At 51.8% G+C, this 56,306-nt stretch carries 59 protein-coding genes (1 of these 59 only partly in view); 32 read left to right on the forward strand and 27 right to left on the reverse strand.

Features of this window, described 5'->3' with window-relative positions:
* Positions 1-15: 15 nt before the first annotated feature.
* The 9 genes from ABJU74_RS08745 to ABJU74_RS08785 form a co-directional block, all read right to left on the reverse strand.
* Entirely contained in the window at positions 16-1,140 is a 1,125-nt protein-coding gene (locus ABJU74_RS08745) for a glycosyltransferase (RefSeq protein WP_348383436.1), read from the reverse strand.
* Positions 1,128-2,432 carry a hypothetical protein gene (locus ABJU74_RS08750; protein ID WP_348383434.1) on the reverse strand — a complete coding sequence of 435 codons (1,305 nt, stop codon included), beginning with the start codon at positions 2,430-2,432 and terminating at the stop codon, positions 1,128-1,130. Before ABJU74_RS08750 ends, ABJU74_RS08745 begins: the two co-directional genes overlap by 13 nt.
* A 123-nt stretch (positions 2,433-2,555) precedes the next feature.
* On the reverse strand, positions 2,556-3,875 hold the full coding sequence (locus ABJU74_RS08755; protein ID WP_348383432.1) for an oligosaccharide flippase family protein: 1,320 nt from the start codon (positions 3,873-3,875) through the stop codon (positions 2,556-2,558).
* Positions 3,875-4,966 carry a DegT/DnrJ/EryC1/StrS family aminotransferase gene (locus tag ABJU74_RS08760; RefSeq protein WP_348383430.1) on the reverse strand — a complete coding sequence of 364 codons (1,092 nt, stop codon included), beginning with the start codon at positions 4,964-4,966 and terminating at the stop codon, positions 3,875-3,877. The genes ABJU74_RS08755 and ABJU74_RS08760 overlap by 1 nt, the downstream gene beginning before the upstream one ends.
* Positions 4,966-5,868: a hypothetical protein gene (locus ABJU74_RS08765; RefSeq protein ID WP_348383428.1), complete on the reverse strand. Its 903-nt coding sequence runs from the start codon at positions 5,866-5,868 to the stop codon at positions 4,966-4,968. Before ABJU74_RS08765 ends, ABJU74_RS08760 begins: the two co-directional genes overlap by 1 nt.
* An 11-nt stretch (positions 5,869-5,879) precedes the next feature.
* Positions 5,880-6,821: a Gfo/Idh/MocA family oxidoreductase gene (locus ABJU74_RS08770; protein ID WP_348383426.1), complete on the reverse strand. Its 942-nt coding sequence runs from the start codon at positions 6,819-6,821 to the stop codon at positions 5,880-5,882.
* 12 nt (positions 6,822-6,833) lie between these two features.
* Positions 6,834-8,147, reverse strand: a complete 1,314-nt coding sequence (locus tag ABJU74_RS08775; protein WP_348383424.1) for a nucleotide sugar dehydrogenase — start codon at positions 8,145-8,147, stop codon at positions 6,834-6,836.
* Between the two features lie 229 nt (positions 8,148-8,376).
* Positions 8,377-9,501, reverse strand: coding sequence for a M14-type cytosolic carboxypeptidase (locus ABJU74_RS08780; RefSeq protein WP_348383422.1), 1,125 nt, complete (start codon positions 9,499-9,501; stop codon positions 8,377-8,379).
* A complete protein-coding gene (locus tag ABJU74_RS08785) occupies positions 9,498-10,100 on the reverse strand; it encodes a DUF4136 domain-containing protein (protein ID WP_348383420.1) in 603 nt (200 codons plus the stop codon). The genes ABJU74_RS08780 and ABJU74_RS08785 overlap by 4 nt, the downstream gene beginning before the upstream one ends.
* Before the next feature lie 149 nt (positions 10,101-10,249).
* Here ABJU74_RS08785 and galE point away from each other — a divergent pair, with 149 nt between their 5' ends.
* From galE to ABJU74_RS08800, 3 genes are all read left to right on the forward strand, one after another.
* Positions 10,250-11,254 (forward strand): UDP-glucose 4-epimerase GalE, encoded by a 1,005-nt coding sequence (gene galE / locus ABJU74_RS08790; RefSeq protein ID WP_348383418.1) that lies wholly within the window; start codon positions 10,250-10,252, stop codon positions 11,252-11,254.
* Positions 11,255-11,358: 104 nt separating this feature from the next.
* A complete protein-coding gene (ykgO, locus tag ABJU74_RS08795) occupies positions 11,359-11,484 on the forward strand; it encodes a type B 50S ribosomal protein L36 (protein ID WP_007165381.1) in 126 nt (41 codons plus the stop codon).
* Positions 11,485-11,493: 9 nt separating this feature from the next.
* Entirely contained in the window at positions 11,494-12,123 is a 630-nt protein-coding gene (locus ABJU74_RS08800) for an HAD family phosphatase (RefSeq protein WP_348383416.1), read from the forward strand.
* A gap of 46 nt (positions 12,124-12,169) precedes the next feature.
* Here the strand turns inward: ABJU74_RS08800 and pyk are convergent, their stop codons facing one another.
* Positions 12,170-13,621 carry a pyruvate kinase gene (pyk, locus tag ABJU74_RS08805; protein ID WP_348383414.1) on the reverse strand — a complete coding sequence of 484 codons (1,452 nt, stop codon included), beginning with the start codon at positions 13,619-13,621 and terminating at the stop codon, positions 12,170-12,172.
* Between the two features lie 88 nt (positions 13,622-13,709).
* Here pyk and ABJU74_RS08810 point away from each other — a divergent pair, with 88 nt between their 5' ends.
* Genes ABJU74_RS08810 through ABJU74_RS08820 form a run of 3 tightly spaced genes read left to right on the forward strand, consistent with a single transcriptional unit; the run spans position 13,710 to position 14,668 of the window.
* Positions 13,710-14,018, forward strand: a complete 309-nt coding sequence (locus tag ABJU74_RS08810) for a DUF1244 domain-containing protein (protein WP_348383413.1) — start codon at positions 13,710-13,712, stop codon at positions 14,016-14,018.
* Positions 14,019-14,063: 45 nt separating this feature from the next.
* Positions 14,064-14,306, forward strand: coding sequence for a DUF2312 domain-containing protein (locus tag ABJU74_RS08815; RefSeq protein WP_074203789.1), 243 nt, complete (start codon positions 14,064-14,066; stop codon positions 14,304-14,306).
* Between the two features lie 41 nt (positions 14,307-14,347).
* Positions 14,348-14,668: a heavy metal-binding domain-containing protein gene (locus ABJU74_RS08820; RefSeq protein ID WP_348383412.1), complete on the forward strand. Its 321-nt coding sequence runs from the start codon at positions 14,348-14,350 to the stop codon at positions 14,666-14,668.
* On the opposite strand, the gene ABJU74_RS08825 is transcribed toward ABJU74_RS08820, so the two are convergent.
* Positions 14,665-15,411, reverse strand: a complete 747-nt coding sequence (locus ABJU74_RS08825) for a CPBP family glutamic-type intramembrane protease (protein WP_348383411.1) — start codon at positions 15,409-15,411, stop codon at positions 14,665-14,667. The two genes, ABJU74_RS08820 and ABJU74_RS08825, sit on opposite strands and share 4 nt — an antisense overlap.
* Before the next feature lie 79 nt (positions 15,412-15,490).
* Between ABJU74_RS08825 and ABJU74_RS08830 the strand changes: the two genes are divergently transcribed.
* Genes ABJU74_RS08830 through ruvB form a run of 5 tightly spaced genes read left to right on the forward strand, consistent with a single transcriptional unit; the run spans position 15,491 to position 19,063 of the window.
* Positions 15,491-16,240 (forward strand): YebC/PmpR family DNA-binding transcriptional regulator, encoded by a 750-nt coding sequence (locus ABJU74_RS08830; protein WP_348383410.1) that lies wholly within the window; start codon positions 15,491-15,493, stop codon positions 16,238-16,240.
* A 10-nt stretch (positions 16,241-16,250) separates the two neighbouring features.
* Positions 16,251-16,721: a crossover junction endodeoxyribonuclease RuvC gene (gene ruvC / locus ABJU74_RS08835; RefSeq protein ID WP_348383409.1), complete on the forward strand. Its 471-nt coding sequence runs from the start codon at positions 16,251-16,253 to the stop codon at positions 16,719-16,721.
* A gap of 58 nt (positions 16,722-16,779) precedes the next feature.
* Positions 16,780-17,385 carry a Holliday junction branch migration protein RuvA gene (gene ruvA, locus ABJU74_RS08840; RefSeq protein WP_348383408.1) on the forward strand — a complete coding sequence of 202 codons (606 nt, stop codon included), beginning with the start codon at positions 16,780-16,782 and terminating at the stop codon, positions 17,383-17,385.
* Positions 17,382-18,041, forward strand: a complete 660-nt coding sequence (locus ABJU74_RS08845; RefSeq protein WP_348383407.1) for a hypothetical protein — start codon at positions 17,382-17,384, stop codon at positions 18,039-18,041. Before ruvA ends, ABJU74_RS08845 begins: the two co-directional genes overlap by 4 nt.
* Complete coding sequence (ruvB, locus tag ABJU74_RS08850; RefSeq protein WP_348383406.1) at positions 18,038-19,063, forward strand: Holliday junction branch migration DNA helicase RuvB; 1,026 nt, start codon at positions 18,038-18,040, stop codon at positions 19,061-19,063. Before ABJU74_RS08845 ends, ruvB begins: the two co-directional genes overlap by 4 nt.
* Positions 19,064-19,147: 84 nt before the next feature.
* Here ruvB and ABJU74_RS08855 read toward each other — a convergent pair whose 3' ends face one another.
* Genes ABJU74_RS08855 through ABJU74_RS08865 form a run of 3 tightly spaced genes read right to left on the reverse strand, consistent with a single transcriptional unit; the run spans position 19,148 to position 22,121 of the window.
* The gene (locus ABJU74_RS08855; protein WP_348383405.1) at positions 19,148-20,605 is read right to left on the reverse strand and encodes a carotenoid oxygenase family protein; all 1,458 of its coding nucleotides are present in this window, start codon (positions 20,603-20,605) and stop codon (positions 19,148-19,150) included.
* Positions 20,605-21,441 carry a 2,3,4,5-tetrahydropyridine-2,6-dicarboxylate N-succinyltransferase gene (dapD, locus tag ABJU74_RS08860; RefSeq protein WP_348383404.1) on the reverse strand — a complete coding sequence of 279 codons (837 nt, stop codon included), beginning with the start codon at positions 21,439-21,441 and terminating at the stop codon, positions 20,605-20,607. Before dapD ends, ABJU74_RS08855 begins: the two co-directional genes overlap by 1 nt.
* A gap of 20 nt (positions 21,442-21,461) precedes the next feature.
* Entirely contained in the window at positions 21,462-22,121 is a 660-nt protein-coding gene (locus ABJU74_RS08865; protein WP_348383403.1) for a pyrimidine 5'-nucleotidase, read from the reverse strand.
* Between ABJU74_RS08865 and ABJU74_RS08870 the strand changes: the two genes are divergently transcribed.
* Positions 22,120-24,567, forward strand: coding sequence for a S8 family peptidase (locus ABJU74_RS08870; protein ID WP_348422671.1), 2,448 nt, complete (start codon positions 22,120-22,122; stop codon positions 24,565-24,567). The genes ABJU74_RS08865 and ABJU74_RS08870 overlap by 2 nt on opposite strands.
* Positions 24,568-24,586: 19 nt before the next feature.
* Here the strand turns inward: ABJU74_RS08870 and dxs are convergent, their stop codons facing one another.
* From dxs to ABJU74_RS08885, 3 genes are all read right to left on the reverse strand, one after another.
* The gene (dxs, locus tag ABJU74_RS08875; protein ID WP_348383401.1) at positions 24,587-26,518 is read right to left on the reverse strand and encodes a 1-deoxy-D-xylulose-5-phosphate synthase; all 1,932 of its coding nucleotides are present in this window, start codon (positions 26,516-26,518) and stop codon (positions 24,587-24,589) included.
* A gap of 110 nt (positions 26,519-26,628) precedes the next feature.
* The gene (locus ABJU74_RS08880; protein ID WP_348383399.1) at positions 26,629-27,087 is read right to left on the reverse strand and encodes a transcriptional repressor; all 459 of its coding nucleotides are present in this window, start codon (positions 27,085-27,087) and stop codon (positions 26,629-26,631) included.
* A 78-nt stretch (positions 27,088-27,165) separates the two neighbouring features.
* Positions 27,166-27,573 (reverse strand): MerC domain-containing protein, encoded by a 408-nt coding sequence (locus ABJU74_RS08885; RefSeq protein WP_348383397.1) that lies wholly within the window; start codon positions 27,571-27,573, stop codon positions 27,166-27,168.
* Positions 27,574-27,715: 142 nt separating this feature from the next.
* On the opposite strand from ABJU74_RS08885, the gene ABJU74_RS08890 reads away from it, so the two are divergent.
* The 6 genes from ABJU74_RS08890 to ABJU74_RS08915 all read left to right on the forward strand — a co-directional run bounded on the left by ABJU74_RS08890 (position 27,716) and on the right by ABJU74_RS08915 (position 32,109).
* On the forward strand, positions 27,716-28,786 hold the full coding sequence (locus ABJU74_RS08890; RefSeq protein WP_348383395.1) for a COX15/CtaA family protein: 1,071 nt from the start codon (positions 27,716-27,718) through the stop codon (positions 28,784-28,786).
* Positions 28,783-29,109, forward strand: a complete 327-nt coding sequence (cutA, locus tag ABJU74_RS08895) for a divalent-cation tolerance protein CutA (RefSeq protein WP_348383393.1) — start codon at positions 28,783-28,785, stop codon at positions 29,107-29,109. The genes ABJU74_RS08890 and cutA overlap by 4 nt, the downstream gene beginning before the upstream one ends.
* A gap of 141 nt (positions 29,110-29,250) precedes the next feature.
* Entirely contained in the window at positions 29,251-29,730 is a 480-nt protein-coding gene (rplM, locus tag ABJU74_RS08900; RefSeq protein WP_348383391.1) for a 50S ribosomal protein L13, read from the forward strand.
* Positions 29,730-30,284, forward strand: coding sequence for a 30S ribosomal protein S9 (gene rpsI / locus ABJU74_RS08905; RefSeq protein ID WP_348383390.1), 555 nt, complete (start codon positions 29,730-29,732; stop codon positions 30,282-30,284). The genes rplM and rpsI overlap by 1 nt, the downstream gene beginning before the upstream one ends.
* A 137-nt stretch (positions 30,285-30,421) precedes the next feature.
* Complete coding sequence (locus tag ABJU74_RS08910; protein ID WP_348383388.1) at positions 30,422-31,306, forward strand: alpha/beta hydrolase; 885 nt, start codon at positions 30,422-30,424, stop codon at positions 31,304-31,306.
* The gene (locus ABJU74_RS08915; protein ID WP_348383386.1) at positions 31,303-32,109 is read left to right on the forward strand and encodes an NTP transferase domain-containing protein; all 807 of its coding nucleotides are present in this window, start codon (positions 31,303-31,305) and stop codon (positions 32,107-32,109) included. The genes ABJU74_RS08910 and ABJU74_RS08915 overlap by 4 nt, the downstream gene beginning before the upstream one ends.
* Here the strand turns inward: ABJU74_RS08915 and ABJU74_RS08920 are convergent.
* On the reverse strand, positions 32,100-33,431 hold the full coding sequence (locus ABJU74_RS08920; protein WP_348383384.1) for an oligosaccharide flippase family protein: 1,332 nt from the start codon (positions 33,429-33,431) through the stop codon (positions 32,100-32,102). The genes ABJU74_RS08915 and ABJU74_RS08920 overlap by 10 nt on opposite strands.
* A gap of 118 nt (positions 33,432-33,549) precedes the next feature.
* On the opposite strand from ABJU74_RS08920, the gene ABJU74_RS08925 reads away from it, so the two are divergent.
* Positions 33,550-34,296 carry a phosphocholine cytidylyltransferase family protein gene (locus tag ABJU74_RS08925; RefSeq protein WP_348383382.1) on the forward strand — a complete coding sequence of 249 codons (747 nt, stop codon included), beginning with the start codon at positions 33,550-33,552 and terminating at the stop codon, positions 34,294-34,296.
* Here ABJU74_RS08925 and ABJU74_RS08930 read toward each other — a convergent pair.
* Together ABJU74_RS08930 and ABJU74_RS08935 are read right to left on the reverse strand one after the other, a co-directional pair.
* Complete coding sequence (locus ABJU74_RS08930) at positions 34,293-34,724, reverse strand: HIT family protein (protein ID WP_348384008.1); 432 nt, start codon at positions 34,722-34,724, stop codon at positions 34,293-34,295. The genes ABJU74_RS08925 and ABJU74_RS08930 overlap by 4 nt on opposite strands.
* Positions 34,725-34,731: 7 nt before the next feature.
* A complete protein-coding gene (locus ABJU74_RS08935; protein WP_348383380.1) occupies positions 34,732-35,829 on the reverse strand; it encodes a CDP-alcohol phosphatidyltransferase family protein in 1,098 nt (365 codons plus the stop codon).
* Between the two features lie 304 nt (positions 35,830-36,133).
* On the opposite strand from ABJU74_RS08935, the gene ABJU74_RS08940 reads away from it, so the two are divergent.
* From ABJU74_RS08940 to zapE, 3 genes are read left to right on the forward strand one after another with little or no spacing between them, the layout of a single operon-like run.
* The gene (locus ABJU74_RS08940; RefSeq protein WP_348383378.1) at positions 36,134-36,916 is read left to right on the forward strand and encodes a succinate dehydrogenase iron-sulfur subunit; all 783 of its coding nucleotides are present in this window, start codon (positions 36,134-36,136) and stop codon (positions 36,914-36,916) included.
* A 34-nt stretch (positions 36,917-36,950) separates the two neighbouring features.
* Entirely contained in the window at positions 36,951-37,457 is a 507-nt protein-coding gene (locus tag ABJU74_RS08945) for a PaaI family thioesterase (protein ID WP_348383377.1), read from the forward strand.
* On the forward strand, positions 37,454-38,575 hold the full coding sequence (zapE, locus tag ABJU74_RS08950; RefSeq protein ID WP_348383376.1) for a cell division protein ZapE: 1,122 nt from the start codon (positions 37,454-37,456) through the stop codon (positions 38,573-38,575). The genes ABJU74_RS08945 and zapE overlap by 4 nt, the downstream gene beginning before the upstream one ends.
* Position 38,576: 1 nt before the next feature.
* On the opposite strand, the gene ABJU74_RS08955 is transcribed toward zapE, so the two are convergent.
* Together ABJU74_RS08955 and ABJU74_RS08960 are read right to left on the reverse strand one after the other, a co-directional pair.
* Positions 38,577-39,617, reverse strand: a complete 1,041-nt coding sequence (locus ABJU74_RS08955) for a phosphotransferase (protein ID WP_348383375.1) — start codon at positions 39,615-39,617, stop codon at positions 38,577-38,579.
* Complete coding sequence (locus ABJU74_RS08960) at positions 39,614-40,714, reverse strand: hypothetical protein (RefSeq protein ID WP_348383374.1); 1,101 nt, start codon at positions 40,712-40,714, stop codon at positions 39,614-39,616. The genes ABJU74_RS08955 and ABJU74_RS08960 overlap by 4 nt, the downstream gene beginning before the upstream one ends.
* A 659-nt stretch (positions 40,715-41,373) precedes the next feature.
* Here ABJU74_RS08960 and mdh point away from each other — a divergent pair.
* The 10 genes from mdh (at position 41,374) to ABJU74_RS09010 (ending at position 52,152) form a co-directional block, all read left to right on the forward strand.
* Positions 41,374-42,336: a malate dehydrogenase gene (gene mdh / locus ABJU74_RS08965; RefSeq protein ID WP_348383373.1), complete on the forward strand. Its 963-nt coding sequence runs from the start codon at positions 41,374-41,376 to the stop codon at positions 42,334-42,336.
* Positions 42,333-42,623, forward strand: a complete 291-nt coding sequence (locus ABJU74_RS08970; RefSeq protein WP_348383371.1) for a hypothetical protein — start codon at positions 42,333-42,335, stop codon at positions 42,621-42,623. The genes mdh and ABJU74_RS08970 overlap by 4 nt, the downstream gene beginning before the upstream one ends.
* Before the next feature lie 12 nt (positions 42,624-42,635).
* Complete coding sequence (gene sucD, locus ABJU74_RS08975; protein ID WP_348383370.1) at positions 42,636-43,526, forward strand: succinate--CoA ligase subunit alpha; 891 nt, start codon at positions 42,636-42,638, stop codon at positions 43,524-43,526.
* 51 nt (positions 43,527-43,577) lie between these two features.
* Complete coding sequence (locus tag ABJU74_RS08980) at positions 43,578-46,367, forward strand: 2-oxoglutarate dehydrogenase E1 component (protein WP_348383369.1); 2,790 nt, start codon at positions 43,578-43,580, stop codon at positions 46,365-46,367.
* Between the two features lie 42 nt (positions 46,368-46,409).
* Positions 46,410-47,642: a 2-oxoglutarate dehydrogenase complex dihydrolipoyllysine-residue succinyltransferase gene (odhB, locus tag ABJU74_RS08985; protein ID WP_348383368.1), complete on the forward strand. Its 1,233-nt coding sequence runs from the start codon at positions 46,410-46,412 to the stop codon at positions 47,640-47,642.
* 75 nt (positions 47,643-47,717) lie between these two features.
* A complete protein-coding gene (locus ABJU74_RS08990; protein ID WP_348383367.1) occupies positions 47,718-47,990 on the forward strand; it encodes a GIY-YIG nuclease family protein in 273 nt (90 codons plus the stop codon).
* Between the two features lie 48 nt (positions 47,991-48,038).
* On the forward strand, positions 48,039-49,445 hold the full coding sequence (lpdA, locus tag ABJU74_RS08995; RefSeq protein WP_348383366.1) for a dihydrolipoyl dehydrogenase: 1,407 nt from the start codon (positions 48,039-48,041) through the stop codon (positions 49,443-49,445).
* Between the two features lie 37 nt (positions 49,446-49,482).
* Entirely contained in the window at positions 49,483-50,814 is a 1,332-nt protein-coding gene (locus ABJU74_RS09000) for an amidase family protein (RefSeq protein WP_348383365.1), read from the forward strand.
* Positions 50,815-50,842: 28 nt separating this feature from the next.
* Complete coding sequence (locus ABJU74_RS09005) at positions 50,843-51,523, forward strand: PepSY domain-containing protein (protein WP_348383364.1); 681 nt, start codon at positions 50,843-50,845, stop codon at positions 51,521-51,523.
* A gap of 8 nt (positions 51,524-51,531) precedes the next feature.
* Positions 51,532-52,152: a trimeric intracellular cation channel family protein gene (locus ABJU74_RS09010; protein ID WP_348384007.1), complete on the forward strand. Its 621-nt coding sequence runs from the start codon at positions 51,532-51,534 to the stop codon at positions 52,150-52,152.
* Here the strand turns inward: ABJU74_RS09010 and sppA are convergent.
* The 5 genes from sppA to ABJU74_RS09035 form a co-directional block, all read right to left on the reverse strand.
* The gene (gene sppA, locus ABJU74_RS09015) at positions 52,125-54,011 is read right to left on the reverse strand and encodes a signal peptide peptidase SppA (protein ID WP_348383363.1); all 1,887 of its coding nucleotides are present in this window, start codon (positions 54,009-54,011) and stop codon (positions 52,125-52,127) included. The genes ABJU74_RS09010 and sppA overlap by 28 nt on opposite strands.
* Positions 54,012-54,083: 72 nt before the next feature.
* A complete protein-coding gene (locus tag ABJU74_RS09020; RefSeq protein WP_348383361.1) occupies positions 54,084-54,725 on the reverse strand; it encodes a DUF1109 domain-containing protein in 642 nt (213 codons plus the stop codon).
* Position 54,726: 1 nt separating this feature from the next.
* Positions 54,727-55,251: a sigma-70 family RNA polymerase sigma factor gene (locus ABJU74_RS09025; protein ID WP_348383359.1), complete on the reverse strand. Its 525-nt coding sequence runs from the start codon at positions 55,249-55,251 to the stop codon at positions 54,727-54,729.
* A 24-nt stretch (positions 55,252-55,275) separates the two neighbouring features.
* Entirely contained in the window at positions 55,276-55,716 is a 441-nt protein-coding gene (locus ABJU74_RS09030) for a DoxX family protein (RefSeq protein ID WP_348383357.1), read from the reverse strand.
* 5 nt (positions 55,717-55,721) lie between these two features.
* A protein-coding gene (locus ABJU74_RS09035) for a putative DNA-binding domain-containing protein (RefSeq protein WP_348383355.1) crosses the window boundary here: on the reverse strand, positions 55,722-56,306 show its 3' portion. It continues 147 nt past the right edge of the window; the window shows 585 of its 732 coding nt (coding positions 148-732); its start codon lies off the right edge, out of view — the gene reads right to left on this strand; it ends in the stop codon at positions 55,722-55,724.

Raw genomic sequence — 56,306 nt, forward strand, 5'->3', positions numbered from 1 at the left:
CCATTCAAACGAGTTTTAAGCGGCCAACAAATCTTCATATAATTCGACAAGTCGCCGCGCTTCAATGTCCCAACTAAACCGTTCTTTGACAGCATTTTTCCCAACTTCTCCCATTTTTCTGGCTTTGTCCGGATTGTCCAATATCCAATGCATAGCACGTGCTATTTCTTGAGGTTTCAGGGGATCGACGAAGATTGCGCAATCAATATCGTCTAGAATAGTGCGCCAAAATGGAAAGTCAGATGCAATTATCGGTAAGCCTCCCATCATATATTCAAATAATTTTGTCGGATAGGATTGCAGATAGCTATCGGTAGGCTGCAATGTAACAAGGCCAGCAGCGGAATTGGCTAGAGCAACGGCCAAATCCTTCCGCCCGATCCAATCCACATGCGCAGTTCTCTTCCAGCCGGGCTCACGGGTCACTTCGTCTTTTAATTCTTTGGGTTGAAACGGCCCCGCTAAGCTCAAACTCGCTTCATGATCGGTAACATGGTCTATTGCTTGGACCATTTCCACAACACCGCGAGTTTTTGCGAGTCCTCCGACATAAAAAAATTGTTTAGAATTAGAGTCTTCCCGCTCCAATGCATTGACTGTAAGTTCATCCACCATGGGATAGTTATATATACAGGTTGATTTCTTGGATGGAAATCTATGGGACAATGTTGCTCCAGCAAGAACGATATGATTCATGCTTATTGCTGCCAGCCATTCTAAGGAGGAGGCGGCTAGACTCAAAATCTTCCGGACCGAGTTGGAGAGATAGGATTTTGCAAGAATTTGCCGAGGCAGGTCTTCATGTACATCATAAATAATTTTGACACCTGTCAGTCTCAATAATATCCCGACAGGTATAAGTTCGGGGTCATGAAAATGAGCGATTTGCGGCCGTGCTTTTCGGATTTCCTGGAACATTCGCCATGCCCCTTTGGTCATGCGCGATATTCGACGTTGTGGACGCAACCCTGTGTCATGAATCCGGAAACCAGACGTCGCGTCTATCTCATCTCCACAACCATCTTGGACAAAAAGTTCGACATTTTGACCAAATGCAGCAGCTAAGGTGGATACTTGTTTGACGCGAATACGGGTGTCCGTCCGAGAATGGACGGTGGTAAAATGGATTATACTGGGCATTGCGCCGCACCTTTTTCGTGATTTTCCTCAACAGGAAAGAACATGAGTAATATCAAGAGCAACATCATACCATGGGTGAGAATTGAGGTAACAATATCGGTTGATGTCATAATCGAAACACAAACCGTCAAAGACACTGAAAATACAAATTCATGGCCAATATGACGGCCATGACTATTCAGCATCGATAAAATCAATCCAAAAACTGCAGAATAGATTAAAACACCAACGATACCGGCATTGGAGTATCCGCTAGCGACAATTCCAGCATTCGCAGAAACGTCAGGGTTTTGAAAATATTCTTGACCGATGAGTTTGGGCGCGTTGACATGATAGGGGTTTTCAATGAGCCCGAATGTTATACTCGAAGAAGACCAATAATATTTGGATGTGTTGGCAAAAAATTCCAAATATAACGAGTCGAGCAACGGCGGAATAAAAAAGGTTCTACGCAATACAATCGAATTGATGAAACTTAATCCCCCGTTAGCTGAGGAAGAGAAATAGTAGAGATGATTTGCGACCAAAACGAATGAAACAGCCAGGAAAAAGAATATTATCGAGTTTATTTTTCCAAATTTCAGGGTCGCCAAATATATGAAATAAACAGCTATCGGGCCGAACAAGATGCTTTTATGTTGGGAAAGACCAAAATAGGTAATTGTCAGCACGGCAAAGACAATCGCCATGGTACGATTTTTGAAATAGGCGCTTAAAACAAATCCCATCGGGAGTAGTATTTTCCCGGTTGGCGAAATTATATATCCAAAAATTGACGGGATATTTGAGGCGGCCTCCGCTCGGAAATTGTAAACCTCCAACAAGTTTAAGTTAAAAGTTTTTAGCCCCCCATAGGCCACCTGCGCCCCCATACTGACAATTGTGAAAACCAAAATGATTCCGAACATCGTGGGTTGAGAAATCGGATCCATTTTCGGTCGCGTCACTCGCGCACGGGATATAATTAAAACAAGAGAAATGGATCCGACCACCAGCATCTGCGCAAAGTTGGTGCCGCCACCCACTGAGTACATGACAAATGAAGGCAGGATATAGAGAAAAGTGCCAAACAAGATGACCATATCAGAGACGATCGGTTTTGGCCGAAATGCAATTGCCCAAAAAATAAAAAAACAAATTGACAGCAGAACTTTCCACAAGTCCACTGCACCTACGAAGCCATAGTAACCCCAAGTTGGTACAATATCTATCAAGTATAACCGACACAAGATTGCAAATAAGGCAATATATATGGCGAAGTATGCTCCGGGTTTTATGTCCAATTTATTCATTATACATATTGACTTCTATATATTGGGTGCCGGTGCCGCGCCCCTTGCTGGTGTCTCGCGATATAGGCTGAATCAAAATCTAGTACATCAAAATTCCAGGATAGAATAATCGGCGAATGATTTTCACGATATGTTTTGGCTATCCAATGCGTTGGTTTCAGTGTCTTTGGCGGAACGTTCCAACGATTGCAATATGCGGGTCACCAATATGATGAAGATGAGGTAAAATACGGCACTGGATACCGTAAATGCTTCGGTCAGCCACTTCGGGTGATATAAAATGGCAATCAAAACACTGCCAACGCGCAAGACCAGTCCGCTAAGCTGTAGCAGCATGGCAAGTTCATATTTGTCCACCATATATAAAATGACGGAGATCGGTGAAGAAACAAATTGAAGCAAAAACCAAGGGGTCATCCAAGCGACGATGATTCCGGCGCGCTGCCAATCGGCGCCGAAAACATAAGGGAAGATAAATGGTGAAATAAATCCAACCAATAACAGAATCGGGGTACCCGACTTGAAAAGCATCCAAATCGTTTCTCGTGTTAGTGATACGAGAGTGCCTTTGCGCAAATGTTCAGGCGCCTCTGCTAGATATACTTGAGCAACGGAAGTCCCGACCAGGCCCATGGGCAATCCCATTACCCGAATTGCAATCATCACAAAACCCGCTTCGGGGCCAACAGCCCATGCTGCGATAATGATGATCGGCAACTGGATGCCTCCGCTGTTAAACAAGGATTCCGGAACCGACAAAAGAGGAAACCGTTTATAGACGCGAAGATTTGCGACGAGCGATGGCCGGTCTATTGCGGTCAATAACTTCTTGTCATTTTTCAGCAGTGATCTCACCAAGCCTACAATACCCATGCCGCCATAAATCATATGGCCAAATAAAAGGCCAAAAGGACCTGATGAGAATAATCCAAAACCGATCTGAGTCCCCGAGCCCCCGAGGGCTCGGGTTACGCGAGTCTGGGTAATCAAGCCAAACTGCTTTCTTCGAGATGTCCAATATTGAAGGGCATTGTAAATGGACGCGACGAAAACCCCTACGGGAATCATCCACAGTAATGGTCGCATGGCCGGCTGTTGAATCAATCCCACAATTTCGGATGGGAAAAGCAAAATTACGACTGCGATTAATACGCTTATTGTCGTGGCGGAAAAAAGGCTGAGCGCTACCAAGTTAATCGCGTTGGAATCATCTTCAGGCAATGGAATGGCAATGTTTAAACGCATACAGGAGATAACGGAAAACAGACCTATAATGGCTGTATATACAGCCAGAAGGCTAAAATCCTCTGGAGAGAAAAGCCTGGTTAGAATCGGGAGCGACAAAACCGCTAGACTTTGGGCAAATATGGTGCCGCCTGTGAGAATGCCGATATTCTTTACAAAAGCACTTTTGGGTAAAATACGAGCGATTAGATCTCGCATTAATCGCGCAATGCCTCAAGGAATGCATCGATTATGAGTTCTTGTACTTCATATTTCATATAAGGATGAATGGGTAAGCTCAGCACTTCGTTGGCAGCAAGATCACCATTGGGAAGTTTGACATTAGGCTGAGCCACAGCTGGTTGCTTGTTGAGTGGCAGAGGATAATGCACAGTCGATGGAATACCTGCAGCACTCAATCTCTTCTGCACTAAGTCTCTATTCTGAACACGCACCGTATATTGCGCCCATGACGATTGGTTGTGTTGTGCGATTTGCGGGATGGCGATATTGGTTTTCCCCCAGGCTGTATTATAGGCGTTGGCGGCAAGCTGCCGGGCTGAAATTTCATCATCCAATATCGTCAGCTTGGATAATAATATCGCTGCCTGCAAGGTGTCCAAACGACTATTCACTCCCACCCTGAGATGATGGTATCTTTTGCTTTGGCCATGACGAGCAATCTGGCGAACATTTGTTGCCAATTCTTCATCGGATGTAAAAATTGCACCACCATCACCATAGCAGCCTAAGGGTTTGGTCGGGAAGAAACTCGTGCAAGCAATCGTAGAGAGATTGCACGATTTTGTTTCTTTATATGTGGCACCAAAGCTTTGCGCGGCATCTTCTATTACGGGAATTTGAAACTGCCGCGCGATGCTATTAATCGCATCAAAATCTGCACATTGACCATATAGAGAAACCGGAATAATCGCTTTGGTTTTAGGGGTAATGGCATTTTTTAGAGCATTGGGTTCCAGATTGTAGGAAATCGGATCTATATCAACATATACGATTTTGGCACCGAGTAACGCACTGACTTCTGCGGTCGCAATATAGCTGAAACCGGGCGTAATAACTTCATCGCCTGGGCCTATGCCAAGAGCCATTAAGGCAATTTGCAACGCATCCGTTCCATTGGCACAAGAAATACAATATTTTGCACCGGTATATTCCGCAAGCTTCTGCTCAAGCTCGGTGACTTCTGGACCGAGGATATATTTGCCATGGTCCAAAACCTGTTGAATTCTCAAATTGAGTTCGTCTCGAAGCCTTTCTTGTTGGGAAGCAAGATCGATAAATGGAATCATTACAGGCCTTTAACGAAGTTTAGCCATTTGGCATGGTCCACGGCAAAATTGCCAGAAACAATGGCTTGTGGGGCGACATCTCGGGTTACCACCGCTCCCATCGACACTTGAGCCCCAGCACCGATTTTTACGCCATTTCTTATGCAAGCATTGGGACCGATATACGCATCATCATCTAGTTCGCATCGGCCAGATATTTCACAACATGCAACCAATGTCACTCGTTTGCCAATTTGGCAGTCGTGTGCGATGTGTATTAAAACGTCCGCAATGGTGCCTTCACCTAGAGTGGTGAAACCCCCAAAGGTTGCTCGAACGACTGTACATTTGGACAGGAGAGTGACCCCTCGTTCCATTTTAACTCCGCCGGACTGTTTCAATATTCGCCGCGGATTGGTGCCGTCAAAAATCTCTAGTGCATCCAGGCCAACGACAATATTCTCTCCGACATTACAATCAGCGCCAATAAGACTGCGCTCTTGTATACATGAGTTGGGTCCAACTTCGCTATTGGCTCCAATTTGGACGTTTTTGTCTGCAATTACCGCCGAAGGATGAACAAATGCAGACGGATGTATTTCTGTATCGAAACTTGCCCATTGAAAATCGGGTATTCCAGCAATGGTTTCGTGAAGCGTCAAAGAAGCTTGAATGGGGTTGTCTGAAATAGCGAGCCCCATTGATTCAGGAACCTGCTCTTCCAATTCAGCAGTCGTTATGATCCCACAGATGCCGGCTGTTGTGATTGCCGAGTGGATATGGTGCGCTTCTGAGCAAGGAACGATACGTTTTTCCAGCAGCGTTGGTATTTTGCCGACATAGCTAAAATTGCAATCCCGGATAACCGTGAGGCCATCTTGATTTGAAAACTGGCTAAGAGGAAGCGTATTGCCTGTAAACATATTTTTGCGCCTTATTGGTTCTTGGCAAAAGGGTGATAAGATCCCGTCAGATTTTGAGGTTGCGCAACCCTAATCTCAGAAACCGTCTCGATTGCCGTGCGGTTTGTTTCCAAGTCAAACCCGTTGCCATCTAAAATCTGCGCATAGCTGATATTGTGCAAGTCTGTAAATCCACCGGAAAATTCGATTTCTGAACCATCAACCGTAATCGATCGATAGGTGCGTTGCCCGGTCTCCCTTACCGCGGATGGGACGTCTTCTACATCAAGGGACAAGTACCATCTCACCCTAGCATGCTCATATTCTAGATAGCCTGCCGATTTTGTATCTTTGGCCAAGTGAACTACACTTTCCTGAAGGTCGCCAAAAATAAAATGCAACATATCAAAAAAATGTACACCAATATTGGTTGCTATGCCGCCGGATTTTGCGATTTCCGCTTTCCAGCTTTTCAAATACCAATTTCCCCGCGAGGTAATATAGGTCAGGTCCACATCATATTTGTTTTCTTTCAGGTTTTGTTGAACCTGTTCTCGGATTTTCACGATCGCAGGATGAAGCCTCAACTGCAGGATAGTGTTTACTTTCTGTCCCGAATCCCGTTCGTTTTCGATCACGCGATCGAGTTGATCTGGCCACAAAACTATAGGTTTTTCGCAAATTGCATCCGCGCCAGAGCGAAGCGCAAACATCATGTGCGATTCATGTAAATAGTTGGGGGATGCGATGGAAATATAGTCAATCGCTTTCTGCCGGCGGCGCAGTTGATCAACATGCGCATCGAACAACTCAAACTCTGTAAAATAATGAGCATTAGGGAAATGGCTGTCCATTATGCCAACAGAGTCATTGGGATCAAACGCGGCGACCAATTCGTTGCCGGTTTCCATAATCGCCTTCATATGGCGGGGCGCAATATAGCCAGCCGCTCCAGTGAGGCCGAATCTTTTCATCTGCGTATCCTTTTATGCTTTGACAATATGATCTCCGCCATCCCGGTATATTCCACGGCTATCGATTATCAGGGCTGCGTTTTCATGGATCATTTCATAGTCAAATGCAGCATGGTCAGTTGCTAGCACCACAGCATCAAACTGGCGGAGAGATTCAGGGGTTAGCGAAGTGGATGATAACTCAAATTTATGTTCCCGCATTTTCGGAAAAGTTGGAACATGAGGATCAGAATAGGCCAATTTCCCCCCACTGCTCTTTATCAATTCCATAATCTGAACAGACGGAGATTCTCGCATATCATCAACATTCTTCTTATATGCGATTCCGAGAACCAGGATATGGGAGCCGTTGACCGACTTCCCCCGCTCATTCAATGCGCCGGATAATTTGCCATAGACGTAAGCGGGCATGTTTTGGTTTATTTCACCCGACAATTCTATGAAACGAGTATGCAAGCCATATTCTCGCGCCTTCCAAGTCAGATAGAACGGGTCGATAGGGATACAATGTCCGCCTAAGCCTGGGCCAGGATAATAAGGTGTAAAACCAAAAGGTTTTGTTGCGGCGGCATCTATCACTTCAAAAATATCAATACCCATTTGATCAGCGACGATTTTCATTTCGTTGACTAAGCCAATGTTAACAGCGCGATGGATGTTCTCGAGCAGTTTTGTCATCTCAGCGGCTTTGGTAGAGCTTACGGAAACAATATGTTCAATGGCAGGTTTATACAAGGCGTGCCCAGCTTCGAGGCATGCAGGTGTGTGACCACCGATCACTTTGGGAATAGTCTTGGTGGTGAAGTCAGCATTGCCAGGATCTTCACGCTCTGGAGAATAAACGGCAAAAATATCTTCGCCGACTTGCAGCCCTCCAGATATGATGCGTGGTATTATTTCTTCTTCTGTTGTTCCCGGGTATGTCGTGCTCTCCAAGGAAATTATTTGGTTGGAGCGCAAGAAAGGCACAATTCTGTCTACAGAATCAATGACAAAACTGAGGTCAGGTTCGCGATATTTGTTTAAAGGTGTTGGAACACATAATATTATTGCATCCACTTCTGCGGCGCGAGAAAAATCGTCTGTTACGGATAAGCCATTGGCAACCGCTTTTGTGAGTTCCGCATCATCAATATGCTCTATCGATGAGTGACCTGCGTTCAATTGCTGGACTTTCTCAGCATCAATGTCGAAGCCCAGAACGTTAAAGCCGACCTCTGAATATCGCAGGGCCAGTGGCTGGCCAACATAGCCCATTCCTACAATACCGATAATTGCTTCGCCGGACTGAAGCCTTGCAATCAAAGTTGCATTTTTCTGCTTCATTGCAGTCACTTTCAATTTAGAATTTCCTAAGTCTGGGGATTGGTTCATTCGAAGTTATTCATTCAATGCTCAAGCCAGTTTGATGACCGTTTTTAAAACTGTAATGAACGCCAAGCCTATATCGCTCATCGGTTTACGTTGCAACTGACTAAGCGCGTAGTGCTGGCGACTGACAGCCCCGAATTTTAGAATTTTTTACATCGAATTAGAAGGGTTGGAAAGTTCAAAACTAAACCTCATCCACCAGCTCCGCCAATGTCGCCAAACATTCGCGCGCGAGCAATTTGCAGCGTTCCGGGGACCAGCCTTGTTCGCTGTCGGGGAGATCGCGATTATCTTTGAATGGCATTTCCAAAGTCATCGCCACCGCACCGAAACGTTCGGCGACCTGATTGGTTGACATGGAGAGGTTCGCTTTGCCTTTGGCAGCGGTGGGATAGCCCAATTCCGTTTGGAAATCCGGGGTCCGGGCCGCGAGCCGGTCACGATAGCTATGATATTTGCGGCCCAATTCTTCGGTCCAACTTGGAATGCCTTCAAATCCGGCTATGAAAACCGCTGGAATGGCTTCGTCTCCGTGCACATCCATGGCAAAATCCACCCCGCTTTCATCCATTGCATTGCGCACACAAAGCACTTCAGGGCTTTTTTCTGCGCTTGGTTCATGCCATTCCCGATTCAGGTTGGTGCCCACATGATTGGTTCGTAAGTGCCCTCTAAACGAACCATCTGGGTTCATATTGGGGACAATGTGAAATTGACATTTCTGTAATAAAGCGCGTGCTTGCGGATCGCTGGGATCGGCAAGCATTTCCAAAGCGCCTTCCATCCACCACTCCGCCATGCTTTCGCCGGGATGCTGGCGGGCGTAGAGCCAAATCTGTTTGGACCCTTCTCCCATTTCCAGACAATCAATTGGCTGGCCTTCCAGCGAATGACCCAATGTCCGGCATGTTACCCCTTCGACCGAAGCCAGTTCGGCGATAAGATCATGATGGCGATCCATGCTATAAGGGGCGAAATAGGCAAACCAGACGATATTGCTGGTTGCGATATAGCGGATCGACAAGCGGCCCTTGGCTTCGTCATACTCGCTATCTGCCCGACCCCAATATTCACGATCTTCGCTCACACAGGCTTTGTAACCGGGCCAGCCTTGAGGATAAGCAGATTCGGTCAAGCCGCTAATGTTAAGTTGCAACTCATCCCCAATGCCACAGCTTACGCGAAAGTGGAACCATTGGAAAAAAGCGCTATCTTTGTCCTTGCGGATCGAAAGGTTAGCCTGTGTCCCGGAAATGTCGTGGACGGTGATGTTCCCGCTGTCAAAAGCGGCAGTGATTTGAATGCTCATGGCACCCTGATAGTAGTTCCTGACTCTCCGGGGAAGTCCCTGAATAAGGCTGCTGCCAATTTTGCCGCTGCTAGACCCGGCTGGGCTGCTGGCGAACCTTCTTTGGCTTCGACCGAAGAGCGGCCTTCCCAAAGGGTTTGTCCATCGTCGCGGCGGGTTATCCGCACCGATAATTCCGTGGCAATTTTATCTTTGGGCTTGCCGCTGAGATTAATCCCAATGCCAAGACCGACGCCAGATCCATAGCTTCCTGTTCGGCCACCAACGCCAACCGAGACGGGTGAACGGCCGCCACCAGCAGTCAGGCGGCTTTGCTCCACCGACACGCGCGCAACATATTCTCCATTGGCGGCATCGCCGGCCGGATCGCTAAAACCGATGCGCTGCAATTCTTGACGCACCGCAGCTTCATAAGTGCTTTGTTCCAAGGTTTGATTTTCAGTTGCTTGTGAAGAAGAGATAATGGCTATTGTGCCGGTTGGAATTTGTGCGTCTTGCGCATTATGAAAACGGGTAACATCAACCGGCGGGGTCGTAGCGACACATGCGGTTGCGAAGAGGGACAGCGCGCCTGCTGCCAAAAGCTTGTTCCATGCCATAATATTCTATCTCCTGGCCAATCTCAGACCATTGTAGCTCAAAAATACCGAGCGAGACGTAAATAATTGCATCTCTATGGCTCTATGGTTAACCGATTGGCGACTTTTCGAAGATAAAGCCGCTAGTTTATCGGTTTACAGGAGGCATTATGTCCGATCGCTTCACAATATTGGTCACAGGTGGGGCTGGTTATATCGGCAGCCATGCTGTGCTTGCACTCAAGGATGCGGGATGGCCGGTTGCAGTAATTGACAATTTGGTGACTGGTTTTCGGTGGGCCGTGCCGGACGATGTTCCATTTTATGAAGCTAATGTTGGTGATAGCGCGCGGGTTGCGGACATTATTGCCGAACAAAATATCGGCGCGATCATGCATTTTGCCGGATCGATCGTAGTTCCTGAATCGGTTGAAGATCCCCTTAAATATTATGACAATAACAGCGCCAAGAGCCGCAGCCTGATTGAATCGGCTGTGACCAATGGCGTGAAACATTTCATTTTTTCTTCGACCGCAGCGACCTATGGCATTCCTGCAGAGAGTCCGGTCAAAGAAGATACGCCGCAAAACCCGATTAACCCTTATGGCATGTCGAAACTGATGACCGAGCATATGTTGCGGGATGTGTCGGCTGCGCATGACATAAATTTCTGTGCGTTGCGCTATTTCAATGTTGCAGGAGCGGATCCTGCAGCCCGCTCCGGGCAATCTACCGCCGGCGCCACCCATTTGATCAAGGTCGCCGTCGAAGCGGCGCTTGGAAAACGCGATCAAGTCGCGGTTTTCGGAACCGATTATGATACGCCGGATGGCACCGGCGTTCGCGACTATATTCATGTTTCAGATCTGGCGGCAGCGCATGTGCTAGCCTTGGACGCCTTAATCGCTGATCCGCAGCAAAATCATCTGCTCAATTGCGGTTATGGCCGCGGCTTTTCCGTGCTGGAAGTGCTTGATGCAGTTGATCGGGTCACCAATATGAAAATCAACCGTCAACTTGAAGGGCGCCGAGCCGGTGATCCCGATTCGCTCATATCGGACAATCGCGCGATCATGGATCGCTTTCCATGGCAGCCACAATATGCTGATTTGGACCAAATAGTGACCCACGCATTGGCGTGGGAGCGTAAATTGGGTGAAATTCGGGGAGATTGACGTTTCTCCGGCTTGACTTTAGCCGGTCACAACCTTAATCGCACCCTCTGCAATCGGCTGAGACCGTTTTCAAGACATTTAATTTATTAAGGCGTGGTACCAAAATGAAGATCCGCAACTCTTTGAAGTCGCTCAAAAACCGTCATCGGGACTGCCGCGTGATCCGTCGTCGTGGCCGCACCTATGTGATCAACAAAACGAATCGCCGGTTCAAAGCGCGCCAGGGTTAGATTTGTTTCGTGGCAGCAACGTCTGCCATTTCCAATATTGACACGGTTATATTTGATGTCGGCAATGTGCTGTATCAATGGGATTTGCGCTGTCTCTTTGAAAAACTGATTGACGATCCGCAGGAACTCGATTGGTTCTTGCAAAATGTGGTGACGACAGAATGGCATTTCCAACATGATGCGGGCCGCGCGCTCGCGGACATGCTGCCAGAGCGCATTGCGCAATTCCCCCAATATGAAGCGTTAATCACAGCCTATGCCGCGCGATTTAATGAAACTATTCCTGGTCCGGTAGACGGATCATTGGCGCTTGTTGAAAAATTGGCTGCTAATCATGTCCCGATTTTTGGGATCACCAATTTTGGCGCCGAGCTCTGGCAGAATTTTCGTACAACAGCACCGATATTTGATCTTTTTGAAGATATTGTGGTGTCGGGGGACGAGAAGCTGTTGAAACCTGATCGCGCGATTTATCAGTTGGCATTGAAGCGTTTCGAGCGGTCAGCCGCGCAATGTCTGTTCATCGATGACCGTTTGGAAAATATCGAAGGGGCATTGGCTGAGGGCATTAAAAGCCATCATTTTACCAATGCTGCAGCGTTGGAGCAGGAGCTGCACGCGCTCCACTTGCTTTCATAGTCTCAGCGATTGGATGAATGCGAGACATCCAAAGCCGCGCTTTCGGTCAGGCGCGTTTTAACTCATCGCCACTTAACCGTACAACATGCAGCAAATTGGTTGAGCCAGGCGTACCAAAGGGGACGCCAGCACAGATAATCAGACGCGATCCGGCCTTGCCCAATTTGTGCCGCAACGCCATCCGCTTGGCTTTGGCAATCATTTCTTCAAAGTCACTGACATCCCGGGTGACGACCGCATGCGCGCCCCATAATAATCCCACGCGTCTCGCCGTGCGGCGATCGGGTGTGAGAACCAAAAGTGGCACAGACGGGCGTTCCCGCGCCATGCGGCGAGCGGTTGAACCGGATTTGGTGAAACAGACAATCGCAGATGTTTTAACCGTCCGTGCGATATTATAGCTCGCAGCAGCCAAGGCATCCGCTGTGGTTTCATCCGGCACCGTTTCTGTGAAGTGAACCCTTTCAGCATAAGAAGCATCGCTCTCGACTTGCATTGCAATGCGATCCATCATTGTCGCTGCCTCAATCGGCCATTCGCCAACAGCCGATTCAGCGGACAACATGATTGCATCCGCGCCATCATAAATTGCGGTAGCGACATCTGACACTTCGGCTCGGGTTGGCGTGGGCGAGGTAATCATGGATTCCAACATTTGCGTAGCGACCACGACAGGGCGCCCCAAATTGCGGGCCGCGGCGACAATTTTTTTCTGCAACGGGGGTACTTGTTCGGGTAGCAATTCTACGCCCAAATCGCCGCGCGCAACCATTACGGCATCGGAAAGCTCCAGTATTTCTTCCAATCGATCAATAGCCGCGGGCTTTTCAATTTTTGCCAATAGGGCCGCTTTGCCGCCAATGAGCCGCCGCGCTTCAGCTACATCTTCGGGCCGCTGCACGAAGCTGAGTGCAATCCAGTCGACATCTTGATCCAATGCGAAGGTTAGATCCTTGCGATCCTTGTCAGTCAACGAACTGACCGGGAGGACTACTTCGGGCACATTGACGCCCTTGCGATCCGAAATCGGACCGCCAACAATGACCTTTGTGGTCACACTTTTGCCATCCGCTTTGGTGACTTCAAGGCGAATTTTTCCATCATCCAGCAACAAAGTGTGGCCAGGTGCCAGAGTTTCGATAATTTCACGATGCGGCAAGTTAACCCGCTTGGCATCGCCTTTTGTTTTTTTCAGATCGAGTGTAAAAGTGGCTCCGGTTTTCAACAATATCGGGGCTTTGGCAAAGGTCCCGATCCGTAACTTGGGCCCCTGTAAATCGGCCAATATGGTTATCGGCCGTCCCGCCTTTTTTTCCAAAGCGCGAATAGATTTTACGTTTTTGGCATGGGCTTGATGTTCGCCGTGACTCATATTCATGCGAAACGCATCGACGCCGGCCTTATACATTTTCTCGATCATCTCGGGACTGCCACTTGCGGGTCCGAGTGTCGCGAGCACCTTTACTTTGCGGTCGCGGGAGAACATATGCGATGCCATCGAAAATTCCTGTGTTGATGCGTCCAGTTGACGCTTAATATTTGCGAATCATGACAGGAAAAAAACAAAAAGCAACGGAAGCATTTTTATGAGTGAAGAAATTTCTGACGCAGCGGCGGCCGCCGCTTTTCGCCGTCTCGTCAAACATTTGCAGCACCGCCATGATGCGGAAAATATTGATCTGATGGGCCTTGCCGGTTTCTGCCGCAATTGTTTGGCCGATTGGATCATGGAGGCAACCCATGCGGATGGCGGTGACATGACCAAGGAAGAAGCGCGGCAAGCGATCCATGGCATGCCGTCATCGGAATGGAAGAAGAAATTTCAAACCGAAGCAACACCAGAAAAGCTCCAGCGGATGAAGGAAAGCGTAGCCAAAAATGCAGCAGCCGATTAAAGCAGGGCAACGAATCCAAAATCAACATTTCTAGGGAATTTGAAAATGAGTGAAGGCAATGTTGCCGCAGACCAGTTGCGTCTGTTTATTGAGCGTATCGAACGGTTGGAAGAAGAGAAAAAGGGCATTGCTGACGATATTCGGGACGTATATTCCGAAGCCAAATCCCAAGGCTATGATGCGAAAATCATGCGTCAGATTGTTCGCCTGCGCAAAATGGAAACCCACGACCGCCAAGAAATGGAAGCGATACTCGACACCTATAAGTCGGCTCTTGGTCTCGCCTGACCGATCCGCTAACATCTCCCTTCACCCTTTGGAGAGTTAGCATGATCGTCACTACCACCCCCAATATTGAAGGCAAAACGATCCGGGATTATCGCGGCATCGTTATTGGCGAAGTGATCGTCGGCGCCAATTTATTTCGCGATCTATTTGCGAGCATTACCGACATTGTTGGCGGCCGGTCCGGCAAATATGAAAATGTTCTGAAACGCGCCCGGGATGAAGCCTTGCTGGAAATGCAGGCGGAGGCGGCAAAACTGGGAGCCAATGCTGTTATCGGCGTTGATCTTGATTACGAGGTTGTCGGCGATAAAGGCTCGATGTTGATGGTCTCGTCTTCCGGTACGGCGGTCATAACCGACTAAATCAAGTCCGGCCGCGTGAGCAGAACGTAGATCAGACCGCTGGTTGCCAGCAAATTATAGGCCATATGCATAGCAATATTGGCCCACCAGCCATAGCGGATTCGGGCATAGCCCCAGATCAGGCCGCCGATAGTTTGTGGCAGAACAAAGGGCAGCAAAGCGGCGGGATTGTCACCGGCATAATTAAAAACATGCACCAAACCAAAAACCAGGGCCTGAGCCCAGAAAATGATCGGGAAAATCCGGATAAACCATGAGGGTGCGGCGCGTTTCCACATGACAATCGTCCCGATGAGCACTGCAATAATGATGGCGGACAACATAATGGCACCGGTGATCGATGATGCCTCGGCCCATCCCAGCTGATTAAAACCATAGGTCATAGCCATCCATAGAATAAGCCCGGACAGAGGGATTAAGAGCCGCGGCTTGCCGCTCAGCCATGATCGAAACATCAGTTCTTCGACAATCGGTCCGGCGACGACAACTATGAGCAGCAATTGCCAAATCGGCCGTCCGAACAGATCAGACATGCTGTTTGACATGCTAATATCAAAGGCCAGCATAACCGGGAGTAACAGGAGCGCAATGGCCGCAACTATTATGCAATTGAGCAGGAACAGCCAGAGGAGATCCGCTGGTGCGCCTGGCATTTGCTGTTGAATTACACCGCCATTATCCGTCAGTTTCGGCGCGCGCAGAAATATCAGCAGATCGCGCGTTGTCGCCTTCAAACGGCTCATGGGCCATCCAATGGTTGAGTTGGGTTCGAACATGCGGCAAAGAACCTCATTAACAATAATTCAGGTACGGACGATTCATATGGCAGGCCATAGTAAATTTGCAAATATCAAACACCGTAAAGGCGCGCAGGACAAGAAGCGCTCGGCGATGTTCTCCAAACTTAGTCGCGAAATTACCGTCGCCGCGAAATCAGGCATGCCCGACCCGGATATGAACCCGCGCCTGCGCTTGGCCGTGAACAATGCCAAAGGCCAGTCCATGCCGAAGGATAATATTCAACGCGCGATCGACAAAGCGTCGGCTAGTGAAGGCGATGATTATAAAGAAGTCCGCTACGAAGGTTTCGGTCCAGGCGGCGTATCGCTGATTGTTGAGGCGCTGACCGACAATACCAACCGCACGGTGACCAATGTGCGCACCATTTTCTCTCGCAACGGTGGCAATATGGGCGAAAGTGGTTCTGTGTCTCATGGTTTTGAACGGGTCGGCTATATCAGCTATCCGGCTGCCGTTGGCGACGAGGATACGGTCATGGAGGCGGTGATGGAAGCCGGCGGCGACGATATTCAATCGTCAGAAGATGGGCATGAAATCTGGACCGCCATGGAAGATTTGCACGAAGTTGCCGGATCGCTGGAAAAATCGCTTGGCGAGGCGGAAACGGTGAAATTGGCATGGAAGCCGTCCGTCGAAGTGGAAGTGGATGCAGCGCAGGCTGAAACCTTGTTGAACCTTATTGATGCGCTGGAGGAAGATGATGATGTCCAAACCGTGCACGGCAATTACAGCGTATCCGATGAGATCATGGAGAAGCTGAGCGCCGGGTGATCATGCAGCCATGATTATCTTGGGTCTCGATCCCGGACTGGGAACCACCGGCTGGGGTGTGATCAGCGCGGAAGGTAACCGGCTGTCACATATCGCCAATGGCCATATAAAAACCGATCCAAAAATGCAGCTGGCGAGCCGGTTGCTCAAACTCGATCTCGCGCTGACCGACCTGATGCTGGAATATAAGCCGGATGCGGCAGCGGTCGAAGAAGTGTTCGTCAATAGCAATCCGCAAAGCACGTTAAAGCTCGGGCAGGCGCGCGGCGTTGTGCTGCTCGGTGCATCGCGATCGGGGATTGAGGTCGGCGAATATGCTGCCCGAGCGGTCAAGAAATCGGTTGTCGGCGTCGGCAAGGCGGACAAGGATCAGATCCAGGCGATGCTCAAAATCCTGCTGCCCGGCGTGAAGCTGGCCGGGCACGATGCCGCTGATGCTTTGGCGGTGGCGATCACACACGCGCATCATCGAAAGCGTTGAGAGCAAAAAGAACAAAACAAAAACTCGACAGATTCGCTAGCCGCGCTAAAACACTATCATGATTGCAAAACTCACCGGTATTATCGACGAAATCGGCACGGACAATATCGTGCTGGATGTGAACGGCGTCGGCTATCTGGTCTTTGCCTCGTCGCGGACAATCACCGCCATTGGCGGCGTTGGCGACGGTGCGACCATTTATACCGAAATGCAGGTCAGCGAGACCGACATGCGCCTGATGGGCTTTGCTTCGGGGTCGGAGCGCGACTGGTTCCGGCTTCTGATTTCGGTACAGGGCGTGGGCGGTAAAGTGGCGCTGGCAATTCTTTCCGCGCTGGAACCGGGCGAGATTTCCAGAGCAGTGGCGACCGGTGACAAGGCAATGGTCGCGCGGGCCAATGGCGTGGGCCCGAAACTGGCGCTGCGCATCGTCAACGAGCTGAAAGACAAGGTCGGCGCCATTGCTACCGATCCGATTGCCGGCGCCGGCGGCGCGGCCCATGCCCCGTCGAATAACAGCGCCGATGCGGTCAGCGCGTTGCAGAATCTGGGTTTCAAACCGGCCGAAGCCAGCGCAGCGGTCGCGGCGGCCGATGCCGAGGCGGGTGATGGTGTGACTCTGGATGCGCTAGTGCGGCTGGCGCTGAAGAAGGCGGCGAAGTGAGCCTGTTCTTTGAAACCATGATCGGGTCTTTTCCTGAAGCAATCTCTGTACCCGACCCACTGATCACCTATTTTCGATGGATTGGTGAGCAGCGCTTGGATCATAATTTTGGCGGAGATGGATATGCATACGCCGATATCGGGCCAGATAAAGAGAATGGCTGTCTAGCGTTGGGGCCAGTAGATTCTGAATATGCGAAGGCCTGGACGCATAGCGACGATCCATCCGTTTACGATCGGCTTGCGGCATTTTGTCAAACAGGCGGCGATGGATCTTATGTTGCGCTGTGGCTTGATAATGACGGTGGAACCCGAATCGTCCATTTAGGATCGGGTTCTGGCTCGACCATGTTGGGAGTTCTGGTCAATGATCCTGTAGACCTCTTGCGTCTGCTCGCAATTGGATATGACGAGCTTTGTTGGCCAGAAAATCATGGCAAAACACCAAAAGAGATCTGGGCGGAAGACAATGATGAGGAAGAGTTTGAACCCGCTCCAAACCCACCTGTATTGCTACAAAAATGGGTGAGCCAAACATTTGATGTGAATATTCCAAAGACCGCTTCAGAAATAGTGTCTGATGTTCCAGACATGGGTGATGACAAATCCGATGATCCTTTCTGGCAATGGATTATGAGCCTGGAGCCAAAAGAATGACCGAAGACCGCCTCTCATCTCCCGAACGCAAGGTCGAAGATATCGATGCTGCTTTGCGTCCGAAAACGCTCGATGAATTTATCGGGCAGGAAGCGGCGCGGTCCAACTTGCGGGTGTTTATCGAGGCCGCGAAAAGTCGCAGTGAGGCGCTGGACCACACTCTCTTCTTTGGACCGCCGGGGCTTGGCAAGACCACGCTGGCACAGATTATTGCCCGCGAACTGGGCGTTGGCTTTCGCGCCACATCCGGGCCGGTCATTGCCAAATCCGGTGACCTTGCGGCGCTGCTGACCAACCTTGAAGAAGGCGATGTGCTTTTCATTGATGAAATTCACCGGCTCAATCCGGTGGTTGAGGAAGTGCTCTATCCAGCGATGGAGGACCGCGCGCTCGACCTGATCATTGGCGAAGGTCCGTCAGCGCGGAGCGTGCGGATTGACCTGCCGCAATTCACTCTGATCGGTGCCACCACCCGCCAAGGCCTGCTCACCACGCCGCTGCGCGATCGTTTTGGTATCCCGGTGCGGCTGAACTTTTACACCACCGAGGAACTGGAAAAAGTCGTCCACCGCGCGGCCAAATTGCTCGGTCTCGATATCGCGCCCGATGGCGCCACCGAGGTCGCCCGCCGAGCGCGGGGAACGCCGCGTATCGCGGGCCGCCTGCTTCGCCGCGTGCGGGATTTCGCCAATGTGGCGGGAACCGCAACAGTGGATCAGAAAACCGCCGACGCTTCACTGACCCGGCTGGAGGTCGACAGCATCGGCCTCGACGCGATGGATCGCCGTTATCTCCATATGATTGCGGATATCTACAAAGGCGGCCCAGTTGGTGTGGAAACGCTGGCGGCAGGCCTGTCCGAACCGCGTGATACGATTGAAGAAGTGATTGAGCCGTACTTGATCCAGCTGGGCCTAGTCGCCCGAACCGCCCGCGGCCGCGCGCTTAATGATCGCGGGTGGCAACATCTCGGGCTGAAGCCGCCACCGGGCAAGGAAGTGGACGGGCAGCTGTTTGAGTGATTGGTGCTCCGCACTTGATGCGGAGCCTAGGTTGGCAGGGCGCAACAGCTAACTCTGGGCTCCGCATCAAGTGCGGAGCACGGACTAGCCTATCTGTTCCGCCGATGCCCAAGTCGCATGGGTCCCGCTAGCGATCCGGTGCGGCAGGATGATCGTGCAGACCGGGCCAGCCGATATGTCTTTGGCATCAACGACGATGCACTCGCTGCGGTCCTGCGCCATGTCGGTGATAAAGCTGATGAGATAGCCATCATCTTCTGATTCCGCAATTTTGCGCGGAACAAACGGGGCTTCTGAGCCAAAACGGTCATCGCCAAAATAGAGGTGTTCGGCCGTTCCGGATTCCAGATCATGTTTGACCAAACCGTTGAACAGGAACCAGCCGGGATGGCCGGTAACGCTATAAACATAGCGATAGGGTTCACCTGCGGCTTGCTGATTAAACATGCCGAATTCGACGGGATAATCGTCAAAAAGCGTCTCTTCCCGCGTCTCGCCGGTTTTCAGATTGAACCGCCAGCGGTGGAGTTCAGGCTGAAAACTGTGGAGATCAATGCTGGCGCCCATGCTTTCATAGCCGGACGGGAAATCGGTCAGTGGTTTGGGCACTGGTTGGTTCTGGAAATAGCCGTCGAGCACCAGCTCATCGCCCGCTTCAAAGGCATTGGCCCAGTGCAGAACATAGGTCGACTTGGCCTCGAACCACATGATGTCTTTCGGTTGCCCCATGCGCGGGATCACCCCGAAGCGCGTCGGTTCATCAGGATGATAAGACGGGACATAGAGATTTTGCTCGATTAGTTCGGGTTTCCAATAAAGCGGACAGTCATTGAAAATCGCGTAGTTCTTGCTGAACGCCATATCATGCGGCAGCCGCGCCCCGGGCAATTTTATCGGAATGAAATGCTTGAGCTGATCATCCGGACCGACCACGCCATAGTGGAGATAGGGCGCCTGGGTGCTATAGTTGAAGAATAGCAATTCGCCGGTTTTCTCATCAACCTTGGGGTGAGCGGAAATGCCATCTTCCGGAACCCAATCGGCCGTGCCCAAAGTTTCCAAAGAGTTTGGATCCAACTGATAGCCTTCACCGCATTGGTAGAAGGTCGAAAGAATCTTCCCGGCATGAACGACCACGTCGGTGGAACTGCTATCCTTGACGCTGCCATGGGCGCCCCAGCCGGGACGTTTAGAATCAGATGGCTTGCCCATGATTCCGGACCAAAGCGGGCCGCCTTCGGCTTGTTCGGCTTCAAATCCCTTGGTGCGGACAAAGCGATTGCGATAACTGGCTTTGCCGTCCTTGATACGAAGAGCATGGATCATGCCATCGCCATCAAAGGGATGATAGCGCCCGATACTGTCATGCACCGGGTTTTCGGTATTGCGGATATATACGCCGTCAATATCGGTCGGGATTGTTCCGATTATTTCAAGCTTGTCGGTGTCCAGTTCCTCAAAAACCGGTGTCCAGGCGCCATTGCGATAGGGATGGTCATTCGCCCCTAGCGTGGTCTTGATCTGGTTCACCGGTATGTTCATCAGTCTCTCAACAGTTCATTTATGCCGGTTTTTGAACGGGTTTGAGCATCCACTGTTTTGACAATAACCGCGCAGTAGAGCGATGGGCCAGGGACGCCATCAATATTGGCTTTTGGCGGCGTAGAGCCCGGAACTACAACCGCATAGGGAGGCACTTCTCCGATATAGACTTTGCCGGTGACCCGGTCGATAATCTTGGTTGATGCTCCCAGATAAACGCCCATTGACAGCACAGCGCCCTCACCAACCCGAACGCCTTCAGCCACTTCGCTGCGCGCGCCAATAAAGGCTCCGTCTTCGATAATCACCGGTCCGGCTTGCAGTGGCTCGAGCACGCCGCCAATCCCGGCACCACCGGAAATATGGACATTTTTGCCAATTTGCGCACAGCTGCCCACGGTCGCCCATGTGTCGATCATGCTGCCTTCGTCGACAAAGGCGCCAATATTCACAAAACTTGGCATCAAAACGGTGTTGCGGCCAATATGGGATCCGTGGCGCACAACCGCCCCAGGCACCGCACGGAAACCAGCCTCCCGAAAGCGATTTTCGCCCCAATCGGCAAATTTGCTTGGTACTTTATCCCAGTGGTTGGCACCGCCTGGCCCCTCGATGACCGCATTGTCGTTCAACCGGAATGACAAGAGAACCGCCTTTTTCAGCCATTGGTTGACAATCCAGGCATCATCTTGCTTTTCAGCTACACGAGCGCTGCCATCATCGAGACTGGCCAGTGCGGCATTCACTGCATCGCGCTCTGGCCCTTGGCTTGTGATACTCAGCGATTCCCGCTTTTCCCAAGCCGCTTCGATGGCATTCATTAATTCACTCGTCATAACAATGGTTCTTCCTTGTCTTAGTGCAGGCTCGTGACCCAGCTTTCCAAATCGGTAATTTCATGATCAATATAATCCGGCGCATGATCGCGGGCGCCCCATTCCGAACCGGTATTGATCCAAATTGTTGTCATGCCCAAATCTTTCGCTGGACGCAAATTGCGCGCCATGTCCTCAACAAAGAGCGACCGTTCAGGATCGATTCCGGTTGTGGTAATCAAGCTATCATAAGCGGCTTTTTCGGGTTTGGGGATTAAATTGGTCGCGATAACATCATGAATTTGATCAAACAGGCCGCTCAATCCGCGATTGTCCAATATCTTTTCGGCATAGGGACGATCACCATTGGTAAAGACCAGTTTTTCGCCTGGCAGATTGGCTATGGCTTGATGCAGCTTCGGCGCCTGTGACAAGCGGCTCATGTCGATATCATGGACATAGTCGAGAAATTCTTGAGGGTCGGTATCATGATGATGCATCAGACCGGCCAACGTGGTGCCGTGATCGTGAAAATAGCGTTTTTGAATCCGACGCGCCTCTTTCTCGTCACAGTCCAGCATGTGCCCGATATAAGCCCCCATTTTAATGTCAATCAGCGAGAACAGATCGCATTCAGCAGGGTAAAGCACATTATCGAGATCGAAAATCCAGTGATCAATATGAGAAAATTCGGCTTTCATGAGCGAAACGCCTAATCATTCCGCCCCATTCCGGCAAGCGTTGATCGTTGTTAAGCTGTCGGTAACAGGCGATCTTCTATATATTCCTCGGTTAACGGGGAAATTTGAAAATATGCGGCAGTTTCGGGTGGGTAACAGACAGTTTTATGGCGTTGCTTTGGCGCCGCTCATTCTGCTCACCGCTTGTGGTGGCGGTGGATCCGCTCCGTCGCCCGCGCCTGCACCGCCGCAAGCCCCCACGCCTACTCCAACGCCTACTCCGACCCCTACGCCTACCCCCACCCCCACACCAACACCCACCAATTTTGATACGGCCGAATTTCGCCGTTCAGATGGCCCGACCCAACATGGCGCTTTGTCTGCTTATGATGCGGGTGCCACTGGCGATGGTATTATATTGGGTGTGATTGACAGCGGTCTCAATGCTTCCAGCGCCGAATTTACCGGGCGTATCCATCCCGACAGCGATGATTTCGCAGGGAATCGCGGAATTGGCGACGAAGGAGGCCATGGTTCGGCCGTAACCGCCGTGGCCGCCGCGAGCAAAAACGATATTGGAACCCATGGTATTGCGTTTGATACCGATATTCTGGTGCTGCGTACCGACACGCCGGGCAGTTGCGCCATGGATGATCCCAATGATCCCGATGATGACGGATGCAGTCACAATAGCGGGGCGATTGCAGCGGCAATTAATCAAGCACGAGTGAGCGGTGCGCGGGTTGTTAATATCTCGCTCGGCGGGCCCGATATTTCCAACACGGTTCGCAATGCCATTGCCAATGCCGCAGCAGCGGGCGTGGTTGTGGTGGTTTCTGCAGGCAATGATGGCGAAGCCACGCCAGATGGTTTTGCCGCTGGCATCGCGCAAAGCGGGAATGGCCACGTGATTATTGCCGGATCGGTCGGGGCGAGCGAGAATATTTCCTCGTTCAGCAACCGGGCCGGGAGCCAAGCAGAAAATTATCTGGCAGCGCTGGGCGAACGGGTGCGTGCCGATGATAATGAAGGCACCGCTTTTCTCTGGAGCGGCACCTCTTTTTCCGCACCGCAAATTTCCGGTGCGGTGGCTCTATTGGCGCAAGCCTTTCCCAATTTGGATGGCGCGCAAATTGTCGACCTGTTGTTCACCAGCGCGCGGGACGCAGGAGCAGCGGGCACAGATGCAACTTTTGGCCGTGGGATATTGGACATAGCCGCGGCCTTTCAGCCACAAGGCCAGACGTCTTTGGCGGGAACGAGAACTGCTGTAGATCTAACCACCACTAACGGACAGACCTCGGCCGCTATGGGCGATGCAGTGCTGCGCGGTCAAAATGTCGGGGCCATAATATTAGATGGCTTTAATCGCGCCTTTGCGCTGAATCTTGCCCATGATTTGGATGTAGCGACGCCGGAATTTAAACTGACTGGCGCCTTGAACGGCGATCGCCGCAATATGGTCGCCTCGCAAGCCGGATTGCAGATAGCGGTCAATATCGGCCGCGATCCATTGGGCATTGTTGGCCGCGATAATTTGACATTGTCCGATGCCAGTGCCCGGCGGGCGCGAATGTTGGCCGCTTCGGTCATGACCCAAATTTCACCTGAAACTAAAGTCGCCTTTGGCTTTCGGCGCGGTGTCAGCGGTTTGGTTGCCCAAATGCAAGGCGCGCGCGAACCGGCCTTTTTGGTTGCACCGAGCCCGCGCAGCGAACGCGGTTTTGCCGGCCAAGTCAAAAGCGCATTGGCCGTACGGCGCGAAATAGCGGGATTTGGATTGACTGCCAGCGCGGAAGCCGGCGTGGCCCGCGCCCAAACTCTGGCTGACCAAGTTGACCAATTATCTGGTGCGGAACGGGAAGACTATCGCTTTAGCGGACTGGGGGTCGCGCTCGATCGCCATATTGGCCCTGCCTCCTTCAGTCTTGCGGCCAATTGGCTGAATGAAGACAATAGCATTTTGGGCGCGCAATTTATCGACACTATCGGAGCGAGCGGCGCGCAAAGCTGGTTTGTGGATGGCCGTGCCAGCTATGACATGGGTGGCGGCTGGCGCGCTGGTGCGAGTTGGCGCCAAGGCTGGACGCAAGTGGCCCGGTCGGGCTTAGTGACTGGCGGGACTTTGCAGAGTTCAAGTTTCTCTGCTGATATCAGCAAATCCCAATTGTTTAGTGACTCCGATCAAATTGCCTTTCGCTTTGCGCAGCCACTACGCGTTTCATCCGGCGGCCTCAATTTGCACTTGCCCGTCAATTATAGCTATCAAAGCCTGCAAGCCGAATTTGGTCAACGGCAATTAAACCTGGCTCCGCAAGGTCGGGAATTGGTCAGTGAATTGGCTTATGCAACGCCGCTATGGGGCGGTTATCTCAACACCAATTTATTTTGGCGGCAAGAACCCGGTCATTTTGAAGCGCTAAACGATGATTTTGGCGGTGCGGTGCGATTCCAGCTCAAATTTTAACAGCAATTGCCCCGTTTGATCAGGCCCGCGCTCCGGTTTCTGTTTCAATATTGGTGCTGTTGTGGCGCAAGGCTTTGAGAACTGTATCGACGATACCGTCTGCATCAAGGCCGGCTTCAGCATATTGAACTTCCGGTTTATTTTGCTCTTGAAATCTATCCGGCAAGCGCATCGTACGAATTTTCAATCCGGCATCAGTCCATCCGCTGTCTGATGCGAGCGTGAGGACATGGGCGCCGAGACCGCCCACTGCCGCTTCTTCAACCGTTACCGCAACCTCATGCGTGGTGAGCAGTTTGCGGATTAATTCTTCATCCAGCGGTTTGGCAAAACGCAAATCCGCAACCGTGGTGCTGAGGCCTTTGGCATCAAGCCGCTCTGCTGCTTTCATAGCTTCACCGAGCCGTGCACCGAGCGAAAGTATAGCGACTTTGCTGCCTTCGCGGACAATCCGGCCTTTGCCAATTTCCAGTCTTTCGAGTGTTTCGGGTATCGCAACACCGGTGCCATTGCCGCGCGGATAGCGGAACGCAATCGGTCCATCGTCATATTGCGCGGCGGTATAGGTCATGTGCGCGAGCTCGGCCTCATCGGCGGCGGCCATCACCACCATATTGGGCAAAGTCGCCAGATAGGCAATGTCAAAGCTGCCGGCATGGGTACTGCCATCCGCTCCGACCAATCCCGCGCGATCAATGGCAAAGCGGACCGGAAGATTTTGAATGGCAACATCGTGCACAACTTGGTCATAGGCGCGTTGCAGGAAGGTCGAATAAATGGCTGCAAAGGGGCGCATACCCTGAGCGGCGAGGCCGGCTGCAAAGGTTACGCCATGCTGTTCGGCAATGCCGACGTCAAATGCGCGGTCGGGATGGGCAGTTGCAAATTTGTCGACACCGGTGCCGGAGGGCATGGCGGCGGTAATGGCGCAAATGCGCGGATCCGTATCCGCGATTTTGGCCAATGTTTCGCCAAAAACATTTTGATAGGCTGGCGGACCGCCACCCGGGCCCTTGTCCTGTTTGCCGGAAACCACATCAAATTTTGCGACTCCGTGATATTTATCCGCTGCTTCTTCAGCAAATTTATAGCCTTTGCCTTTTTCCGTGACACAATGAATCAACACCGGGCCTTCGGCATTGTCCCGGACATTTTCCAATACCGGGATCAGCTGATCCATATTGTGACCGTCAATCGGGCCGACATAATAGAAGCCCAATTCTTCAAATAAGGTGCCGCCCATCGCCATGCCGCGGGCATATTCTTCAGCTTTAGCGGTGGCCTTATGAACCCGGCGGGACAATTTTGCGGTCATCTTGCTAGCAAATTTGCGGATGCCAAGATATTCGCTGGAGGAAACCAGTCGCGCAAGATAAGCAGATAATCCGCCAACCGGTGGGGCGATCGACATGTCATTATCATTTAAGATAACAACCAGACGATTGCCTGCCGCTTGGGCATTGTTCATAGCTTCATAGGCCATGCCAGCGCTCATCGCGCCGTCCCCGATCACTGCAATGCCGCGGCCGGGTTTGCCTGCAATTTTATTGGCCACGGCAAAGCCGACGGCAGCGCTGATTGAGGTCGAGCTATGCGCTGCACCAAAGGGGTCATATTCGCTTTCACTGCGTTTGGTGAACCCGGATAAGCCATCGCCTTGGCGCAGGGTTCGGATCCGATCGCGGCGTCCAGTGATAATCTTATGCGGATAGCATTGGTGTCCAACATCCCAAATCAGCCGATCTTCCGGCGTGTTAAAGACATAGTGAATAGCGGTTGTCAGTTCGACGACACCCAAGCCGGCACCCAGATGACCGCCGGTAACAGATACGGCGTCAATCACTTCGCTGCGCAGTTCATCAGCAAATTGCTGCAATTGATCGGGTTGCAATTTTCTCAGATCCGCTGGAAGTGATACGTCGTCCAGCAGCGGTGTTTTGGGACCTGGCATATTTACTCCGTGTTTGGTCACAGCTTTAGCGGCAGTGGCCGCTAATGTCGAATGTCTATCTTATGCAAAGAGCAGCAAAACCCTGAATAGAGGCTGACCTGAAGCTATGCCTAGCTGCATTTCTGACAAATGCCACGAACCTCGATAACCGGCCGGATCGAATTAAACCCCTGTTCGTGCGCAACACCGCGCACTTTGACGGACAGGGCGTCATCATCAATATGGGTTGCTTCGCCGCACGTATCACACACCAGGAACATGCAATCATGTTCACAGCCCGGATGGCTGTTGGCAAGATAAGCATTGGCGCTTTCCACTCGCATGGCCAGATTTTTTGCGACGAAAAGATCGAGAATCCGATAAACGCTGTTCGGTGCAACCCGTTTTCCGCGCGCAGTGGAAACCAGTTCGGCAATATCATAGGCGGATGCTGGCCGCGAAAAGCCCGCTAAGGCTTCAAAAATTGCAGCGCGCGTGTCTGTCCATTTTTCACCGGCTGCTTCGAGATTGTGCCGTGCAGCATCGGCGAGAGACTCGCCATGATGTTCGTGATGATCATGTTTTCCCATGACCGTGATTTAGGGTGTTTTGGCTCAGGGGGCAAGAGCAGGCATATTTTGAACGCCTGTCATCGCGCAATCAAGCGCTTAATGGGTAGCGCGATAGTTGAGATCATGGCCCAGAGCCAAAATGCCAACTCCAACCATGGTGAAGAGTATTTCTGTTCCGCCATGATCGCCCTGATGACCGATGGTAATCGCCCCGGCCATAATACCCAGACCCAGGCCACCAACGGCCGCAGGCATGATAAAGCCATGGTCCAAGACACCGCGCCCTAAAGTGAAAAGGCCAAGCGCAATGGCGACGCCAATGCCGATTTCATGAACAATTGGATCAAATAAAGCACCAGCAGCGGTGGACAGCAGCGCAACCAACATCATTGTCGATATGCAATGGACAAGACAAAGGCCGGATACGATTACCGCGATCCGGTCCCAAAAACCATCCTTGCCCAAAAGGCCGTCTTTATTCCAAAGGTTCGACGTCGTAAACACGACTCAGCTATCCAATTTGTTTGAGTGTTTCGCAAAATATAGGCGCAAGAGTGTTAAGTTACAACATATCATTTATGCTGAATCAGCAAATTTGGAGAGCGGGCTCTTGCCAGCGTTGCTCTTTCTTATCACATAGCGCGCTATGAGCAGTTTTTCTCCCCCTTTCGATGCCGACGGCATCCGATCAACAAGCCCGATTACGGCATTGGTCAAATGGCTGCTTTTCGTAGCATTTCTGGTGTTCATCATGGTGATCGTAGGCGGCGTTACTCGCTTGACCGAATCGGGCCTTTCGATAACCGAGTGGAAACCGATTATGGGAGCACTGCCGCCATTAAGTGAAGCAGACTGGCTTTTAGAATTTGAAAAATACAAGCAGATCCCAGAATATATCGAAATTAACGGCCCTGCCGGTATGACTTTGCAGGATTTCAAATTTATCTATTTCTGGGAATGGATTCACCGTTTACTCGGCCGGATTATCGGATTGGCCTTTGCTCTGCCGTTCTTCTATTTTGCCGCGAAAAAGGCTATTCCCAAAGGCTATGGCTGGCGGTTGACCGGCTTGCTTTTTCTCGGCGGATTGCAAGGCTTTATTGGTTGGTGGATGGTCAGCTCTGGCTTGTCCGAGCGTACCGATGTCAGCCATTTTCGGCTGGCGACTCATTTGTTAATGGCGCTGTTCATTCTGGCCTGTCTGATTTGGACGGCCCTGGATTTACACAGATTAGGCGCGCAGCGCGCGCGTCCAGCACGCGTAACGAATTTGGGCCTCGCTGTTGCAGTGATATTGTTCATCCAACTATTGTTCGGAGCCTATGTCGCAGGTCTCAATGCGGGCTATGTGTCTAACAGTTGGCCGTTGATGAATGACAAACTGATACCTGAGGGCATTGATTTTGCGCGTGGCAGCTGGGCGGCCATTCATAATGACCCTTATCTCACTCATTTTATTCATCGCTGGTGGGCCTGGGTGACGGTAGCGTTTCTCATCATCTTAGCCCGCAAAATACGCGCGCAATCCCGCCTTGCTTCTGTCGCCATTCATAGTGCCTTTGGTGTCCAGATTCTCCTGGGCATTGCCACAGTTCTAACCGGAATGAACATTCATCTGGCGATATTGCACCAAGCCGTCGGGGCTCTGGTTGTGGCCGCGACCGCTTGGGGCGTGCATATACTGGGCCGCGATAACAGCGAGGCAGCGTTGGAATGACCGATCAGCCGGTCTTAATATACACGCTCTTTGGTTCAAAGGCCGAGGCGCGTAAAGTCGCGAAAATATTAATCACCGAAAAACAGGTGGCCTGCGCCAATCATTTCGCGCCGGCTTTGTCCCAATTTGTTTGGGAGGGTAAGTTTTGCGAAGAAGAAGAATTTCCCGTATTGTTTAAAACCAGCCGTGGCTGTGCGGCGATTGCGATGCAGCGTTTGAAAGCGCTCCACAGTTTCGATGCACCGGCGATAATCAGTTGGTCGGCCGATAATTGCGATCCGACTTATGCAAAATGGCTGTCCGATCAGCTCGAGAAATCCTAGTGGTATTATTATACCCTCTACAAAAGCCGCGCTTTGCTTGACATAGCCAGGAAATATCCTCAATAGGCGCGCTCCAAGGCCGGGCTTATGCTCGGCTTTTATGATATTGATTCGTTTTATCTCCAAAGGGAGCTCAAGCCCATGAAGGCTATCAGCAAGCAGACGCAGTCGGTTAAGCCCGCAGACGTTGAAAAAAAATGGCATATTATTGATGCCGAAAATTTGGTTGTCGGCCGTGTTGCGACAATCATTGCCAATATTTTGCGCGGCAAACATAAGCCCAGCTATACGCCGCATGTCGATTGTGGCGATCATGTAATTGTGATTAACGCTGATAAGGTGAAATTCACCGGCAATAAAACCAAGCAAAAAATCTATTATAAGCACACCGGTTATCCGGGTGGTTTGAAAGAACGCACAGCGGAAAAAGTGCTGGAAGGTCAATTTCCAGAGCGCGTGTTGGAAAAAGCGGTTGAGCGCATGATTCCAAAAGGCCCGCTTGGTTTTGCGCAAATGCGTGCATTGCACCTGTTTAACGGCACCGAGCATCCTTATGCCGGTCAAGACCCACAGCCGCTCGATGTGGCTTCCATGAATCGTAAGAATAAGGTGAGCACATAATGGCGACTGATAATAAAGAAGGTGTAAAAACCGACCTCGCTGATCTGAAAGACATTGCCGGTGATGCGGTTGTGGCAGCTCCTGCTGCTCCAGCAGAAGAGGGCGTTGTTGAAGCTTCCGAACCGCCTGTATCGACGGCACCTTTGCGCGAACAGGAATTGGATCAATATGGCCGTGCTTATGCGACCGGCAGACGGAAAGATGCGGTTGCTCGCGTCTGGCTAAAACCCGGCAAAGGCAAGATTACGGTCAATGGCCGCGATCAGGAAACCTATTTTGCACGACCAACATTGCGTTTGGTGCTTAACCAAGTTTTCGCCATTACTGAGCGTGAAGGACAATATGATGTTGACGTCACGGTCAAAGGCGGAGGTCTATCTGGCCAGGCTGGTGCCGTGAAACATGGTATTTCGCAGGCGCTGACGAAATATGAGCCAAGTTTGCGCTCGACGGTTAAAGCGGCAGGTTTCTTGACCCGCGACAGTCGGAAAGTGGAACGTAAGAAATATGGTAAGGCAAAAGCGCGTAAGAGCTTCCAGTTCTCTAAACGCTAAAGCCCAATTTTATCATCTCTTAAAAAGGCGGCCAGTTGGTCGCCTTTTTTGTTGGTAAAGCGGCCCGCCATTGCCAGCAACGGTGTCGCTGTTTAAGGCGGATCTAGGCAAGACGCTGAAAAAGAAGGGTTCGTCTGATGAAATGGCTGGTCACATTCGGCATCATAACGCTGGCGGTAGCGGGATTTGCCTATTGGTTTTTCTCGCAACCGGGGCCCCGGCAACTGGATATGGCGAATAACATCATTCCCGGCGACAATAATGCCAAGCTTTTGGTTGAAAACCAGATTTATGATCCAGAACTGGGTTTGGGACTCAACATCTGGGCACCGACCGATGTAGCGGCCGACTCCTTGCCCGTGGTCATTTTTATTTATGGCGGCGGATGGCGAGATGGATCAAAAGATCAATATGGTTTTGCCGGGCGCGCATTGGCGCATCGCGGCTATATGGTGGTATTGGCCGATTATCGGCTTTATCCCGCCGTCCAATTTCCGGACTTTCTAGAAGATAGCGCCAAGGCTGTCTCGTGGGTGCATGACAATATTGCACAATGGGGTGGTGATCCGGAACGGATATTCCTGTCCGGCCAGTCAGCAGGTGCTTATAATGTGATGATGCTCGCGCTTGATCGGCAGTGGCTCGGGCGTATGGGGAAAAGTCCTGACTTGATCAAAGGGGTTGCCGCGCTCGCCGGGCCTTATGATTTTTATCCGTTTGGAACAGAAACAACTCAGAATAGCTTCGGATCCTATCATGATCCAAAAATGACCCAACCGATAAATTTTGCGCGGGCAAATGCACCGCCATTATGGCTTTCCACCGGTGTAGACGACGAGCAAGTGAAGCCCCGCAACAGCCGCAAATTGAGAGATAAAATCCTCGAACTTGGCGGCGAGGCTGAATATAAGGAATATCCCGATATGGACCATATCGAGATCATGATGGCGCTTGCCAAACCGTTTCGCAGCAAAGGGCCTGTCTTGGACGATATGATTGCGTTTTTCGAAAGCCGGCCATGAGCGCGGGGAGCGTATCCGCCATCATTCTCGCCGGCAATCGACCTGGGGGCGATCCCATGGCGCAGAGCCGAAAAATACCGGTCAAAGCCCTGATTCCAGTCGCCGGACAGGCGATGGTGAGCCGCGTAATCAAAGCCCTGATGGCGCATGAAAAAATTGGGAAAATCCATTTGCTGGCGCAAGATTTCGCGCCTTTTTGGGATCATGATCAAACCCAAAAACTGGTGGATAACCCTCAGGTGTCCACGCATATCAGCCAAACAACCATTGCGACCTCATTGGACACATTGCTTGGGTCGCAAGCAATAGAATATCCGGTCCTGATAACGACAGCTGATAATGTGCTGTTGGAGCAAGCTATAATTGACGAATTTCTAGCCAAGGCCGCCGGAACCGATATCGCCATTGCCGTTGTTGCAAAACCGGTGCTTTTGCACCGTTTTTCGCATTCTCAGCGGACATGGCTGAAATTGCGCGGCGGTCAGTTTAGCGGGGCCAATCTATTCTATTTCGGTTCCCCCAAGGCCCGGCAAATTTTACACTATTGGGCACAAGTTGAACAAGATCGTAAAAAAGGGTGGAAGCTCTTAACGATTTTTGGACCTTGGTTGTTGTTTTTGGCGATCATCCGATGGCTGAATATCGATCAATTGGCAGCACGCATTGGCAAAAAATTGAGTCTCAACATCAAAATTGCCCAAATGTCGCAAGCGGAAGCCTGTATTGATGTCGACAAAGAAAGCGATTTATTGCTCGTGGAAGAAATACTCGCCGGGCGCGCAAGTGCGGCGGGTCAGCCGTGAGCAAGGCTGCGACGCGCGGCGATACCGAAAAGAAATAAACGCACAATAGCGGCGAGCACCATGGCCGCTGCTGCTCCAACGGCTCCATAAAATTGCAAGCCGATCATCAGCATCACGACAAACAGGGCCGCAATGCCAGCTTGCAGTTTTAAAGCCGTGCGCGCACCCGTCCCGGAAAGAAGCGTGGGTTCATATATGGCGCCTGCCAAGTCGATTGATGCGGCCGCGGCCAGCAAGACGAGCAATGGATAGGCGGGAAGAAATTCCGGCCCAGACATATAGAATAAAGCGGGCTTACCAATGACCAAAACAATTAGAATGACGGTTCCGCCGGTGATGAAGAGCATCCGGCTCGCTTTGCGAAACAAGAGACGCATGGCTTCTGCCCCTTGATGGGCGCGCACCAGATTGACTTCCGCAAAAATTGCACGGGAAAGCAATACTGATATTTTCGTCATCGCAACGCTCAGCTGACTGGCCAGACGATACAAGCCAGCCGCCGTTGGGCCGACAAAATAACCGACAATCAGCAGAGCGATATTTTGCGACAATCCGGCAAATGTCGAGCCGAGATTGGAGATCAGCAAAAATTCGCCAATGCCTTGATTTTCGCGAACCGATTGACCGGCGCGGCCGAGATTTTTTGGACCCATGATATCGCGGCTTTGCCACGCAGCAAAAAGCCAGTAGCCAATCGCATGGATGACTTCGGATAAGGCCCAGACGATGAGAAAATTGACCAGCGTTGGATCGGTTAGCCAAACAAATAATGTGCCAAGCAGCCGGACTAAAGGAATGATGGCTTCGGCATAGGCGGCGAGATCAAAGCGATTTTCGACCCGTAAAATTCCGGTTGGCGTTGACTTGATCGACAAGAGCATGACCAGGGCAAAGAGCAAGGCATTTTCAGCCAATTGCTGATCCCAACCAAAATAAGGCGCGAGCCAGCCCACTGCGAAATAAGCAAGCGCACAACCCGCCAATGCACCGGCAATATCGAGCAAAGTGCACAGGCCGACCAGCCGGCCAAATCTGATGCGATTTTCATCGCCTTTTATGTACCGCGCGCCATATCGGATGACCACCTGCCAGGTCTGAAAGGTGACAATCAAAGCGATCGCCTGGGCCGTGCCGGTGATCAGGGCAAATTGGCCAAAACCCGCCACGCCGAGCGTTCGCGTCAATATGGCAAGATAGAAGAGACTGAGAATGCCGCCAAAGCCTTTGCCACCCAGCAACCAACCGGTATTGGCAATGATACGGCGAATGCCGGTTTTCTCGCCGCTAGAATCGTCCGGTGTAATTGCCATCTCCTCAGCCATGATCAAGCCTATAGTTGGATATGATGCTGTAAGCCGATGTTACAGGATTGAGCTTTGCTGGCCATCGTTCTAAGTATCCCCCTCAGTGTTCCTATCCCGATAAAGAGCAATTGCCAACATGATCGATAAAGTAATCATCCTCAGTGCCGGTCAAGGATCTCGTCTCCTGCCGCTCACCGCGGAGCGACCCAAATGCCTGATTGATTTTTCCGACAAAAGTTTGATCCGTTGGCAAATCGAGATGCTGGCGGCAGGCGGCGTGAGCGAATTTCATGTTGTGACTGGGTTTATGACCGATATGGTCGAAACCGAATTGGACCATTTGCGGCAAGCCGGCCTCAATATTACCGTCCATTTCAATCCATTTTTCAAGGTCGCTGACAATTTGGGTAGCTGTTGGATTGTCCGCGATATCATGCAGGGCGATTTCATGATTCTCAACGGTGATACGCTCATCTCTTCTGACATTATTGCTACCGCACAAAATACCGAAAATTGGCCGATCACGGTCACTGTTGATATTAAGGATCACTATGACAGCGATGATATGAAAGTATCGCTCGACGGGGATCGTTTAACCGCTATCGGGAAGACATTAACAGCGGAAGAAAGCGATGCCGAGTCGATCGGGTTCCTGGCATTTCGCGGCGAAGGCGGCGGATTGTTCCGCGAAAAAGTCCGCGAGATTATGCGAACACCGGCTGGTGTTGAAAACTGGTATCTCAAGATAATTGATGCGCTGGCGCCGAGTGAAAAAGTGGGCACGGTTTCCATTGCGGGGTCGGATTGGGCAGAAGTCGATTTTCTGAATGATGTCGAAACCGCTGCCGCGTTAACGGCAAAATGGAAATCCGCGTCCGGCTAAGCCGGAAAGCTGGATTGCAACCAAGCGGCCATATCTGCAATCTGATCATCGGTCAGTTTCTTGGCATCCCCTAAAGACGGAGGGCCAGGCCAGGCCGTATCTTCGAATTTTTGTCCCATCCATTCGCGCGCGCCATCATAGCGCGGCAAGAGATGAAAATGCACATGGGGATCAACCATCATCAACATCAGCCAATTGAGCTTTTGATGCGAAACCAATTGCTTCAAAGCGGTTGCGACATCGGTCGTGACGGTTTTCAATTCAGCAAAGTCATCGCTGGAAAGTGCTCCGAAATCTTCGGCATTAGACTTGGCAGCAACAATTAGTGAACCCAATGTTATCTGTGCCGGTCGCAGCAAGACGACCCAATTGTCATATTCTTTGATCAAGCTTGCCGGATAGCCGAATTTTTCAATGGTCTGATTGATCATCTGTTCATCCTTGATCTTGTTCGAGCCAGGAGATGATTTTTCCGCCACGCCATTGCACCATCCAGGCTTGTAATATTTGCACCATATGTACAGCGAGCGATATTAATGTCCACCAGGCCACCGCCAAGAGGCCGATATCGGGTCGGCCAAAAATCATCGAGACAAACAGCAGAATCATGTTGGGATTGCGCCGCGCGGTGATCAATCGAAACCAGGAGTCAATCGGCCGCCAAACATGAATATGTTGGTCAAAGGCGCGAATGAACAGACCTTCGATAATCCGCTGCAAAACATAGCCGCCGAGGATGACGATCAACGCCAGCCGCAGTTGATCTTCCGGCAATGCCAGTCCAACCGCCGTGAGGCCGAACGCCCAGGCAATCCACCAAAACGGAGGATGGATTAAGTCCAGACCATGATCAAATATATTGCCCCAAAAGGAAGAGGTGATGGTGCAACGCGCCAATTTTCCATCAACCGTATCGAGGACCATGAAGACAAAACCGGCGGCCATACCGGTCCAAAAATAACCATAGTAAAAGAGAAAAGTAGCCGCGATGCACCCAATGGCACCAATACCGGTTACCATATTGGGGGTCATGCCAATGCGCGCGGCATAGCGGGTTAAAATCAAAGCGAGTTCAGGCCATAGATATTTGGTTAGAATATCAGTGACGCCTTTATAGGCTCCGAAATAGCTCAACCGTTCAATATCTTTGACGGTTTGTGATGTCAGCGCACGGACAAAGGGCGTGTCCAACTTGCGCAAGGCGTGATTGTGAATGCGCGGATTGTCGGAATATTCAATCGCCACAAGGCCATCAGGTATTTGACCAGATGCCAGAATATCCGCGTCACCTTCGCGCAGAATATGGGCCAAGACCGGGGTTCCATCGCGGGTCAGAACATGGCTGGGATTGTCTTGAATATAAATCATCCATTGGGGATCAAAAACAAAAGATAGGTTGGTCCAGATCTCGCCGGCGACCCGACCTTCCAATTTGTTCGCGAGCCGCCTTACCCGTTCGGCATTGCTCATGCCCCATATCAGCGTGTCATTCTCGCCGTGCAGCAAAAGATTCACACCGTTTTCGGTCCGCATAAAGTCTGTTCCTGTCATATTGTTGGACGAAATTGCTTTTCAGTTTCGAGTTACCCGCGAACGTCTGGAGATAAAAGTCAAATAGGGCATTTTAGAATCGAAAAAGAGGCAGAATGACCCATTTTGCTTGTTTAACTGTGGTTATCAAAATTATCAGCGCGACAAGTTCCTTTAGTTTTCTTGGGTTTAACGCTTTTCACCCGTGATTTCAGGCATTGAATTTGACAGAAAATTGGGTATATCCGCTGTCATCACATGATTTTTCCTGCGACACCTATTATTTCGCCAAGACAAGAGATTTTCGATGGCAACATTCACGCTTCCCAAAAATAGCAAAATCCGGAAAACCGGAGAAGTGCATGAGGCGCTTAGCGCTGGTAAATCGCGCGCTTTTAAAGTCTATCGCTATGATCCGGACAGCGGTGAAAACCCACGTTATGATACGTTTAAAATTGATACGGATGACTGCGGTCCGATGGTTTTGGACGCGCTCATCAAGATGAAAAGCGAACAGGATTCCACTTTGACCTTTCGCCGCTCTTGCCGGGAAGGCATTTGCGGATCTTGTGCGATGAACATCGATGGGAAAAATGGCTTGGCCTGTACCACCGCGATTGAAGATTGCGGCAAGCAAGTGAAGATCACCCCGCTGCCTCATATGGAAGTTATCAAGGATCTGGTCCCCGATTTTACGCATTTCTATGCGCAATATGCTTCGATTCAACCGTGGTTGAAAACGGTGACACCCACTCCATCAGGCAAAGAGCGGCTGCAATCTCCTGAAGATCGAGCCAAGCTCGATGGGCTATATGAGTGCATTTTATGCGCCTGTTGTCAGACGAGCTGTCCCAGCTATTGGTGGAATTCCGACAAGTTCCTCGGACCGGCCATTTTGTTGCAAGCCTATCGCTGGCTAGCGGATAGCCGAGATGAAATGACTGGTGAGCGCCTCGATGAATTGGAAGACCCGTTCCGGTTGTATCGCTGCCATACGATTATGAATTGCGCAAATGCCTGCCCGAAAGGCTTGTCGCCTGCAAAAGCGATCGCCGAAATCAAGAAAATGACGGCCGCACGCGAGGTTTGATATTGGTCCATGCTAACCGGTCGGCAACACGCTGATGGCTGAGGTCGAACCAGAATTTTTCACCAGCGATCCGGATCCCGAACATCCCGGTTGGTTCCATTGGCAATTGCGCGATCCGGAATGTTATAATAGTTTTCTGGGTCCGATGATCATGCGACGCGGCGGCGATGGCATGAGCGATAATATCGCGCGCATTCGAATGTTCCCCGAACGCCAACATCGCAATCTTGGTGATGTGGTGCATGGTGGTACAATGATGGGTTTCATCGATTGTGCCCTATTTGCGGCGATGCGGGTTTTGGAAATTGGGCCTTCTGGCTTTGCGGTCACCTTGGAATTGCAGACCCATTTTATCGGCGCCGCACGCTTGTATGAACCCCTGGAAGCACAAGTAGAAATAGCCCGAGAAACGGGACGCTTTCTCTTTCTGCGTGGGCTTGTTGTGCAGGGTGATGATCGAGAAAATATGGCCTCTTACACCGCGATTGTGAAGAAGGCACCGCCGCAAAAAACCGCCTCCCAATCACCATCATCCCAATGACGGAATTTTACGCCCGCTATCAGGCGCTGATCGCCAATGGTGAGCTGAAACCAGATTCAGACCAAGAGATTTGCGCCAAACGGCTCGCGCAATTGCAAGAAGAATTGGAAGCGGTGCCGCCGCGCGGCAGCGTGTTGTGGCGTATGTTTTCAAAAAAGCCGACAGCACCGCGCGGTATTTATATGTGGGGCGGCGTTGGTCGCGGCAAATCGATGCTGATGGATTTATTTTACGACAGCCTTCAGATTCATCGCAAGAAACGGGCGCATTTTCATGAATTTATGCTCGATGTTCATGCGCGGTTGAATGAAGAGCGCAAGAAGGAGCAAGGTGATCCTATCCTTCCGGTTGTCGAAACGCTTGCCAGCGAAGCCCGCTTTCTCGCCTTTGATGAAATGGTGGTGAATAATAGCGCCGATGCAATGATCATGTCGCGCTTGTTCACTGGCCTGGTCGAAGCCGGGGTCACGCTAATTGCTACTTCTAATCGGCCGCCGGTTGATCTGTATAAAGATGGGTTGAACCGTGAACATTTCCTTCCATTCATAGCTTTGCTGGAAAATCAGCTGGATGTGATTTCGCTTAATGGACCCACTGATTATCGCCGCGAGCGATTGGGCGGTGTCGATTTGTGGCATGTGCCCAATGGTGATGCAGCGACCGCGGCATTGAGCAAAGCCTTTTTCCGCCTTACGGACTATCCACCGGAAGACCGCGCGCATGTTCCTTCGGAAGAATTGCAAGTACAAGGTGCCCGGTCGATCCGCGTGCCCAAGGCCTTGAAAGGCGTTGGCGTTTTTTCCTTCAAGCGGCTTTGCGGCGAGGCACGCGGGGCGCCGGATTATCTTGCCATCGCGCGCCATTTTCACAGTGTCATCATCGTTGGTATTCCTGTTCTTTCCAAAGAAAATCGCAACGAAGCAGCGCGCTTTGTGACTCTCATCGACGCGCTTTACGAATATCGCGTCAAGCTGCTCGCCAGTGCCGATGCCGAGCCTGATGCGCTCTATCCCGAAGGCGACGGGTCATTTGAATTTGTCCGCACCGCGTCCCGGCTGGTCGAGATGCAGTCGGATGACTATCTTGCTCTCGGCCATGGCACAGGTGAAGCGCTGTGATCTAGAGAAGGCTCAAACTGTCCAGATCAAGCGCCATCTGCGCCGGTCGCTCCGCCATTGCCGCGAACATCCGGTCGCCGCGATCCGTTTGCTCAACATGCAAGGACGCGTTGATGGCCATGATAAAGCCGGAAAAAGCATGGCGGCGATATTCTTGCCAAAACGGGTCAAAATCTGGGCCATTGTCGCGCTGGCCCAAATAATATTGGACGAGGCGTTTTTCTTCGGCGCATCGGATTGCAGGGTCGGCAAAGCTGGTGCCGATCATATAAGCCACATCATTGGCGGGATTGCCGAAGGAGCAGGTCTGCCAATCCACTAAGGCTGCCAATTGCCCATCTTCATGGAAGAGAATATTATCCAGTCGCATATCTCCATGGGTGATGGTTTGCTCTTGCGGTTCGTGCCCGATATAGGATTCAAATCGGTCCACAAGCTGTTGACCGATATCCAGTATTTCAGGTGACAGGAGTTTGGCAAAACGCTCTTTGAAAACGGGATAGCCATTGGTCAACGTCTGCTGGGTAAACGCAACATTATCGGCGGCGTGATGCAGCCAAGTGAATGTCTCAAAACCGCCATCTGGCCTGAAGCTGTGGAGGCCTGCAGCCTCTCGCAGCGTCGTTTCCACTTGGACAAGCGTTGCGCCGGCCAATTGATCGCCTTGCTCCGCCGGCGCCATATCTTCCAGCATCAGGACAAACTGCGTTTCATCCTCACCAATGGCCGCGTGATAGCATTTCGGGCAACCGACACCGGATCTGCCAGCAACATCGCGGTACCAACCTATCTCCATATCATAGAGATGGAAAATTGCGGCGGCGCCCCGACTGATCGGATCGGCGCTTGGGCATTTGGCAATAAAGCTGGCGGGATAGCTCTCGTCTTGCCAGTCGCATGTAAATCGGAAACTGTCGCATACTTGCCCGGTACCCACCGGCTTGTGGGTCATCGACAGGAGCGATTCTGACGGCGCCCCGAATACATTCTCGACCCAGCGTGGATCAAATTCTTCCGGGCGGAGTGGGAGTTCCGTGCTCATGGCGCGCCGTCCATCAGGCTGGTGAGGCCGCTGGTTTTATGCGGTCCGACAAATAGCTGCTCGACAATCCCCATCCCGTCATGGCGGTCGCTGCCGCTGGTCAGCACCGCATCGCTGAGCGCCTGAATATGGATATAGAGCATGTCATTGTCAGGCACATCGGTCAGATCGATCACATCATAGGCGGTTTCCAGCGGCCCATGATCCATGCCGTGTCCCCATTCCGGATGCATATAACCCAAGCCGGACATATAGAAAGTGCGTGTGGCGTCTCCTGTGCGCGGTGTGATCGACAATTTGCCCTCTGCGGTCTCCAGCGCCAACTGCTTCACGCGCCGCGTGCCGCTATGATAGCTGAGATCAAAGCTGGCCGGCTCAAATTCCGCACGCGCATCTTCTATGGCATCAACCACGCCGCGGCGATTCCAAGGCAGGCCTTCGCCATCATCATTGCTGTGAAAGAAACAGGCATGTTGATCGAAGTTAAGCGGTGTCCACAGCCACCAAAATTGCGGCAAGGCGCCTGCTGGCGGAGGCTGCGATTCCGCTGCGCCAACCGGCCTTATGCCCCAACTGCGATCCCGCGTGCCGCGATGGGTTTCGGGCGAGAGCGTTATCTCCTCATCGCCGACATGCAATGTCCCGGACCAGCCCCCATTTTGTGTCAGGCGGGTATAATCCATCACCATGCGCGGACCTTCGCGGCGAATGAAGCGCGGTTCCTCAATCGGACTATGGCGCGCGGTGAAACGGATATCGGCGGTGATCGGGCTGTCATTGCCTGAGACAATCAAGCGCAGCTCTTTGAGCGGTTCGATAATCTCTATGCTGATCGGACCGACGCAGAGATCCAGTCGCTCGCTTCCCATGCGTTTGGAAGCGCGGATATTATGCTGCTGGCCGTCGATAGACACGCAAAAGGCGGCATCCATGATATCGAGCTGCGGATAGATGCCCAAGGCAGCGGCGAAGAAAATGCTGCCATCTGCGCTATAGCCGTTGAAGAAATAGCGGTCGTAGAAATTGCGGTTATCCCCAGAAACCGCCATTGGTTCCGGCGTTTGATGCAGCGGATAATCATCACCTTGGCTTAGCATCGGTCTATTCTCTCCTGATTTTCTTTTTTTACCATCATGGCGTGCGGTGCCGGTCTTGGCAAAGCAAAAGATGGTTGGGCATGGGGCGAAGTTGACAATGTGAACAGGGTCCTGTGGTGCGGATCTGGAGCGGGCTGGTTCGGTCAAAGTTCACACACATCACAGGGTCTTTTTCCTCCTCTCCACCGCCGTGCTCCGCACTTGATGCGGAGCCCAGAGTAGACGGGCGGGACAGCCATCCTAGGCTCCGCATCAAGTGCGGAGCACAAATTGGCAATGGCGTTTTGTATTCTCGCACTGACAACGCGGCCCAAAGTTCACACAAATCACAGCCAATTGCCGCGACGCTTTTCAGTTTTTTGGCAAAGGCAAAAGGGTGCAGACCATAGGCGCGGTTCCTGTTCACAAAAAGGGTAAAAGGCAGACCGCAATTTATCACAAGCTGGCCGATGTAGGAAAGCGCTTTGGATGAGCGTCGTGCTAGCAGAACGGCATTTTTAATTCGCTTTTCCCTCATCTGCTCATCGCTTAAATGCTATTGCAAACCATTTGCAAAGAAAGCCTGTAAATTGGTGCTTTCTGCGGTTGAAATTGCCTGTGGATAAGCCTAACCCAAGCCAATATCTATTTACGACTCTGATTTCAGGAGAATTTTTCCCATGGCCCGTAACAAAATCGCGCTGATCGGCGCTGGCATGATTGGTGGCACGCTTGCCCATCTCGCTGCTTCCAAGGAAATGGGCGATGTCGTCCTTTTCGATATTGCCGAGGGCATGCCCGCTGGTAAAGCGCTCGATCTCAGCCAGGCCGCGCCAGTTGACGGGTTTGACAGCAATCTCAAAGGCACAAATGATTATGCCGATATTGCGGGCGCTGATGTTATCATCGTGACCGCTGGCGTGCCGCGCAAGCCCGGCATGAGCCGCGATGACTTGCTCGGCATCAACCTGAAAGTGATGAAAGCGGTTGGCGACGGCATCAAGGCCCATGCGCCGGATGCGTTTGTTATTTGTATCACCAACCCGCTCGACGCGATGGTTTGGGCCTTGCGTGAATTTTCTGGTCTGCCGCATAATAAAGTGGTTGGCATGGCTGGCGTTTTGGACAGCGCGCGCTTCCGCCACTTCCTTGCGGATGAGTTTGAAGTGTCGGTTGAAGATGTTACGGCCTTTGTTCTCGGCGGTCATGGCGATACGATGGTTCCGGTGCCGGCTTATTCTACGGTCGCCGGTATCCCAATCCCTGATCTTATCAAAATGGGCTGGACCACACAGGAAAATATCGACGCAATTGTCCAGCGCACCCGCTCCGGCGGCGGCGAGATTGTCGGACTGCTCGGCAATGGCTCAGCTTATTATGCACCCGCAACTTCTGCGATCATGATGGCGGAAAGCTATCTCAAGGATAAGCGCCGCGTGCTCCCAGCCGCTGCGCATCTCACCGGCCAATATGGCGTGGATGATCTCTATGTCGGTGTGCCGTGCATCATCGGCAAAGACGGTGTCGAGAAAGTCATCGAGATTGAGTTAAGTGAAGAAGCGCAGGGGAATTTTGACGTGTCGGTGGATGCGGTGAAGGAACTCTTGGAAGCATGTAAGGGGCTGGATCCGAGTCTGGCGTGACCATTACTCTGGCATATTCCTGCATAGCATTCGCCCTGATTCTAATGTGGGCATACCTTATGCTAAGGCGTTCTTATCGTGAAAGCTGGAAACCCACGATAACTGCGCTTTGTCTTACAGCCTTCGGCTTGCTGCCCTTTATTGACCAGATACGTTATTTGGCACCGGGTAAAGAGCCTGCTCTGGGTTTCCTAGCCATCGGCATTATTTTTTCATTTTTTGGCGGCTTTGGAGCTATCATTGCGATTTATCAAAGATCACAAGCTCAACTGAATAATTCCATTTAAGGAGACGAAAAGATGTCCATCCTAATCGACAAAAACACCAAAGTTATAACCCAAGGCATGACCGGCAATACCGGCACATTCCATACGGAACAGGCTTTGGCTTATGGCACCCAGATGGTTGCGGGTGTAACCCCTGGCAAAGGCGGAACCACCCATATCGGCCTGCCCAATTATGACACGGTTGCCGAAGCCAAAGATGCAACCGGCGCGACTGCTTCCGTGGTTTATGTGCCGCCGCCATTTGCCGCGGACTCAATCCTCGAAGCGATTGATGCCGAGATTGAACTGATCGTTGCGATTACCGAAGGTGTTCCGGTGCTTGACATGGTACGCGTGAAGCGGGCGCTGCAAGGCTCCAAGTCTCGTTTGATTGGCCCCAACTGCCCCGGTGTTTTGACCCCTGACGAATGCAAAATCGGCATCATGCCGGGCAGTATTTTCCAAAAAGGTTCCGTCGGCGTGGTCTCGCGTTCCGGGACGCTCACCTATGAAGCGGTGCATCAGACCACAGCGGTTGGCCTCGGCCAGACCACGGCGGTTGGCATTGGCGGTGATCCGGTCAACGGCACCAATTTTATCGACGTGCTCGAGCTGTTTCTGGCCGATGATGACACCAAGTCGATCATCATGATCGGCGAAATTGGCGGCAGCGCGGAAGAAGAAGCCGCACAATTTATCGCGGATGAAGCCAAGAAGGGCCGTAGCAAGCCAATGGTTGGCTTTATCGCTGGTCTCACAGCGCCTCCGGGCCGCCGCATGGGCCATGCGGGCGCGATTGTCTCTGGCGGCCAAGGCGGCGCGGAAGACAAGATCGCGGCGATGGAAGCGGCTGGCATTCGCGTGTCACCAAGCCCGTCAGAGCTTGGCACGACATTGGACGCGATGCTGAAAGAAACGGTCTAGAATATCTGTGCTCCCGCGTAAGCGGGGGCCGCCCTCCCCAAGGAACAGATCATGGGTTTAGAAGGTCAGGAATTTAACGGTTCACCGGAAACGGAAAACGGCCCGAGCTGGCAAAAGAAACATTGGCCGATTGATGACGCCGATGAGCTAAACAGCGCGCTCGATCCCACGCAAATGAGTGTTGAGATCAAGGCGGCTGCGGCCAAATCAGGCAAGGCTATGTCCGATGCTGAAGTGGCGCTGGCGGCGGAAAAATCGATCCGCGCGATGATGCTGATCCGCACGTACCGCGTGCGCGGACATCTTGGGGCCAATCTCGATCCATTGGGCTTGTCCAAGCTGGAGGAGCCGGCTGATCTGACGCCTGAATATCATGGTTTCCAAGCTAATGAATTGGACAAACCCGTTTATCTGGGCGGCGTATTGGGCTTTGAAACTGCTTCTATTCGCGAAATTGAAGCGGTCTTACGCGCCAATTATTGCGGTTCTGTCGGTCTCGAATATATGCATATTGCAGACACCGAGGAACGCCGGTTTCTGCAAGATCGGATGGAAGGTAAGGACGCCGAGATCCACTTCACTCCGGAAGGCAAAAAGGCCATTTTGAACAAGGTGATCGAGGGCGAGGAATATGAAAATTTCCTCGGCAAAAAATATGTCGGGACCAAGCGTTTCGGCCTAGATGGCGGTGAATCGATGCTGCCCGCGCTCGAAAATATTATCAAAAACGGCGGCGCTGCTGGTGTGCGTGACATTGTATATGGCATGGCGCATCGGGGGCGGCTCAACATTCTCGCCAATGTTATGGCAAAGCCGTATAAAGTCATTTTCCATGAATTCCATGGCGGTTCTTCCAATCCCGATGATGTCGCCGGCTCCGGCGACGTGAAATATCATCTCGGAACATCGAGCGATCGGGAATTTGACGGCATTAGCGTACATATGAGTCTGGTCCCCAATCCTTCGCATCTGGAAGCGGTGGATCCGGTGGTCTTGGGCAAGGTCCGCGCGCAACAAGTGGCGCGTGATGATCTGAAAAAGCATGACCAGGTCCTACCCGTATTAATCCATGGCGATGCTGCTTTTGCCGGTCAGGGCATTGTTTGGGAATGCCTCGGATTTTCGGGCATCCGCGGATATAATACAGGCGGCTGCATTCATTTTGTGATCAACAATCAAATTGGATTTACCACCAGTCCGCAATTTGCTCGCAGTTCGCCTTATCCCTCCGATGTTGCCAAAGGCGTGCAAGCACCGATTTTTCACGTCAATGGCGATGATCCCGAAGCGGTGACTTTCGCCTGTAAAATCGCGATTGAATTTCGCCAGCGTTTTGGCCGCGATATTGTGATCGACATGTGGTGCTATCGCCGCTTTGGTCATAATGAAGGGGACGAACCCAGCTTTACGCAGCCCATTATGTACGCCGCGATCAAGAAACATCCCAAGGTCAGTAAGCTTTATGAAGCGCGGTTGATCGAAGAAGGGGTGATCGACGCGGATTGGGGTGCCAATAGACGCAAGGAATTTGCCGAACATTTGGACGGCGAGTTCAAGGCGGCGGCAGATTATGAGCCGGACAAGGCCGACTGGTTTGGCGGACGTTGGCAAGGCCTGCATGCGCCTGCCGATCCTGAAACCGCTCGCCGCAATGTCGAAACGGCGATTGACGCCAAATTGTTCGACAGTCTCGGGCGCACGCTGACCACTGTGCCGGATGGTCATAAAATTCATAAAACCCTAGGCCGTGTTCTCGACGCCAAAGCAAAAATGTTCGAAACCGGTGAAAATCTTGATTGGGCGACCGGAGAAGCCTTAGCTTATGGATCGCTGGTGTCGGAGGGCTATAATGTCCGTCTTTCCGGTCAAGACAGCGGCCGCGGAACCTTCTCGCAGCGCCATGCCGTCTGGGTCGACCAGGAAAGCGAAGAAAAATATATCCCGTTGAGCACCGTGCCGCATGGCCGGTTTGAAGTGCTCGATAGTCCTTTGTCCGAATATGGTGTTCTCGGATTTGAATATGGCTATGCCGGTGCTGATCCGAAAACTCTGGTCTTGTGGGAAGCGCAATTTGGTGATTTTGCCAATGGCGCACAGATCATGATCGATCAGTTTATCGCCAGCGGCGAAGCCAAATGGCTCCGCGCCAATGGTCTCGTCATGCTATTGCCCCACGGATATGAAGGCCAAGGGCCAGAGCATAGCTCCGCCCGTTTGGAACGTTTTCTGCAACTCTGTGCGCAGGATAATATCCAGGTCGCGAACATCACCACGCCGGCCAATTATTTCCACGTTTTGCGGCGCCAGATGCTGCGCAGCTTCCGCAAACCGTTGGTCATCATGACGCCCAAGTCGCTGCTGCGCCACAAAATGGCGGTGTCGAGCGCAGAGGAATTTCAAGGCGACCATCATTTTATGCGGATCAAGTCCGATACCAATGCGCCGGCCGATGCGGATGTGAAGCGGTTGGTGCTCTGTTCGGGCAAAGTTGCCTATGATCTGATCGAAGCGCGCGATGCGGCCGGAGACAAAAACACCTCGATTGTCCGGATTGAACAGCTTTATCCCTTCCCGGCCGAACCACTGGTGGTCCGCCTGAAGCGGATGAAAAATCTCGAAACCATTATTTGGGCTCAGGAAGAACCAAAAAATAACGGCAGCTGGGACTTTGTGCGATCCTATTTGGAAGATTGTCTCGCGCAGGCGAAAGTCGGACCGAAGGATCCCGTTTATGCCGGACGTGTGGCATGCGCGTCTCCGGCAACCGGACTGGCTGCACGCCACAAGGAACAGCAAGAAAAATTGGTGGCTGAAGCTTTAGGGCACCCGGTTAAAAATTGATTTGGGGCGGATCCGTCCGCTGATGAAAGTGAGCATGAAACTATGGCAACAGATGTAAAAGTCCCGGTTTTGGGAGAATCGATTACCGAAGCAACAGTGGGAGAGTGGTTGAAACAGCCCGGTGATATCGTGGCTGCGGATGAACCCATTGCCAGTCTGGAAACCGATAAAGTGGCTTTGGAAGTGCCCGCGCCCGAAGCAGGCACATTGAGTGCGCATCTCGTCGCCGTTGGCGATACGGTTGAAGTCGGCGCTATTATTGCACAGATTGAAGCTGGCGGCACTTCGGCCTCTACGACCAAAGCCGCTCCGGCCGAGACAGCAGAAAAAGCTGCCGCTCCAGCGGCCAGTGATCCGGCTGCATCTTCCATCACCTTATCCCCTGCCGTGCGCCGATTGGTGCTCGAACATGGTGTCGATCCCAGTAAGATTAAAGGCACAGGCAAAGACGGCCGTCTGACAAAAGATGATGTGGAGCAATATGTGAAACATGGCGCACCCGCGCCTCTGGCTGAGAAAGGCTCGGCCAAAGGCGCCGAGGCACCCGTCTCTGCACCAGCCGCTGGCGGCACCCGCAATGAAGAGCGTGTTCGCATGACTCGCCTGCGCCAGACTGTCGCAAAACGCTTGAAAGAAGCGCAAGATACAGCCGCCTTGCTGACAACATTTAACGATGTCGATATGACGGCGGTGATTGAGACCCGCAGCAAATATAAAGAGCTGTTCGCTAAGAAACATGGCGTGAAATTGGGCTTCATGGGTTTCTTTGCCAAAGCCGCCTGTCTTGCCCTGAAAGATGTGCCGTCAGTCAACGCGCAGATTGATGGCGACGAAATTGTCTATCATGACTATGTCGATATCTCGGTCGCGGTAAGCGCGCCCAATGGTCTGGTCGTGCCCGTCATCCGCAACGCTGAAACAATGAGCTTTGCCGATGTCGAAAACACCATCGGTGATTTCGGCAAGCGCGCCAAGGACGGCACGCTGACCATGGCAGACATGAAAGGCGGGACCTTCACGATTTCCAACGGCGGTGTATTTGGCTCCTTAATGTCGACCCCGATAATCAACCCGCCGCAATCGGCAGTCCTCGGCCTTCACCGGATCGAACAACGTCCGGTGGTAATGCCCGATGGCTCGATTGAAGCGCGTCCGATGATGTATCTGGCACTCAGCTATGACCACCGTCTGATCGATGGCCGTGAAGCGGTCACCTTTCTGGTGCGGATCAAAGAAGCGATTGAAGATCCCACTCGGCTTTTGATTGATTTATGATGTTTGTGCTCCGGGCGCAGACCCGGAGCCTAGGATGGGACAGAATATCGGAGAATAGATACGAAACCGGGATTTGTGTATCTGATGGCGAACAAGCGCAACGGTACCATCTATGTTGGTGTTACCAGCAATCTTGCACAACGTGCCTATCAACATAGAAATGGATTAATCGACGGTTTCTCAAAAGACAATGATTGCAGATTGCTTGTTTGGTATGAGGCTTATGATGATTTGCAAGAGGCACGCAAACGCGAGCGGCAGATGAAGAAATGGAAACGAAAGTGGAAACTCGAATTGATTGAAAAAGAGAATCCACAATGGAAAGATTTATTTGATACCCTGTTTTAGCTCACCCTGGATTCCTGCCTTCGCAGGAATACAAAAGAAGAGAAAATTATGACCAACAATTTTGACTATGATGTTCTGGTAATCGGCTCAGGCCCGGGCGGCTATGTCGCGGCGATCCGTGCCGCGCAATTGGGACTGAAAACCGCTTGTGTCGAAAGCCGCGAGACATTGGGCGGCACTTGCCTCAATGTCGGGTGCATTCCGTCTAAGGCGATGCTGCATGCTTCCGAAATCTATCATGAAGCGCATTCGGGGGCGCTTGAAAAATTCGGCATCAAGCTCACTGGCGCAAAGCTGGATCTGAAACAGATGCACGCCGAAAAATCCAAGGCGGTTGAAGAATTGACTGGCGGGATCGCCTTTCTGTTCAAGAAGAACAAGGTCGAATGGCTGAAAGGGCGCGGCGCCTTTGAAAGCGCGAATAGCGTCAAGGTCGGTGACAAGACGGTGACCGCCAAAAATATCATCATTGCCACCGGATCTTCTGTTACCCCGCTGCCGGGCGTGGATATAGACAATAGCAAACATGTCGTTGTCGACAGCACCGGCGCGCTTGAATTGCCGAAAGTACCAAATCATATGGTCGTCATCGGCGGCGGCGTGATTGGTCTGGAATTGGGGAGCGTTTGGCTGCGCCTTGGCGCCAAAGTGACCGTGGTGGAATATCTCGACAAGATTCTGCCCGGTATGGACGGCGATATCCGCAAGGATGCCGCGCGTATCTTCAAGAAACAGGGCTTTGATATCAAGACCGGTACCAAGGTGACCGGCGTAACGGTGAAGGGCAAGAAAGCGACTTTGACTGTGGAGCCAGCCAAAGGCGGGGATGCTGAAACCATCGAAGCCGATGCGGTTTTGGTGGCCATAGGCCGACGGCCCAATACCGATGGATTGGCGCTTGAAAAAGCAGGCCTCGAAACCAATAATCATGGCCAGATTGAAGTCGGCCATGATTTCCAGACCGCTGTCAAAGGTGTCTACGCCATTGGCGATGTTACCCCCGGACCGATGCTTGCGCATAAAGCCGAGGATGAAGGTATTGCAGCAGCGGAATTTGTTGCTGGGCAACAAGGCATTGTGAACCATGACCTGATCCCTGGTGTGGTCTATACCCATCCCGAAATTGCCAGCATTGGCAAAACCGAAGAAGAGGTGAAGGAAAGCGGCGCGGTATATAAGGTCGGCAAGTTTCCGTTTGCGGGTAACAGTCGAGCAAAAACCAACCGCGATACTGACGGCTATGTGAAGGTTATTGCCGATGCGGAAACCGACAAGGTTCTTGGCGCCCATATCATTTCATCACTGGCGGGAACATTGGTGGCACAGGTCACACAGGCGATGGAATTTGGCACGACCAGCGAAGATATTGCTTATACATGCCACGCGCATCCCACCCATAGTGAAGCGGTGAAAGAGGCGGCAATGGCGGTTCAAGGCAAGCCGATACATATTTAAACCCTGCCCATATCGGGCGTAGACAGAGAGATGAACTATGCCTGTTGCTTCGCTCACCGAAGAACCGACTGGTCTGGCGCTGGCGGCTAAAATAGCCAGCGGTGAAACGACGGCAGTGGACGCCGCACAGGCTGCCATTGCGCGTATCGAGAGGCTGGACTCAGGGATTAATGCGGTCGTTGTGCGGGATTTTGATCGCGGGCTGCAACAGGCACAAGCGGCGGATGCGCTGCGTCTTTCTGGACAGAAGCTGCCTTTTCTGGGCGTACCGATGACGGTGAAGGAAAGTTTTAACATTGCCGGTTTGCCAACAACCTGGGGAATGGAAGAAGCTGCCCATAATCTGGCCACAGAAGATTCGATGGTGGTCAAACGGTTGAAACAAGCCGGGGCAGTGATACTGGGCAAAACCAATGTCCCGCCGATGCTCGCAGATACTTTTTCTGAAAATCCAATATATGGCCGCACCAATAATCCGCACCATCTTGGTCATTCGCCAGGCGGTTCGTCGGGCGGCGCTGCTGCTGCCGTAGCGAGCGGCATCGTGGCCTTGGAATATGGTAGCGACATTGGCGGATCGATCCGCGTACCGGCCCATTATTGCGGGATCTGGGGGCATAAACCAACCTTTGGTGTGATCAGCTTGGAAGGGCATTTTATGCCAGGCCAAGAAGAAGGCGCTTCGCGGCCTTTATCGGTGGTTGGGCCATTGTCCCGTGATGCCGATGATCTGGAATTGCTCCTGAATGTCACTTTGGACCGGCCCTTGCCGAAAGAATCGATCCAATTGGACAATGCGCGTATATTGCTATTGACCGATCATCCATCCGCAACCACCGGTAATGGTCTTGTGGGCCATATGGAGCAGGTCGCAACCTTGCTTGAAAATGCCGGTGCGCAGATATCCCGGTCGCATGATGACTTGCCCGATTTGGCGCAGCAGCATCGTGATTATTTGCATATGTTGAACATCGTAATGATGGCGGGTGCCCCTCGCCCAGACGGGACCGCTGTCGAGGCGCGCCATTGGTTTGCGCTTCTCGATGCGCAAGCGCGCAACCAACGGCATTGGCGATCTGTGTTTGAAACCTTTGATCTCATATTGGCACCGCCATCCAGCACGCCGGCTTTTGCGCATGACAATAGACCGATGAAAGACCGGAAAATTCTGGTTGATGGGCAAGAATATCCCGCTGCGATGCAACTGGCTTGGGCCGGCCTGGTCACATTTCCGGGTTTGCCAGCCACCGTATTGCCGATTGGAATGGATCAGGGATTGCCGATTGGCATGCAGGTTATCAGCGATCGATATCAGGATTATAAAGCGCTCGATGGTGCGCGAAAAATCGGTGCTTTGCTGGGCCAATAGTCAAGCTTGATGGGGCTGGATCATAGGGATGAATCACAAGAATTTCTACAAATGGCATATTTGGCTCGGTTGGGTAATCGGTGTGCCGGTGATATTGTGGACCGCGTCCGGTCTTCTCATGGTATCGCAACCAATTGAACAGGTGCGGGGCAATCATCTGCGCAGTGAGCAGCCGGCATTAGACCCGATTGTCCCGGTCGCGCCCATTCTGCAAGGGCGACAGGCAAAGACATTAACATTGCAACAAAATGCGCAAGGGCCTTTTTGGGTGATCAGCTATGCCGATGGCGGTAAGCGGCGCGCCGATGCAACTACGGGACAATTGCTGCCCGCCTTAACGGCGCCGGAAGCTTCCGCATTAGCCAGCGCAGCGCGATCCGATCAGGCAGATATTCAGTCAGTGATCAACTTTCCAGCAAACAAATCGCCCTTGGATCTGCGCCGGGATCGCCCCTCCTGGCAAATAGTTTTTGAAGATGAAGCACGATTCTATATTGATGCTGATACGGGTGAATTGCTGGCGGTGCGTACAGAATTTTGGCGTGTTTTCGATTTTATGTGGGGGTTGCACATCATGGATTTGCAAACCCGCGAAGATAGTAGCCATCCAATATTAATTGGTTCGGCAGCCATTGCCTTATTCGGATCTCTTTTGGGATTTATCATGTTGTTCACTCGGCGTTCGCGTTTGAAAAGGAAAGATGATTGAGCAGTGCGATGCTCTTTGACGCTCTTGGCTGGCTAGATCTATTTGGCATTGCGGTTTTTGCCATTTCTGGTGCTTTGGTGGCGGCCCGCAATGGGCAAACGCTGGTAACATTTGCTTTTTTTGCGCTGGTCACCGGCGTTGGCGGCGGGACGGTGCGCGATCTGTTAATCGGCGCGCCGGTATTTTGGGTGCAAGATAGCCGCGTTCCGATATTATGTCTGGCGATTGCGCTTATTGTCTGGGTGACGCCGGTGCGCATCTGGCGTCCCGCGGCTGTGGATTGGTTTGATGCCATAGGATTAGCCGCTTATTCTGTCTTTGGTGCCGCCAAAGCCTTGCAATTGGGCATCGATCCAGTGCCTGCAGCGATTATGGGTATCATTACCGCAAGCGTGGGCGGCGTTATTCGCGATTTGGTGGCCGGGGAACCTTCCATCATCGTCAAACCGGAGCTTTACGTGACGGCCAGCGCTTTGTCCGCATTTGCGTTTGTGGCGCTGATGCAAGGGGGCATGGCCGGTATCGCGGCGGCTCTGATCGCTTTCGCCGCCGGTTTTGGCTTGCGTGCCTTGGCGATTGTCAAAGGTTTAGCGTTGCCGTCTTATCGCGGCGCGGAAGAGTCGGAATAGCTTTTCAACAAATCAAACCAGTTCCACCCTGCTTTGGCGCTGGGCGGTTGAATAGTTCCGCATTCAAGGCACAAAGCCTGCACATCTTCGCGGATCAATAATCCCTGAGCGGTATGCAAGGCATCGGCGAATACAGCTTTTTGCTGGCGCGCCACCCATCCGACCATGCCGTTGACCGGTGTGGCTTCGGATTGAATAAAGGGCAGGCCGCCTGTGGGCAGCCACTTAAATGTGGGCGCGGCTTCGAGATATTGAGCGTGATATTCCCCATCTTCCAAGCCGGCGCGTTTTGCCGCTTCGGCCAAAGCTTCTTTCATGCCGCCAAAACTGTCGACCAGCCCCAGTTGACGGGCCGTGCCGCCATCCCAAACTCGGCCTTGTCCGATCGTATCCACCTCAGCATTGGTTTTGCCGCGCGCTTTGGCGACTAAACCGAGAAAATCATCATAGCTATGTTCCACACCGGATTGCAGGACTGTGCTTAAATCTTCGCTAAACCCGCCGACAAAATCGGGCTCACCAGACAGTGGTGTGGTTTGAACGCCATCCGCATTCACGCCCCATTTACGCAACGCTTTTTCAAAACTGGGCAAAACCGCAAATACGCCAATGGATCCCGTGATCGTATCAGGTTCTGCCATGATGTGATCGCCGGCAGCAGCAATCCAATAGCCGCCGCTCGCCGCAACATCGCCCATAGATATGACAATGGGGATTTCGGCTTTCTTGATGTCGGCAAGCGCCAGCCGGATTTCCTCGCTGGCAAAGGCGGAACCGCCCGGTGAATTGACCCGCACGACCAGCGCTTTGATATTGTCGGCCTCCAAAGCCTTGTATATTTGTTCGGCTATGCGTCCGCTTGCGGCAATGCCGGGGCCGGCTTTGCCACTGACAATTTCACCCGCAACGGTGATGACACCAACGGCTTCACCATTGCTTGCAGGCGGATTAGCGGCAACAAAATTATCATAGCTGATGCTTTTGAAGCTGTCCGGAGATGGTGTGCTATCGACGCCGACTTCGCTTGCGACAAACCGGCCAAATGCAACTCTGTCGCCTATTTTGTCGACCAATTTTTGTTCGGTTGCGATCTTGCTATAATCGCCGCCGGCCGCCTGAATGAAGCGGGCCGGATCCTCAGCATAAGGTGTGACAATCGCCTGTGGCCGCGCGGCTTTGACTTTTTCCACCCAGCTTTCCCAAAGGACGGCATAAAGCGCCCGGGCTGCTTCTTTGGACTCGGCCGATTGATCGGCACGCATATAGGGCTCGACCGCGCTTTTATACGTACCAACCCGATAGATATGCGCGGTAACGCCCAGTTGATCGATGAGATTTTTGAAATAGAGTTGATTGCCGCCGGGCCCAGCAAACACCAAGCCGCCCATCGGATCCATCCAGATTTCATCGGCATGGGAGGCGAGCTGATAGCTGTCATCGCTATAGAAGCTGGCAAAGGCATAAATAGGTTTTTCCGCCTTTTTCACGCGGTTCAATGCCGCGCCCACGGCGCTGAGGCTGGTCTGTCCGCCACCCATGAAGGCACTGAGATCCAGCACAACGGCCTTCACGCGATCATCGGTCGCTGCGGCATCAATTGCGCGCACGACGTCTCTCAACCGATATTGGCGGATCGTATTGGGGTTATTGGAAAACAAAGCGGAAATATCTTGTTGCGCAGGTTGCTCGACAATCGCGCCCTTCAGATCCAACAATAATGCGCCGTCGCTAATGGCTGCGACATTCGGACGTGCAGAAAGTGCGGCATAAAGCGCAGCGAAAAAGAGCAGCATGGCGATCAACACCAGGCCGTCTTTAATGGCTACCAGAAATTTCCAAGCACCGCGGGCAAATTGCATTGTCGTCATCTCCAAAAAAGGCGGCCAGTCATCGCTGACCGCCGCCCTTTATATGGTTATGCTGGGTCGAAATTACCAGCGGATAAGATGCGGTACGACAATCCGTCCTGCTATGGCACTCACCAATACCGGCAGTGTGAACCATAATCCGATATAATAAATATCGTTAAATGGGCAGAAGATATTATAGGCCGCCGCACCCAAAGCGCCGGATGCCATGCCGACGAGCCAGCCGGCCCGTTCTGGTGAAGTGGGGGCGCCTTGCCGCAACCAGGTGGTCAAACCGCCACCGATGACCAGCGCAGACATCATGCTGACGGTCAAGCAACGCATGCCTTCGGCCGGGCGCAAAGCTTCTACTGGCGGCATATTAATAGCGCTCATAATGGCGGCGGTCAGCGGGAATAAGGCTGCTGTAAACAAAGCCCAAACCCACCCGCGATTGAGATTGCCCACACCAGGCCGAGCCATATTGACCGCGGCCAAGGCTGTCGCAATGCCGAGCATCAGCAATACACCGCTGCGCAAAAAGAACATCTGATGGGCCATGCCCATGGCCAGATCGCCACGAACACCGAGAAAAAATGCAACGCTGGAGGACACCGCAAGCATAAGAATGGCGGTGACAGCCATCCCGCTGGATGGTTTCAGGGTGCGGACCGGGGCAAGATCTTGGACGAGATCGTCGATCAGGCTATTTGCAACATTACTCATTCTATTCACTCTCAATAAGGGCGCTCATTTTTTTGAGCCCCCGGTGGATATTTACTTTTACCAGTGATTCCGACTGGCCGGTCTTTGCCGCAGCTTCGGCAATACTTAGTCCTTCAATCTTTACCATGGCGATAACATCGGCCTGTTTATTGGGTATCATGCCCAATAAACGTTCTAAACTCACCTTGGCGGTCACATCCTCATCTTGCGGATCAGCGACCAATTCTTCGTTCAACTCACCATGTTCATGGCGATAAATTTTGCGCAAGCCGTCAATCCAGCGATAGCGCCCGATGGCGGCTAACCAAGGCAGAAAAGCCTTGGTGGGATCGTAGCTTGCCCGCTTCTTGTGAAGCGAAATCAATGTTTCCTGCACCAGATCATCGACTTCCGCCGGATTGATTTTCCGTGCATAATAGCGCCGCAGCCATTTTTCACATTCGGTCAACAAGCTGGTATAGCATTGCTTGTCACCGCTCTGTGCTTTGATCATTAAAAGGCGCAATGTCTCTTCATTTGCGATCATAGCTGCTCTCCCCAGCGGACTAACTTAACCCAGTTTCCCACCGACCAGTTTGTCGAGGGAAAACAGTCCGCCGCCGCGGGTGATCAGGACCAGTGCCAAAGCAACCCATATGATATGCACCGACCACCAGGCTTCAGGATAGACAAAAAACTGAATGACCAATGTCATAACCAGCAATCCTGCTGCACCGAATCGTGTGGCGAGGCCCAATACCAAAAGAATGGGGAAAAAATGTTCGGCATAGGTTGCAATCAAGCCGGTAATTTCGGGAAATGGCATGCCATATTCATCGCGAAACAGATCAACCGTCAGTTCTTTCATGCTCAGAAAACTGCCATCTTCCACTTTGGTTCGAGCAGACCGCCAGAAAATTCCAGCGAGAGCGACACGGGCGAATAATAAGGCGATGGCTTCCGGCACAGCGCCGCTGACCATGTTAATAGCTTTTTTAATCAGTTTCATCATTTCGGTTACCCCGTTTCTGATTTTATTATCACACCGCATTGGATCAGTTTGATTATGCGTTCCATTGCAGTGTCTTCACCATCCAATTCGATGGTTTCAGACAAAAGGTTACCCATTGTAGAAATATTTGCAATTTTTTCTGCAATTTCATGCTCTAACTGGGTGAGGGGGTGAAATAATATCTCTGCATCAGGGCGGGCGATCATCAGGGCATCGGGCGTTTCATCGCCCAATTCCGCTAATTCTGGCGACAAAGGCCCAGTCAAATCAATCAATCGCAGAGCGGGATGGGCGGCAATTGCCAGACCGAGCAATTTTTCCTCATCCAGCGCGGCAATATCGCCCAGCGCCAAGCTTTGGGCTTCGGCGCTGTGATAACTCTCGATCCATCCCCATTCGATTCGGGCCAGATCAATTTCACTTTCAGTATTGCCCCGGGCAGTTAGGAAATCGGCAAAGTCAGTTGCAATGCTGTTCATATCGCAAGCAAGTATATGGTCTTGTTCGATATAGTCGCGCGATAGATTGTGAAAAACCTCGTGGCCCATATGGGCATGCAGTTTCGGAAAGGCATTTTCCAATGCCATTAA

Origin of the sequence: Parasphingorhabdus sp., assembly GCF_039982415.1 — a bacterium.
Taxonomy (GTDB): Bacteria; Pseudomonadota; Alphaproteobacteria; order Sphingomonadales; family Sphingomonadaceae; genus Parasphingorhabdus.

What these genes read in the sequence shown, in the direction of transcription:
- ABJU74_RS08745 (WP_348383436.1), bottom strand. Translation starts at nt 1,140, where the DNA reads ATGCCCAGTATAATCCATTTTACCACCGTCCATTCTCGGACGGACACC.
- ABJU74_RS08750 (WP_348383434.1), bottom strand. Translation starts at nt 2,432, where the DNA reads ATGAATAAATTGGACATAAAACCCGGAGCATACTTCGCCATATATATT.
- ABJU74_RS08755 (WP_348383432.1), bottom strand. Translation starts at nt 3,875, where the DNA reads ATGCGAGATCTAATCGCTCGTATTTTACCCAAAAGTGCTTTTGTAAAG.
- ABJU74_RS08760 (WP_348383430.1), bottom strand. Translation starts at nt 4,966, where the DNA reads ATGATTCCATTTATCGATCTTGCTTCCCAACAAGAAAGGCTTCGAGAC.
- ABJU74_RS08765 (WP_348383428.1), bottom strand. Translation starts at nt 5,868, where the DNA reads ATGTTTACAGGCAATACGCTTCCTCTTAGCCAGTTTTCAAATCAAGAT.
- ABJU74_RS08770 (WP_348383426.1), bottom strand. Translation starts at nt 6,821, where the DNA reads ATGAAAAGATTCGGCCTCACTGGAGCGGCTGGCTATATTGCGCCCCGC.
- ABJU74_RS08775 (WP_348383424.1), bottom strand. Translation starts at nt 8,147, where the DNA reads ATGAAGCAGAAAAATGCAACTTTGATTGCAAGGCTTCAGTCCGGCGAA.
- ABJU74_RS08780 (WP_348383422.1), bottom strand. Translation starts at nt 9,501, where the DNA reads ATGAGCATTCAAATCACTGCCGCTTTTGACAGCGGGAACATCACCGTC.
- ABJU74_RS08785 (WP_348383420.1), bottom strand. Translation starts at nt 10,100, where the DNA reads ATGGCATGGAACAAGCTTTTGGCAGCAGGCGCGCTGTCCCTCTTCGCA.
- galE (WP_348383418.1), top strand. Translation starts at nt 10,250, where the DNA reads ATGTCCGATCGCTTCACAATATTGGTCACAGGTGGGGCTGGTTATATC.
- ykgO (WP_007165381.1), top strand. Translation starts at nt 11,359, where the DNA reads ATGAAGATCCGCAACTCTTTGAAGTCGCTCAAAAACCGTCATCGGGAC.
- pyk (WP_348383414.1), bottom strand. Translation starts at nt 13,621, where the DNA reads ATGGCATCGCATATGTTCTCCCGCGACCGCAAAGTAAAGGTGCTCGCG.
- ABJU74_RS08810 (WP_348383413.1), top strand. Translation starts at nt 13,710, where the DNA reads ATGAGTGAAGAAATTTCTGACGCAGCGGCGGCCGCCGCTTTTCGCCGT.
- ABJU74_RS08815 (WP_074203789.1), top strand. Translation starts at nt 14,064, where the DNA reads ATGAGTGAAGGCAATGTTGCCGCAGACCAGTTGCGTCTGTTTATTGAG.
- ABJU74_RS08820 (WP_348383412.1), top strand. Translation starts at nt 14,348, where the DNA reads ATGATCGTCACTACCACCCCCAATATTGAAGGCAAAACGATCCGGGAT.
- ABJU74_RS08825 (WP_348383411.1), bottom strand. Translation starts at nt 15,411, where the DNA reads ATGAGCCGTTTGAAGGCGACAACGCGCGATCTGCTGATATTTCTGCGC.
- ABJU74_RS08830 (WP_348383410.1), top strand. Translation starts at nt 15,491, where the DNA reads ATGGCAGGCCATAGTAAATTTGCAAATATCAAACACCGTAAAGGCGCG.
- ruvC (WP_348383409.1), top strand. Translation starts at nt 16,251, where the DNA reads ATGATTATCTTGGGTCTCGATCCCGGACTGGGAACCACCGGCTGGGGT.
- ruvA (WP_348383408.1), top strand. Translation starts at nt 16,780, where the DNA reads ATGATTGCAAAACTCACCGGTATTATCGACGAAATCGGCACGGACAAT.
- ruvB (WP_348383406.1), top strand. Translation starts at nt 18,038, where the DNA reads ATGACCGAAGACCGCCTCTCATCTCCCGAACGCAAGGTCGAAGATATC.
- ABJU74_RS08855 (WP_348383405.1), bottom strand. Translation starts at nt 20,605, where the DNA reads ATGAACATACCGGTGAACCAGATCAAGACCACGCTAGGGGCGAATGAC.
- dapD (WP_348383404.1), bottom strand. Translation starts at nt 21,441, where the DNA reads ATGACGAGTGAATTAATGAATGCCATCGAAGCGGCTTGGGAAAAGCGG.
- ABJU74_RS08870 (WP_348422671.1), top strand. Translation starts at nt 22,120, where the DNA reads ATGAGCGAAACGCCTAATCATTCCGCCCCATTCCGGCAAGCGTTGATC.
- ABJU74_RS08865 (WP_348383403.1), bottom strand. Translation starts at nt 22,121, where the DNA reads ATGAAAGCCGAATTTTCTCATATTGATCACTGGATTTTCGATCTCGAT.
- dxs (WP_348383401.1), bottom strand. Translation starts at nt 26,518, where the DNA reads ATGCCAGGTCCCAAAACACCGCTGCTGGACGACGTATCACTTCCAGCG.
- ABJU74_RS08880 (WP_348383399.1), bottom strand. Translation starts at nt 27,087, where the DNA reads ATGGGAAAACATGATCATCACGAACATCATGGCGAGTCTCTCGCCGAT.
- ABJU74_RS08890 (WP_348383395.1), top strand. Translation starts at nt 27,716, where the DNA reads ATGAGCAGTTTTTCTCCCCCTTTCGATGCCGACGGCATCCGATCAACA.
- cutA (WP_348383393.1), top strand. Translation starts at nt 28,783, where the DNA reads ATGACCGATCAGCCGGTCTTAATATACACGCTCTTTGGTTCAAAGGCC.
- rplM (WP_348383391.1), top strand. Translation starts at nt 29,251, where the DNA reads ATGAAGGCTATCAGCAAGCAGACGCAGTCGGTTAAGCCCGCAGACGTT.
- rpsI (WP_348383390.1), top strand. Translation starts at nt 29,730, where the DNA reads ATGGCGACTGATAATAAAGAAGGTGTAAAAACCGACCTCGCTGATCTG.
- ABJU74_RS08910 (WP_348383388.1), top strand. Translation starts at nt 30,422, where the DNA reads ATGAAATGGCTGGTCACATTCGGCATCATAACGCTGGCGGTAGCGGGA.
- ABJU74_RS08915 (WP_348383386.1), top strand. Translation starts at nt 31,303, where the DNA reads ATGAGCGCGGGGAGCGTATCCGCCATCATTCTCGCCGGCAATCGACCT.
- ABJU74_RS08920 (WP_348383384.1), bottom strand. Translation starts at nt 33,431, where the DNA reads ATGGCTGAGGAGATGGCAATTACACCGGACGATTCTAGCGGCGAGAAA.
- ABJU74_RS08925 (WP_348383382.1), top strand. Translation starts at nt 33,550, where the DNA reads ATGATCGATAAAGTAATCATCCTCAGTGCCGGTCAAGGATCTCGTCTC.
- ABJU74_RS08935 (WP_348383380.1), bottom strand. Translation starts at nt 35,829, where the DNA reads ATGCGGACCGAAAACGGTGTGAATCTTTTGCTGCACGGCGAGAATGAC.
- ABJU74_RS08940 (WP_348383378.1), top strand. Translation starts at nt 36,134, where the DNA reads ATGGCAACATTCACGCTTCCCAAAAATAGCAAAATCCGGAAAACCGGA.
- ABJU74_RS08945 (WP_348383377.1), top strand. Translation starts at nt 36,951, where the DNA reads ATGGCTGAGGTCGAACCAGAATTTTTCACCAGCGATCCGGATCCCGAA.
- zapE (WP_348383376.1), top strand. Translation starts at nt 37,454, where the DNA reads ATGACGGAATTTTACGCCCGCTATCAGGCGCTGATCGCCAATGGTGAG.
- ABJU74_RS08955 (WP_348383375.1), bottom strand. Translation starts at nt 39,617, where the DNA reads ATGAGCACGGAACTCCCACTCCGCCCGGAAGAATTTGATCCACGCTGG.
- ABJU74_RS08960 (WP_348383374.1), bottom strand. Translation starts at nt 40,714, where the DNA reads ATGCTAAGCCAAGGTGATGATTATCCGCTGCATCAAACGCCGGAACCA.
- mdh (WP_348383373.1), top strand. Translation starts at nt 41,374, where the DNA reads ATGGCCCGTAACAAAATCGCGCTGATCGGCGCTGGCATGATTGGTGGC.
- sucD (WP_348383370.1), top strand. Translation starts at nt 42,636, where the DNA reads ATGTCCATCCTAATCGACAAAAACACCAAAGTTATAACCCAAGGCATG.
- ABJU74_RS08980 (WP_348383369.1), top strand. Translation starts at nt 43,578, where the DNA reads ATGGGTTTAGAAGGTCAGGAATTTAACGGTTCACCGGAAACGGAAAAC.
- odhB (WP_348383368.1), top strand. Translation starts at nt 46,410, where the DNA reads ATGGCAACAGATGTAAAAGTCCCGGTTTTGGGAGAATCGATTACCGAA.
- lpdA (WP_348383366.1), top strand. Translation starts at nt 48,039, where the DNA reads ATGACCAACAATTTTGACTATGATGTTCTGGTAATCGGCTCAGGCCCG.
- ABJU74_RS09000 (WP_348383365.1), top strand. Translation starts at nt 49,483, where the DNA reads ATGCCTGTTGCTTCGCTCACCGAAGAACCGACTGGTCTGGCGCTGGCG.
- ABJU74_RS09005 (WP_348383364.1), top strand. Translation starts at nt 50,843, where the DNA reads ATGAATCACAAGAATTTCTACAAATGGCATATTTGGCTCGGTTGGGTA.
- ABJU74_RS09010 (WP_348384007.1), top strand. Translation starts at nt 51,532, where the DNA reads ATGCTCTTTGACGCTCTTGGCTGGCTAGATCTATTTGGCATTGCGGTT.
- sppA (WP_348383363.1), bottom strand. Translation starts at nt 54,011, where the DNA reads ATGCAATTTGCCCGCGGTGCTTGGAAATTTCTGGTAGCCATTAAAGAC.
- ABJU74_RS09020 (WP_348383361.1), bottom strand. Translation starts at nt 54,725, where the DNA reads ATGAGTAATGTTGCAAATAGCCTGATCGACGATCTCGTCCAAGATCTT.
- ABJU74_RS09025 (WP_348383359.1), bottom strand. Translation starts at nt 55,251, where the DNA reads ATGATCGCAAATGAAGAGACATTGCGCCTTTTAATGATCAAAGCACAG.
- ABJU74_RS09030 (WP_348383357.1), bottom strand. Translation starts at nt 55,716, where the DNA reads ATGATGAAACTGATTAAAAAAGCTATTAACATGGTCAGCGGCGCTGTG.